General features: G+C 54.4%; 50 protein-coding genes and 1 riboswitch (1 of these 51 running past the window's edge). Of the genes, 45 read left to right on the top strand and 5 right to left on the bottom strand.

All coding sequences use genetic code 11. The features are described 5' to 3' along the window. The 9 genes from ACYVRB_RS06945 to ACYVRB_RS06905 all read left to right on the top strand — a co-directional run. Positions 1–145, top strand: partial view of a YaaL family protein gene (locus ACYVRB_RS06945; protein ID WP_461214396.1) — the 3' portion only. The gene continues 116 nt to the left of window position 1, outside the view; only the last 145 of its 261 coding nucleotides appear in the window; its start codon lies beyond the left edge, outside the window; its stop codon occupies positions 143–145. Positions 146–231: 86 nt separating this feature from the next. Beyond that, a complete protein-coding gene (gene tmk / locus ACYVRB_RS06940) occupies positions 232–888 on the top strand; it encodes a dTMP kinase (RefSeq protein WP_461214395.1) in 657 nt (218 codons plus the stop codon). Between the two features lie 2 nt (positions 889–890). Next, positions 891–1,220 carry a cyclic-di-AMP receptor gene (locus tag ACYVRB_RS06935; protein ID WP_461214394.1) on the top strand — a complete coding sequence of 110 codons (330 nt, stop codon included), beginning with the start codon at positions 891–893 and terminating at the stop codon, positions 1,218–1,220. Further along, complete coding sequence (gene holB, locus ACYVRB_RS06930) at positions 1,220–2,194, top strand: DNA polymerase III subunit delta' (RefSeq protein ID WP_461214392.1); 975 nt, start codon at positions 1,220–1,222, stop codon at positions 2,192–2,194. The genes ACYVRB_RS06935 and holB overlap by 1 nt, the downstream gene beginning before the upstream one ends. An 84-nt stretch (positions 2,195–2,278) precedes the next feature. Continuing rightward, positions 2,279–3,445, top strand: coding sequence for an MFS transporter (locus ACYVRB_RS06925; RefSeq protein WP_461214391.1), 1,167 nt, complete (start codon positions 2,279–2,281; stop codon positions 3,443–3,445). Between the two features lie 110 nt (positions 3,446–3,555). Beyond that, positions 3,556–3,894: a DNA replication initiation control protein YabA gene (locus tag ACYVRB_RS06920; protein ID WP_461214389.1), complete on the top strand. Its 339-nt coding sequence runs from the start codon at positions 3,556–3,558 to the stop codon at positions 3,892–3,894. Beyond that, positions 3,894–4,757, top strand: coding sequence for a 16S rRNA (cytidine(1402)-2'-O)-methyltransferase (rsmI, locus tag ACYVRB_RS06915; protein ID WP_461214388.1), 864 nt, complete (start codon positions 3,894–3,896; stop codon positions 4,755–4,757). The genes ACYVRB_RS06920 and rsmI overlap by 1 nt, the downstream gene beginning before the upstream one ends. Continuing rightward, on the top strand, positions 4,754–5,479 hold the full coding sequence (locus ACYVRB_RS06910) for an acyl-[acyl-carrier-protein] thioesterase (RefSeq protein WP_461214386.1): 726 nt from the start codon (positions 4,754–4,756) through the stop codon (positions 5,477–5,479). Before rsmI ends, ACYVRB_RS06910 begins: the two co-directional genes overlap by 4 nt. Continuing rightward, positions 5,476–6,207 (top strand): TSUP family transporter, encoded by a 732-nt coding sequence (locus tag ACYVRB_RS06905; RefSeq protein WP_461214385.1) that lies wholly within the window; start codon positions 5,476–5,478, stop codon positions 6,205–6,207. The genes ACYVRB_RS06910 and ACYVRB_RS06905 overlap by 4 nt, the downstream gene beginning before the upstream one ends. Before the next feature lie 814 nt (positions 6,208–7,021). On the opposite strand, the gene ACYVRB_RS06900 is transcribed toward ACYVRB_RS06905, so the two are convergent. Continuing rightward, positions 7,022–7,687 carry a deoxyribonuclease I gene (locus tag ACYVRB_RS06900; RefSeq protein ID WP_461214384.1) on the bottom strand — a complete coding sequence of 222 codons (666 nt, stop codon included), beginning with the start codon at positions 7,685–7,687 and terminating at the stop codon, positions 7,022–7,024. Beyond that, entirely contained in the window at positions 7,665–8,636 is a 972-nt protein-coding gene (locus tag ACYVRB_RS06895; RefSeq protein WP_461214383.1) for an asparaginase, read from the bottom strand. Before ACYVRB_RS06895 ends, ACYVRB_RS06900 begins: the two co-directional genes overlap by 23 nt. Positions 8,637–9,022: 386 nt before the next feature. After that, a riboswitch (THF riboswitch) is annotated at positions 9,023–9,117 on the top strand. 89 nt (positions 9,118–9,206) lie between these two features. Between ACYVRB_RS06895 and ACYVRB_RS06890 the strand changes: the two genes are divergently transcribed. The 5 genes from ACYVRB_RS06890 to ACYVRB_RS06870 all read left to right on the top strand — a co-directional run bounded on the left by ACYVRB_RS06890 (position 9,207) and on the right by ACYVRB_RS06870 (position 12,903). Then, positions 9,207–9,725, top strand: a complete 519-nt coding sequence (locus ACYVRB_RS06890) for a folate family ECF transporter S component (RefSeq protein WP_461214381.1) — start codon at positions 9,207–9,209, stop codon at positions 9,723–9,725. 85 nt (positions 9,726–9,810) lie between these two features. Next, the gene (tsaB, locus tag ACYVRB_RS06885) at positions 9,811–10,536 is read left to right on the top strand and encodes a tRNA (adenosine(37)-N6)-threonylcarbamoyltransferase complex dimerization subunit type 1 TsaB (protein ID WP_461214379.1); all 726 of its coding nucleotides are present in this window, start codon (positions 9,811–9,813) and stop codon (positions 10,534–10,536) included. Next, the gene (rimI, locus tag ACYVRB_RS06880; RefSeq protein ID WP_461214377.1) at positions 10,520–11,056 is read left to right on the top strand and encodes a ribosomal protein S18-alanine N-acetyltransferase; all 537 of its coding nucleotides are present in this window, start codon (positions 10,520–10,522) and stop codon (positions 11,054–11,056) included. Before tsaB ends, rimI begins: the two co-directional genes overlap by 17 nt. A 15-nt stretch (positions 11,057–11,071) precedes the next feature. Continuing rightward, entirely contained in the window at positions 11,072–12,088 is a 1,017-nt protein-coding gene (gene tsaD, locus ACYVRB_RS06875) for a tRNA (adenosine(37)-N6)-threonylcarbamoyltransferase complex transferase subunit TsaD (RefSeq protein ID WP_461214375.1), read from the top strand. A gap of 2 nt (positions 12,089–12,090) precedes the next feature. Beyond that, the gene (locus ACYVRB_RS06870; RefSeq protein ID WP_461214374.1) at positions 12,091–12,903 is read left to right on the top strand and encodes an HAD family hydrolase; all 813 of its coding nucleotides are present in this window, start codon (positions 12,091–12,093) and stop codon (positions 12,901–12,903) included. A 642-nt stretch (positions 12,904–13,545) separates the two neighbouring features. Here the strand turns inward: ACYVRB_RS06870 and ACYVRB_RS06865 are convergent. After that, complete coding sequence (locus ACYVRB_RS06865; RefSeq protein WP_461214373.1) at positions 13,546–15,489, bottom strand: ABC-F family ATP-binding cassette domain-containing protein; 1,944 nt, start codon at positions 15,487–15,489, stop codon at positions 13,546–13,548. A 211-nt stretch (positions 15,490–15,700) separates the two neighbouring features. Between ACYVRB_RS06865 and ACYVRB_RS06860 the strand changes: the two genes are divergently transcribed. After that, the gene (locus ACYVRB_RS06860) at positions 15,701–16,369 is read left to right on the top strand and encodes a redox-sensing transcriptional repressor Rex (RefSeq protein ID WP_461214371.1); all 669 of its coding nucleotides are present in this window, start codon (positions 15,701–15,703) and stop codon (positions 16,367–16,369) included. 296 nt (positions 16,370–16,665) lie between these two features. Here the strand turns inward: ACYVRB_RS06860 and ACYVRB_RS06855 are convergent, their stop codons facing one another. Next, positions 16,666–17,739 carry an LCP family glycopolymer transferase gene (locus ACYVRB_RS06855; protein WP_461214369.1) on the bottom strand — a complete coding sequence of 358 codons (1,074 nt, stop codon included), beginning with the start codon at positions 17,737–17,739 and terminating at the stop codon, positions 16,666–16,668. Between the two features lie 218 nt (positions 17,740–17,957). On the opposite strand from ACYVRB_RS06855, the gene groES reads away from it, so the two are divergent. From groES to ACYVRB_RS06815, 8 genes are all read left to right on the top strand, one after another. Next, the gene (gene groES / locus ACYVRB_RS06850) at positions 17,958–18,242 is read left to right on the top strand and encodes a co-chaperone GroES (protein ID WP_461214367.1); all 285 of its coding nucleotides are present in this window, start codon (positions 17,958–17,960) and stop codon (positions 18,240–18,242) included. A gap of 59 nt (positions 18,243–18,301) precedes the next feature. Further along, positions 18,302–19,927, top strand: a complete 1,626-nt coding sequence (gene groL / locus ACYVRB_RS06845; RefSeq protein WP_461214365.1) for a chaperonin GroEL — start codon at positions 18,302–18,304, stop codon at positions 19,925–19,927. A gap of 193 nt (positions 19,928–20,120) precedes the next feature. After that, positions 20,121–20,393 (top strand): hypothetical protein, encoded by a 273-nt coding sequence (locus ACYVRB_RS06840; protein WP_461214364.1) that lies wholly within the window; start codon positions 20,121–20,123, stop codon positions 20,391–20,393. A 32-nt stretch (positions 20,394–20,425) separates the two neighbouring features. Further along, complete coding sequence (locus ACYVRB_RS06835) at positions 20,426–20,782, top strand: DUF1827 family protein (protein ID WP_461214362.1); 357 nt, start codon at positions 20,426–20,428, stop codon at positions 20,780–20,782. A 129-nt stretch (positions 20,783–20,911) separates the two neighbouring features. After that, on the top strand, positions 20,912–22,747 hold the full coding sequence (locus tag ACYVRB_RS06830; protein WP_461214361.1) for an APC family permease: 1,836 nt from the start codon (positions 20,912–20,914) through the stop codon (positions 22,745–22,747). Positions 22,748–23,388: 641 nt separating this feature from the next. Then, the gene (gene mutS / locus ACYVRB_RS06825; protein ID WP_461214360.1) at positions 23,389–25,959 is read left to right on the top strand and encodes a DNA mismatch repair protein MutS; all 2,571 of its coding nucleotides are present in this window, start codon (positions 23,389–23,391) and stop codon (positions 25,957–25,959) included. A gap of 4 nt (positions 25,960–25,963) precedes the next feature. Continuing rightward, a complete protein-coding gene (gene mutL, locus ACYVRB_RS06820; RefSeq protein WP_461214358.1) occupies positions 25,964–27,877 on the top strand; it encodes a DNA mismatch repair endonuclease MutL in 1,914 nt (637 codons plus the stop codon). Continuing rightward, entirely contained in the window at positions 27,877–28,416 is a 540-nt protein-coding gene (locus ACYVRB_RS06815; protein ID WP_461214356.1) for a Maf family protein, read from the top strand. The genes mutL and ACYVRB_RS06815 overlap by 1 nt, the downstream gene beginning before the upstream one ends. 655 nt (positions 28,417–29,071) lie before the next feature. Here the strand turns inward: ACYVRB_RS06815 and ACYVRB_RS06810 are convergent. Further along, positions 29,072–29,665, bottom strand: a complete 594-nt coding sequence (locus tag ACYVRB_RS06810; RefSeq protein WP_461214355.1) for a TVP38/TMEM64 family protein — start codon at positions 29,663–29,665, stop codon at positions 29,072–29,074. Between the two features lie 163 nt (positions 29,666–29,828). Between ACYVRB_RS06810 and ruvA the strand changes: the two genes are divergently transcribed. The 22 genes from ruvA to ACYVRB_RS06700 all read left to right on the top strand — a co-directional run. Continuing rightward, positions 29,829–30,413 carry a Holliday junction branch migration protein RuvA gene (gene ruvA, locus ACYVRB_RS06805; protein ID WP_461214354.1) on the top strand — a complete coding sequence of 195 codons (585 nt, stop codon included), beginning with the start codon at positions 29,829–29,831 and terminating at the stop codon, positions 30,411–30,413. 11 nt (positions 30,414–30,424) lie between these two features. After that, the gene (ruvB, locus tag ACYVRB_RS06800; RefSeq protein ID WP_461214353.1) at positions 30,425–31,429 is read left to right on the top strand and encodes a Holliday junction branch migration DNA helicase RuvB; all 1,005 of its coding nucleotides are present in this window, start codon (positions 30,425–30,427) and stop codon (positions 31,427–31,429) included. Between the two features lie 40 nt (positions 31,430–31,469). Continuing rightward, a complete protein-coding gene (gene queA, locus ACYVRB_RS06795) occupies positions 31,470–32,507 on the top strand; it encodes a tRNA preQ1(34) S-adenosylmethionine ribosyltransferase-isomerase QueA (RefSeq protein WP_461214414.1) in 1,038 nt (345 codons plus the stop codon). A 324-nt stretch (positions 32,508–32,831) separates the two neighbouring features. Next, the gene (gene tgt, locus ACYVRB_RS06790; protein ID WP_461214351.1) at positions 32,832–33,974 is read left to right on the top strand and encodes a tRNA guanosine(34) transglycosylase Tgt; all 1,143 of its coding nucleotides are present in this window, start codon (positions 32,832–32,834) and stop codon (positions 33,972–33,974) included. 86 nt (positions 33,975–34,060) lie between these two features. Then, positions 34,061–34,426: a preprotein translocase subunit YajC gene (yajC, locus tag ACYVRB_RS06785; protein WP_461214349.1), complete on the top strand. Its 366-nt coding sequence runs from the start codon at positions 34,061–34,063 to the stop codon at positions 34,424–34,426. Between the two features lie 380 nt (positions 34,427–34,806). Continuing rightward, entirely contained in the window at positions 34,807–37,434 is a 2,628-nt protein-coding gene (adhE, locus tag ACYVRB_RS06780; RefSeq protein ID WP_461214347.1) for a bifunctional acetaldehyde-CoA/alcohol dehydrogenase, read from the top strand. A gap of 197 nt (positions 37,435–37,631) precedes the next feature. Continuing rightward, positions 37,632–38,288, top strand: a complete 657-nt coding sequence (locus ACYVRB_RS06775; protein ID WP_461214346.1) for a metal-dependent transcriptional regulator — start codon at positions 37,632–37,634, stop codon at positions 38,286–38,288. A gap of 35 nt (positions 38,289–38,323) precedes the next feature. Next, positions 38,324–39,808 (top strand): glucose-6-phosphate dehydrogenase, encoded by a 1,485-nt coding sequence (gene zwf, locus ACYVRB_RS06770; protein WP_461214345.1) that lies wholly within the window; start codon positions 38,324–38,326, stop codon positions 39,806–39,808. A 94-nt stretch (positions 39,809–39,902) separates the two neighbouring features. Further along, positions 39,903–41,009 (top strand): DNA polymerase IV, encoded by a 1,107-nt coding sequence (gene dinB / locus ACYVRB_RS06765; protein ID WP_461214344.1) that lies wholly within the window; start codon positions 39,903–39,905, stop codon positions 41,007–41,009. A gap of 56 nt (positions 41,010–41,065) precedes the next feature. Beyond that, a complete protein-coding gene (locus ACYVRB_RS06760) occupies positions 41,066–42,382 on the top strand; it encodes a DRTGG domain-containing protein (RefSeq protein WP_461214343.1) in 1,317 nt (438 codons plus the stop codon). Between the two features lies 1 nt (position 42,383). Further along, positions 42,384–43,331, top strand: a complete 948-nt coding sequence (locus ACYVRB_RS06755; protein ID WP_461214342.1) for a DHH family phosphoesterase — start codon at positions 42,384–42,386, stop codon at positions 43,329–43,331. 37 nt (positions 43,332–43,368) lie between these two features. Beyond that, on the top strand, positions 43,369–44,709 hold the full coding sequence (locus ACYVRB_RS06750; RefSeq protein WP_461214340.1) for a DEAD/DEAH box helicase: 1,341 nt from the start codon (positions 43,369–43,371) through the stop codon (positions 44,707–44,709). Positions 44,710–45,112: 403 nt separating this feature from the next. Beyond that, positions 45,113–46,006 carry a hypothetical protein gene (locus ACYVRB_RS06745; RefSeq protein ID WP_461214338.1) on the top strand — a complete coding sequence of 298 codons (894 nt, stop codon included), beginning with the start codon at positions 45,113–45,115 and terminating at the stop codon, positions 46,004–46,006. 351 nt (positions 46,007–46,357) lie between these two features. Then, the gene (gene alaS / locus ACYVRB_RS06740) at positions 46,358–49,000 is read left to right on the top strand and encodes an alanine--tRNA ligase (protein ID WP_461214337.1); all 2,643 of its coding nucleotides are present in this window, start codon (positions 46,358–46,360) and stop codon (positions 48,998–49,000) included. Between the two features lie 115 nt (positions 49,001–49,115). Continuing rightward, positions 49,116–49,376 carry an IreB family regulatory phosphoprotein gene (locus tag ACYVRB_RS06735; protein ID WP_461214336.1) on the top strand — a complete coding sequence of 87 codons (261 nt, stop codon included), beginning with the start codon at positions 49,116–49,118 and terminating at the stop codon, positions 49,374–49,376. Further along, on the top strand, positions 49,376–49,810 hold the full coding sequence (gene ruvX, locus ACYVRB_RS06730) for a Holliday junction resolvase RuvX (protein ID WP_461214334.1): 435 nt from the start codon (positions 49,376–49,378) through the stop codon (positions 49,808–49,810). The genes ACYVRB_RS06735 and ruvX overlap by 1 nt, the downstream gene beginning before the upstream one ends. Before the next feature lie 42 nt (positions 49,811–49,852). Beyond that, on the top strand, positions 49,853–50,164 hold the full coding sequence (locus ACYVRB_RS06725) for a DUF1292 domain-containing protein (RefSeq protein ID WP_461214332.1): 312 nt from the start codon (positions 49,853–49,855) through the stop codon (positions 50,162–50,164). Positions 50,165–50,359: 195 nt separating this feature from the next. Next, complete coding sequence (locus ACYVRB_RS06720) at positions 50,360–50,605, top strand: cell division protein ZapA (RefSeq protein ID WP_461214331.1); 246 nt, start codon at positions 50,360–50,362, stop codon at positions 50,603–50,605. Beyond that, positions 50,605–51,144: a CvpA family protein gene (locus ACYVRB_RS06715; protein WP_461214330.1), complete on the top strand. Its 540-nt coding sequence runs from the start codon at positions 50,605–50,607 to the stop codon at positions 51,142–51,144. Before ACYVRB_RS06720 ends, ACYVRB_RS06715 begins: the two co-directional genes overlap by 1 nt. Positions 51,145–51,225: 81 nt before the next feature. Further along, complete coding sequence (locus ACYVRB_RS06710; RefSeq protein WP_461214329.1) at positions 51,226–53,580, top strand: endonuclease MutS2; 2,355 nt, start codon at positions 51,226–51,228, stop codon at positions 53,578–53,580. A gap of 86 nt (positions 53,581–53,666) precedes the next feature. After that, complete coding sequence (gene trxA / locus ACYVRB_RS06705; protein ID WP_461214328.1) at positions 53,667–53,978, top strand: thioredoxin; 312 nt, start codon at positions 53,667–53,669, stop codon at positions 53,976–53,978. A gap of 419 nt (positions 53,979–54,397) precedes the next feature. After that, positions 54,398–57,671: Ig-like domain-containing protein (locus ACYVRB_RS06700; protein WP_461214327.1), on the top strand; the 3,274-nt coding region annotated here is incomplete at its 3' end.

Genomic DNA, 57,671 nt, shown 5'->3' with positions numbered 1-57,671 from the left:
CGAAGTCGACGAGCTATCGCGCTCGCGGCTGTTGTTGCAAGAAGGTTTGTTTGATTTCTTATATCGTGAGGCACGCGAACGCGCGGTTTCAGGCGACTTGGTGCAAGAGATGGTGGCTGAACGGATCCACCAGACTAGTCACTAGGTGAAGGCGCGGGTGACCGCGCACTTTTTGGCATTTGGACTGAGAACCAGCGTAAAATTAGGGTTGTAGAGGAAAAGGGGCAGATCGTGGAAGGAACATTCATCACATTCGAAGGGCCGGATGGGGCTGGGAAAACGAGTGTCTTGCAGGCGTTGTTGCCGCAACTTCAGACACACAGCAAGCGTCCCGTGATTTTGACCCGTGAACCTGGCGGGGCTCGGATCTCCGAACACATCCGCAAGTTGATCCTGGATCCGGCCAACGTCGAGATGGATGCCCGCACAGAGGCGCTGTTGTACGCGGCCAGCCGCCGCCAACACCTCGTCGAAACGATTTTACCGGCGCTGGCCGCCGGTCAAGTCGTCGTGTGTGATCGCTTCGTCGATTCTTCCGTGGCGTATCAAGGCGCCGGCCGCCAGATCGGCGAAGACGCAGTTTTGGCGATGAATGGGTTTGCCACGGCAGGCGTGCAGCCGGTGTTGACGGTGTATCTCGATGTGCCTTCGGCGGTCGGCTTGGCACGGATCAAGCAGCACCGGCAGGCGACGCAATACGATCGACTCGATCAGGAGCAGCTTGATTTCCATGAACGGGTGCGCGCGGCGTACCTGCGCTTGGCGCAAAAAGAGCCTGAGCGCATCAAAACGATCGATGCCACCCAGCCGATGGCAACGGTGGTCGCAGAGAGTCTCGCATTAATTCAGGAGCAACTTGGACACGACTGGCAAACCAAGGAGGACTAACCATGAAATTAATTATGGCGATCGTGCAAGACAAAGACAGCAACTTGTTGAGCAGCGAGTTCATCGATAACAACATCCGGGCGACGAAGCTGTCGACGACCGGTGGGTTCTTGAAGGCTGGTAACACGACGTTCATCATCGGGATCGAAGACGAGCGGGTCGATGAGGTCTTGAAGATCATCAAAGACACCTCGCAGACCCGTGAGCAGTTCATGACGCCGCCGGTCAATCTGGATGCAACTAGCGATTCTGCGATGGCCTACCCGATCGAGGTGCAAGTCGGTGGCGCCACCGTGTTTGTGATGCCGGTTGAGTCCTTCCACCACTTCTGATGCTGACGATCGAAACGCTTCAGCCCAGCTTAGTCCGGCAGTTCGCGGCGCTGATCGCCGGGGATCGGTTGGGGCAGGCGTATGTTTTCAACGGTTTGAGTGGCACCGGTAAAGCCCAGCTGGCCGAATGGATCGCGTTGCGGCTTTTCTGCCAAAATGTCCAAGACGGCCGGCCTTGCGGTGAGTGTGCAGAATGCCAGCGGATCTTGTCGCATAACCATCCGGATGTCGTGCGGTTGGCGACCGATGCCCGCAGCCTCAAGGTCGATGATGTGCGCGCGCTCAAGGCGGAACTGTCCAAGTCTGGTGTCGAAGGCGGCAAGCGGGTTTTCGTTATCGAACAAGCTGAGAAAATGACGCCCGGTGCGGCCAACTCGCTACTTAAATTCTACGAAGAGCCGGTGCCAGGGGCGGTGATCATCTTGACGACGACCGCTAAAAATCAGCTCCTGCCAACGATCCTGTCGCGCGCGCAGATCATTAATTTTCCGACGCCGCCGCGTGCTTCGATCCGAGAGCAGATCGAAGCCGGTGGCGTCGAACCCAAGGCCGCGGCCTTGGCCGCGCACCTGACGGCTGATGTGCAAGAAGCACAGACGTTGGTGGCCGATGAGGATTTCCAAGCGCGTGTGACCCGAGTGGTGCGGCTGGCGACACAAGTTTCGACGCATGACGCCACCGCGTTTGTCGCGATCCAGGCCAGCATCATGCCTAAGGCCACCGGTTTGGCCGAGCAGACCCAGGTGTTGGCGCTACTGGCATTGCTTTATGAAGACGCGATGAATCAGCATTTTCACGTGCCAACTGATCCGGCATTCATCAACGAACCGGTGGTCACGCAACTGGCCCAACTTTCCACCAAGGCATTAGTCGCCAGTCTGGCGGCGATCTTAGACGCACAGGTGAAGTTGCGACAGAATGTGACGTTTCAGTCTGCCAGCGAACAACTCATCTTGAAACTGTTAGCCGTGTAAAACTGCACGGCTATTTTTGTGCAAGCCGACGAAAACGATTTCTACCCGCCTTGGTATAATGGACGAAGAAAAGGTGGGTGCGTGATGAGTGGTTTGTTGATGGCGTTGATCTATTTGGCTTTTATCAGTTTAGGGTTACCGGATTCGTTGTTGGGATCAGGGTGGCCGGTGATGCACGTCGCGTTAGGGGTGCCGCGCGGTGCGGCTGGGATCGTGTCGACGCTGATCGCCGGGAGTACGATCGTCTCGAGCCTGGTTTCTGACCGGCTGACGCATAAGCTGGGTGTTGGGCGGGTCACGTTGTTGAGTGTCTTCATAACGGCGGTGGCACTGCTCGGATTTTCCTGGTCGCCGACTTTTTGGGTGTTGTGTTTATGGGCGGTGCCTTATGGCTTAGGGGCGGGTTCGGTCGATGCGGCGTTGAATAATTTTGCCGCCGTGCATTATTCATCGCGAGCAATGAACTGGTTGCATTGTTGTTGGGGGATCGGCGCGTCGATCAGTCCGTTCATTATGAGTGCGGCCTTGACCCACCAGCTGAACTGGACAGGCGGCTATCGCATTGTCGGCGGCATTCAAATGGGGATCGTCGTGATCTTGTTGGCGACGCTCAATTACTGGCCGAAGCAGCCAGCTGCAATAACCGTGCGCGCATCGCGGCCGCTATCGCTTGCAAAAACGGTGCGCCTGCGTGGGGTCCCGATGGTGATGATGGCGTTTGCGTCGTATTGTGGTTTCGAGTCGATGATGGGATTGTGGGCGGCGACATATTTACATAGTGCCCGCGGCGTGGCACCGGCTAAAGCCGCGATGTTTGCATCGCTATATTATTTGGGAATCACGGGTGGCCGGCTCGTCTCTGGGATCGTGGCCGACCATCTCGGCGACCACAACTTGATCCGTGGTGGTAGTGGCTTGGTGGGTCTGGGGTTGGTCTTGATGTTGTGGCCAGGTGCCAGCACGTTGGCGCTGGCCGGGTTGATGCTGGTTGGGTTCGGGTGCGCACCGATTTATCCGGCGATCATTCACAGCACCCCAATGAGTTTTGGAACCGAGCATTCTCAGGCGGTGATCGGGGTGCAGATGGCGGCCGCTTATACCGGATCGACGGTGATGCCACCGCTGTTTGGGCTGGTCACGACCTGGGTGGCGGTGGCGTGGTTGCCGTGGGTATTGCTGGTTTTGCTAGGGGGCTGGCTTGGCAGTTTTGAAAAGATGACGCGCCAAGTTTCGACCGAGCGTGCGATTTAAATCAGTGACACCGCACCGATTCGAGGCGTGCTTACCATTTTGCCTGCTTGCGACGGTCGTGAATTATCGGTACACTGAGACTATCTAATATTCGGTAAGAAGGGGAGCACATGGAGAAAAAAGAACTCTATGATGGATTCGTGCAGCTCGAGCAAGAAACCCAAGCGATGCTGACCAAAATTGCGGCGTTAAAGGCGCAAATGGCGGCGATCGTGGAGAACAATGCAGAGCTGGAAATCGAAAATCGGCATCTGCGGGAGCATCTTCAAGAGCTCCAAGAGAATGCGGATCACAAATCTAGTGGCGCCGTGGAACTCTCCAAGTCCAAGCTGAACCTGGAGAACCTTTATGAAGAAGGATTTCACGTTTGCCCATATATGTATGGCCAACGGCGGATCGATAACGAACCGTGTGCCTTTTGTTTAGACATTATCTACGGGGAGCATTAATGCAGAATCAACACAGTTTTGAAACACACGACACCGGGACGCTGTACCTGGTGCCGACACCGATCGGTAATCTCGATGACATGACCGTGCGGGCGGTCGAAACGCTGCGCCAGGTGGACCTGATCGCGGCAGAAGACACCCGCAACACGCAGAAGCTGCTGAATCATTTTGAAATCACGACCAAGCAGATCTCGTTTCACGAGCACAACACGCAGCAGCGGATCCCAGAACTTGTGGCCAAACTTGTTGCCGGACAGAGTATCGCGCAGGTTTCTGACGCGGGGATGCCCTCGATTTCTGATCCTGGCAAGGAGCTGGTGGCCGCGGCTGTGCAAGCTAACTTGCCGGTCGTGCCACTGCCCGGGGCCAACGCGGCGACGACGGCTTTGATTGCGTCGGGGCTGGCGCCGCAGCCGTTTATGTTTTATGGCTTTTTGCCGCGCAAGCCGAGCCTGCAGCGTGCGGCGCTGAAGCAGCTGGCGACGCAGGAACAAACGGTGATCTTTTATGAATCGCCGTATCGCCTGGCCAAAACGCTGACGACGATCGGCCAGATTTTTGGCGACCGGCAGGCGGTGTTGGCGCGCGAGCTAACCAAGCTTCACGAAGAGTTCATCCGTGGCAGTCTGTCAGAGCTGGCAACTTGGGCGGCCGAGTCTGCCCGCGGTGAGTTTGTCGTGATGGTCGCCGGGGCTGAACCGGTGGCCCCGATGGCCTCTGATGTGCCGCTGGCAGAACAGGTCCAAACGCGCATCGATGCTGGCGAGAAGCCTAACGTCGCGATTCGTGAAGTTGCCAAGGCCAATGGGTTGCGACGACAGGCGGTCTATAACGTTTATCACGGTTTGGAGGGCGAGGAATGATTTACGAAGAACCTTATCAGATCCCGTTTTTCCTGGCCTCCCAACAAAACACCGTCTCGCTGGCAACGCTGGTGAATGTGTTGTTGGCAGGGTCTGAGCATCAACTCGAAAAAGCCGGTGCCGGGATGCACCAGGTGCTTGGACGTGGCGTGGGCTGGGTGATTACGCAATACGAGCTGGACATCAAACAGATGCCAAAAATTGAAACCCCGATCACGCTGGGCACCGAAGCGGTCAGCTACAATAAGTTGATGACCTATCGTGATTATTGGCTCAACGACGAGTCAGGCGAACGCTTGGCGACAATGCACGGCGCCTGGGTGATGATGGATCTTGAATCGCGCAAGCTGGTGCCGATCATTCCCGAGCTGGTCGAACGCGTGGGGGCGCCTTTTGATTCGCATGTCCGCCGCTTTGAACGGCTGGGCAAGCTGACACGCGTCGATGTTGATGTGCCTTATCGGGTCAGATATTTTGACATTGATGCCAACGGTCATGTCAACAACGTTCATTATTTTGAATGGATGGAAGACAGCCTGGGGGCAGACTTCTTGCGCCAACATGTGCTAACTAAGATGCGGATCAAATATGCCCGCGAGGTGACTTATGGCAGTACGCCCCATGCGCAAGCACAGATCGACGGTTTGATCAGCCGCCATCAGATCGTGACTGACGGGGTGATGAATGCCGAAGCTGAACTTACGTGGCAAAAGCGCCCATGAGTTGGATCGCGTTGATGCTGCTGGCGGCGATACTGGCCAGCCTCGTTCAAGGCGTTACCGGCTTCGGATCTGGCATCATGTTGATGATTTTCTTGCCGGCAATGTTGCCCATCGGCCAAAGTGCCGGGGTCGCGACGATGACGATGGTGCTCGCGGAAATCGCGTTGGTCTGGCGTTATCGCCGGTTTATTCACCTGAAGCGGGTGGTTTGGCCGTTTTTTGTGTATGCGAGCGTGGCGACATGGTCGGTACATCTCGGCCAGGTATTGCCGGTGCAACTGTTAAAAGGGTTGCTAGGGGCTTTGTTGATCAGCTTGGCGGTGTACTTTACCGTCAGCCACGGGGCCGGAAGTAAGCCGTTTCCCTTTATTGTGACGCTTGGCTTCATGGTGATCTCAGGTTTTTTCAACGGCTTGTTTGGGATCGGCGGGCCGCTGATGGCGTTGTATTTTTTAACCTTAGCGAAATCTAAGGAAGAGTATCTGGCGAGCATCCAGACTTTTTTTCTGATCGATACCGTGTATGTGACGACGCTGCGGTTTGCGACGCAAGTGTTGCACGTTGGGGATGTCAAATTCGTGGTGATCGGAATGGTCGGGACGCTGATCGGCACCGCAATCGCCAACCGCATCGTCACCCGCCTGAACGTGCGCACGATCACCAAGGTCGTGTACGTGTTTATTGGTTTGGCTGGGTGTTACTATGTTGCTACAGCAGTGTTAGCCTGAATCTGTGCCAAACAAAAAGTCTTTCTACGATTCGATAATGAATCGCGGAAAGACTTTTTGTTGTCCACAGGTGGATAATTTGAACCTCATAAACGTTATCCACCTGTGGAAAAATGTTTGTGTTGGGATAATTTGTGCACAATTACTGCACCTTGTGGGGATAACTTTGTGATTAATGTCCGGCAGCGTAAGTGTTTTGGCCGTCCTCCAGGAGTAAGCGGTCTAGCTATGCTACGGCGGAAATGGCAGTATGCTGTGCGGCCGTCTTCAGCCTGCTTCGCAGTCTTACAACTAATTTTGAAGCCGCTTCGCGTCTCCAAAATTGCCGACGCCAACACCGGTAAGCCAGCAAAGCTGTCTCACAGGCGTTGGTGTTGTCACTGCATACTGCCATTTCCGCCTTCGCGCCGCTAGCCCACTTACTCCTTCCGGACTCACATCCGGATAAATGCAAACATCCAATCAATTTACTGTCCAGATTACAAATCCTCGAAGATGATTGTTTGATGGATTCCGTGTACGGCATTCTGAATAGTGAAGAGCTAGATTTACCAGCACACTAAACTATCCTGATACACAGAATCTAGGGTGTGGGTGAAAGTGACGGAAGCAGGTCAATCTGACGTGGTGAGATTGCTGTTAGCGACTTGTCGCTTACAGCAAGGCGCAGGTGGAGATCCACTTCGTCGCAGACGAAGTTAGCTCCGCCGAGCACCCTCTCCACGACAGATTGAAGCCTGCTGGAGTTACTTTCGCCCGCACTCGACAGCTTACCGGTCTACCACACCCCAAATGCTTACGCTGCCGGACAGCGTTAGTGCAGTTGAGGTAATTCAAGTTCATGGTTGGCCAAGAAACTGGTTTGGAACGTCTCTGGGGTTTTGACGAGTTTGCCGAAGTTATCGATCAAACCGTGGAATTCCTGGGCATCGTGCAGGTTCCAGGAATCGACGGTATGGGTATGGGCGGCGAGTTGGGGATAACTGGTGAACGGTTGCTTAAGCCAGCCGAAAAGGCGCCGGGCGTAGTGGTCGGCGATGAAGGTTGGCTGGTTGAAGACGTACAGGCGCATCGCGTCAGCGGTTTCCTCACCGATCCCAGGAAGCGCCAAAAGCTGGCGGCGTAGCTGCGCAGGGGTCTGGGTACCCAGCGATGTGAGATCGAATTGATTGGTTTGAAGCCAATGAAACAAATGCCACAAGGCCTTGCTTTTGTTGCGATAGAACCCACTGGGGCGGATCAGCGGCTGCCAGGTGGTTTCGTCCAGGCCGGCCAGCGTTGCCGGATCGAAGCCGGTGGTGTTTCGCAGGTTGGTCAGCGAACGGTCGACGTTGGTCCAGTTGGTGTTTTGCACCAGCACGGCCCCCACCAAGATCTCTGTCGGCGAATCGGCAGGCCACCAGCCCGAAGCGCCGAGGTTGGCTTGTAAGAGTTGGAATAGGGTCGTGAGATTCAGCTTAGCTGATGGCATTGTCGACATAATGGGCAAGCGTCTCCTTTGACATGCCTGCTGAAAGCCCGACGATCAGCTTGATGCGCGCCTTTTGGCCGTTCAAGCCTTGGCAGAAGATCACGCCGAGATCGGCAAGCTCAGCACCGCCGCCAGGATATGCGTAAAAGCCTTCTGCGATGCCGTTGAAGCAGCGTGACACGAGCACGACCGGTACGCCGCGGGCGAGTAGCCGGGCGACGCCGGGAACGGCTTCCGGTGGCAGATTGCCGGCACCGAGCGCTTCGATGACGACGCCTGAGGTTTCTCGGGGCAATGCGTCAAACAAGATGCTGTCCATGCCGGCGTAAGCTTTGAGCAAATACACATGGTCGACCAGTTGCGAGATCGGGCAGGCCGCTTGGTTGATCAGCTCTTGGAAAAAGCGTACGCCGTGTTTGGTAATCAGCCCCAGCGGGCCAAACGTCGGGGTGCGGAAGGTCGCCACATTGGTCGTGTGCGTTTTGGTGACAAAGCGCGCCGTGTGGATCTCGTCGTTCATGACGACCAAACAGCCCTTGCCTCGCGCGGCCGGGCTGGCAGCGGTGCGGATGGCGTTGAGGTAGTTCACACCACCGTCAGCGCCGTCTTCGTTGCTGGAACGCATGGCACCGGTGACGACGACGGGAATGGTGCTTGGCAGCGTAAGGTCGAGAAAATAAGCGGTTTCTTCCAAGGTGTCTGTGCCGTGGGTGACGACCACGCCGTCGATTCCGTCGGCTTCTGCCTGGCGGATACGCTTTGCCAACGCCAGCATGTGGGTCGGGGTGATGTGCGGAGACGGCAGATTAAAAAAGTCGACGCTTTCGACGTCGATGTCGGTGGCTAAGGCTGCTTGTTGGGCCAGTAGCGGATTTTCTTCTGTTGGGGCAACGGCGCCGTGAGCGTCTTGGCTCATCGCGATCGTTCCGCCGGTGTGTAAGGCAAGGATATGGGGCATTAGCGTTCCTCCTGAAGACAAAAAAACACTTCAACGAGGAAGTGTTATTTAAGGGAAATCCCCGGGATCGGGGATGAATGAATCTAGTTTGGTTACTGGTAAACATCATACTGACACAAGGTTAAAAACATGCGGGTAGCGTATAGGAAGTTGTGAATAATTCTCCTTGATTTTATTAATCATTCTCTAATCTTAAATTGATTAAAAAGGGTAATGGTTAATAGAAAAGCACTGACCATTACGATAGATAAACGCTAACATTCGACTATTAACTAATAGTGGCAAGGTATACCAGTCAAGACATCGTGATTGTTTGGACAAAGACGAATTATTTTTGAGTTGATTTTTTAATCGTATGCGTTAAGATTGTTGGCGTACTACAAAATACAGGAGTAGGGTCTGCCGCGTTAAGTGCCAGTGGAACGGAATGTGAACACTGGACGAAAGCATTGCTGCGGTGGCGGACCCGCATTCGCCTAGTTGTGATCTTGCGCAAGGCGGCTCGTAGCGGTTGTCTGCGTGCTGACTTGCCGGAGATTAGGCGTCTCCTCCAAAAAGGAGATTGTCAGCATGCAGTCATTATCTTTGTCTTCCGCCAAGTTCACCACCAAGTCAACGGTGAGCCTAGGCTTGTTCATGGCGTTGAGTTTGGTTTTACAGCGCTTCAGCTTCGGCAACAGTTTTGTCAGGATCGGCCCGGCATTCATTGCCACGGTTTTGGCGGCGTATTATCTGGGTCCGTGGCTGGCGGCGATCGGCGCCACGTTTTGTGATCAGATCAACGTCTTGATCTTCAGCCCGGGATTGGATTTTCCAGGCTTCACCGTGACGGCCGTCGTCGCGGCGCTGATTTACGGCTTCTGGTTATACAAACAGCCCGTGCGTCTGTGGCGCGTGATCGTCGCCGTGGTGTTGGTCACCTTGATTGGGGACGTGGTTTTAAACACAGTGTGGCTGAACATGATGGGGACGCCTTGGCAAGGCATCATCGGGATCCGGATACTGAAATCCGCGATCCTCTTACCGATTCAGATTGCGGTCAGCTACGTGATCCTGAAAGCCGTCGCTCAGATCCACCCTCACTTATAATCGCGAAAAAGGACGCCTGCGGGGGTCCTTTTTAATATGGGAAAAAGCGGTATAATAAGCGGATAGTAAACTTACGGAGGCAATCATGGAGTTATTGGCAATGGACACGTCGAACCAGGCAATGAGTGTGGCGGTGATGCACGACACCACCTTGTTGGCTGAAGAGACGATCAATCACAATCAAAAAACGCATAGTGAACATTTGTTGCCGACGATTCAACGGCTTTTGGACGTGGCAGGCCTCAAACCCGAAGCGCTAGACCGGATCGTGGTCGCCGACGGACCGGGTTCGTACACCGGCATCCGCATCGCGGTGACGACTGGCAAGACGTTGGCGTACACGCTGAACAAAGAATTAGTTGGCATCTCCAGTTTGGCGACGCTGGCGGCAGGCGTCAGCGGGACCCAAGCGTTGATCGTGCCGCTGATGGATGCGCGGCGGAAAAACGTTTTTGCGGGCGGTTATCAATGGGTCGACGGGCAGCTGATCAACGTGATCCAAGATGCGCACATCAGCTTGGCCCAGTTATTGGAAGAAGTCCGGGTGTTGCGGCAGCCGGCGGTGTTTGTTGGGACCGACGTTTCGAAGTTTGAAGACGAGATCAAGGCCACACTTGGCGCGCAGGCGCAGCTGGCCGATCCGTTGACGGCGTATCCGCGTGCGAGCCGCTTGGCGTTGCTCGGGCGGCAGGCAGAGCCGGTGTCGGTGTTTGACTTTGTCCCACGTTACTTGCGATTGACGGAAGCAGAACGTACTTGGCTTGCGACTCACGATGATAAAGGACATGAGCCTTATGTTGAGAAAGTTTAAAAAATGGTTTGAAAACGAACCGCCAGAGCAACTGACTTTTCCGCCGCAAAGCGTGCGGATCGCCGAGCGCGACTATACCTTGCGGCGGATGGGTAATCAAGATATCGATGCCGCCTTGGCGATCGAGCGGGCGGTATATAACGACACGCCTTGGGATCGGGTCGCGTTTTTGTCCGAATTACGGAAGAAACAACGCAGCCTATATCTCGTTTTGGTGTTGCCGGATGGGTTAGTGGCGGCTTTTGTCGGCTGTTGGTTCTCCCGAGCAGAAGCGCATATCACCAATATTGCGGTAGATCCGAGCGTGCAGCATCAAGGCATCGGGCGCTTTTTGATGCAGGTGATGCTCGCCAAGGCGCTGGATTTTGGCAGCAAGCAGTTGACCCTGGAGGTGCGCACCGATAACACGATCGCCCAGGCGTTATACCACTCGCTCGGCTTTCGAGACGGACGGATCAAAAAAGGGTATTACGTCGCCAATCACGATGATGCCATGGACATGTGGCGGGATTTAGATTAAAGGAGTAAGCAAACATTGAGTCAACCGGAACTGATTCTAGCATTTGAAAGCAGCTGCGACGAAACCAGCGTGGCAGTCATCAAAGATGGTGACAAGATCTTGAGCAACATCATCGCCACCCAGATCAATTCGCACAAGCGTTTCGGTGGCGTGGTCCCAGAAGTTGCCAGCCGCCACCATGTCGAGCAGATCACCGTTGTGACCGACATGGCCCTTAAAGAAGCCGGCGTGAGTTACGACGAGCTTGATGCCGTCGCGGTGACATACGGACCTGGGCTTGTTGGGGCTTTGTTGATCGGCGTGATGGCGGCCAAAACCATCGCCTTCGCCCATCACCTGCCACTGATTCCGATCAACCACATGGCCGGCCATATTTACGCCGCGCGCTTTGTGCAGCCACTGCAGTATCCGCTGTTGGCCTTGGTCGTTTCTGGCGGTCACACCGAACTGGTTTACATGCAGACAGCAGGCGACTTTAAGATCATCGGGGACACCCGCGACGATGCCGCCGGTGAAGCCTACGACAAGATCGGGCGGGTGTTGAAGATCTCGTATCCCGCCGGCAAAGAAGTCGATCGTCTCGCCCATCTCGGGAAGGATACCTTCCATTTTCCACGGGCAATGGCCGACAGTGACGACTTGGACTTCAGTTTCTCGGGACTGAAGTCTGCGTTCATCAACACCGTCCACCATGCCAACCAAATCGGAGAGACGTTGAGCCGTGAAGATCTCGCTGCCAGTTTTCAGGCGGCGGTGGTCGATGTGTTGGTTGAAAAAACGTTGCACGCCTTGGCATCACATCCGGTCAAGCAGCTGGTCGTTGCCGGTGGCGTTGCCGCCAACCAAGGTCTGAGAGAGGCGCTTACCGCCGCTTTGGCCAACACCGACGTGACGCTGATCGTACCGCCGCTGCGCTTATGTGGCGACAACGGCGCAATGGTCGGCGCAGCGGCGCATGTTGAGCTTGCACATCAGCATTTTGCTGACACCACGCTGAACGCCGATCCTGGGCTAGACTTTCCGCGAGGGTAACCATGAAATATCGGGTGATCGCAACGGATCTGGACAGTACCTTCATGCATCATGGCATGACGATTTCGGCGTTGAATAAGCAGATGGTGCGACAGGCCGTCGCTTCCGGCGTGCATTTTGTCGTCGCTTCTGGCCGCCAGGCGCCGGCGATCGCCAAGGTCCAAGCGAAAGTCGGGGTCTCCGGCGCCAAGGTTTGCCTGAACGGGGCTTACGTTGTCGCCGAATCCGGCAAGGTGCTCGTTGCCGAAGCTGTTGCGCCGGCGCTGATCGAGCGCCTTTTTGCGTTGGCGACGTCTGCAAAAGTCAACATGATGTTGTACCGCGCTTCGGGGGTGTTTCGCTATGAGGTCACGCACGGCTTGGCCTGGCGGGCGGCGTTTTTGTGGCACGGTCGCGGCCGCAACCGGCTGTTTGCGACTGCTAACACAATGCGGCGCTTGTTGCGGCAAGACGCAGTGTATAAAGTCGGCTTCAACCATCCTGATCACGCGGTGTTGGCCGGTTTGCGCGAACAGCTCGAAGCCGTCGCCGGCGTTTCCATGGTGTGGGCGTCGCCCAACTTTTTGGAGATCGCCAATGCCGGTGTCGATAAACGCAGCGGCTTGGCGGCACTGGTCGCCGATTGGGGATTAACGCTTGCAGACATCGTGGCGTTTGGCGATTACGAAAACGACCTCGCGATGCTTTCAGGCGTCGGCTACGGCGTGGCCATGGCCAACGGCTTGCCTGCAGTCAAAAAAGCAGCCGCCACCGTCGCGCCTAATTCCGATCACGCCGGCGTCGGCCACACGCTGCAGAAACTAATGGCAGACTAAATGTGACTGACACTGTCCGGCAGCGTAAGCATTGGGTGTTGGGTAAGACCAGTAAACTGTCGGGTGTGGGCGAAAGCGACTCCAGCAGGATCAATCTGTCGTGGAGAGGGTGCTCGGCGGAGCTAACTTCGTCTGCGACGAAGTGGATCTCCACCTGCGCCTTGCTGTAAGCGACAAGTCGCTAACAGCAATCTCACCACGTCAGATTGACCTGCTTCCGTCACTTTCACCCACACCCTAGATTCTGCGTATCAGGATAGTTTGGTGTCATGGACAAACGGATCAACTCGTTGGTCACCACTAATCCATTTCTACTCTCTTAGAAATTGCCACTTCTGGGGATGACGGACGCTAACGTCAGGGTTTGGTGTGTGGAGGCCCGAGATGGCTCAGGCGCGGCATTGTTGTTAGCGGCTTGCCGCTTACAACAAAGGCGTCGAGGAAGATCCACTCAGGCTTTGCCTGAGTTAGCTTCCGAGCGCCTCGCACCGTTCCAGCCATCTCTAGGGCCGGAACACACCAAACCCGACCTATACCGCTATCCCAACCGCCAACCTAACCACACTGACGTTGCCGGACAACGACTGTGTGATGTAAAAAGCACTTAAAGCAGACGAGATGATCGTCGCTTTAAGTGCTTTTTTAGTCGAATTCTTCGAGTTGCAATTCTGCTTGTTCCCAAGCGTCTTCGGCGGCTTGGTTTTGGGCGTTGAGGTCATCGAGTTGGCTTTGGAGAGCTTGCATCTTGACGTAGTCGGTCAAGACTTCAGGTGCGGCCATCTGTTCTTGGACGGCGGCGGCTTGTTTTTCGAGGTCCTCCATCTGTTCTTCGAGCTTCGCGGCCTCACGTTCTAGCTTGCGCTGAGCGCGTTGTTGTTCTTTAGATTGCTGATAATTCGTCGCCGCAGTCGTTGGTGTTGGCGCCTGATCTTCTGCTTGTGCCTGGGCGGCGGCTTGTTCGGCACGCTTTTCAGCGAGCTTTTCTTGGTAGTAATCCCAGTTGCCAAGGAACATGGTACCGCCGGTGGGTTCGATCTCGACGATGCTGGTGGCGAGTTGGTTGATGAAATAGCGGTCATGGGAAACGAACAACACAGTGCCGCCAAAATCAGCCAGCGCTTCTTCAAGCACCTCTTTGGAATTGATGTCGAGGTGGTTGGTCGGTTCATCTAACACCAAGAAGTTGTCGTGTTTCAGCGACAACTTGGTCAGCTCCAAGCGTGCCTTTTGGCCACCGGACAGATCAGCGACGGTTTTGGCGATGTCGTCGGCGTCGAACAAGAAGGCTGCCAAGGCGGCACGGACGTCTTTTTCCGACATGGTCGGGTGGTCATCCCAGATTTCAGCGAGCACCGATTTGTTCCAGTGCAATTGGTGCTGATCCTGATCGTAGTAGCCGGTGGTGACGTTGGTACCGAAATCGGCGCTTCCTTTGAGAAAAGGGATCTGGCCAAGGATCGATTTCAGCAGGGTCGATTTACCGACCCCGTTTTGGCCGATGATCGCGATCCGGTCGCCTTTGTTGACGTTGAAGTTGATCGGGCCGGCCATCGGGGCAGCGGGTTCGTAGCCGACGGTGGCATCGTGGACCTTCAAGACCTCGTTGCCACTGATGGTTTCAGGGGTGAAACGGAAGTGGACGGTTTTTTCGCGGCCTTGAGGGCGTTGAAGAACGTCCATTTTTTCCAGCTGTTTGCGTCGTGCTTGCGCCTGTTTGGTAGAGCTGGCACGCACGATGTTTTTGGCGACAAAATCTTGCAACTTGTGGATCTCTTCTTGCTGTTTCTCGTAGGCTTTCCAGGCTAAGGCCTGGTTTTCTGCTTTTTGCTTCAGGTAGCCGGTATAGTTGGTCTTGTAGTGGATCGATTTGCTTGGCGTCAATTCGTAAAGTTCTGTGATCACGTGGTCGAGGAAGTACTGGTCGTGAGACACAGTGAGGATCGCACCGTCGTAAGTCTTGAGGTAGCCTTCCAGCCAGGACAAGGTGTCGATATCCAGATGGTTGGTCGGTTCGTCTAAGATGATCAGGTCATGGTGTTCCAATAGTAGCTTAGCTAAGGCCAAGCGCGAGCGCTCGCCGCCGCTAAGGTTGCCGATCGGTTTGTCGTAGGTGCTGTCATCGAACTGGAAGCCGTGCAGCACCGAGCGGATCTCGGCTTGATAGCCATAACCGTTTTGGGCTTGGAAGTCGTGTTGGATCTGGTCGTATTGACTCATGACTTGCGCGTAAGCATCTTTATCGGCGGCTAAGGCGGGATCTGCGATCTGCGCTTCCAGGTCGTGCATCCGTTTTTCCATGGCGATCAGCGGTTCGAAAATCGTTAACATCTCGGCAAAAATCGTGCGACTGGAATCCAGTCCCGAATCCTGGGCAAGATAGCCGATGGAGACGTTCTTGCTGGTGGTGACTTGGCCGTAATCCGGCGGGTTGATGCCCGCCAAGATCTCGAGCAAGGTGGTCTTGCCAATGCCGTTGGGACCAACAAGGCCGACGCGGGCGCCGGTCTGCACTTCGAGGTTGATCCCCGTAAACAAATCGGTGCCGTCGAAGGTACGACCGACTTGTTGGGCTTGCATAATAATCACGGTGATTACATCCTTTTCTCAATATCGTAGTTTCAATATAACACATTTACAATTGCTGTTTCTTTTGGCCTATGTGAATTTTTTTGCTCAAGGGATACCGATTTACTTGCTTTCAAGGCACAAAGCGGTTACTATCGTTTAAGAAGCATGAAGACTGATTCACAATTTATAAGTCGCATGGGCAACAATGCGAACGGAGGACACAGCAACTATGGCAGAAACGATCATCCCTAAGGCAACGGCCAAACGCCTACCCTTATATTACCGGTATTTAACATTCTTGGCGAATTCTGGTACGACAAAAGTTAGCTCGACAGAGTTGTCTGAGGCCGTAAAGGTTGACTCGGCGACGATCCGACGCGACTTTTCGTACTTTGGTGCGCTTGGCAAACGCGGCTATGGTTACGACGTGGCTGCGCTCATCAAGTTCTTCAAGAAGATCCTGAACCAGGATCGCCTGACCAACGTCGCTTTAGTCGGGGTCGGCAATCTCGGCCATGCGCTGTTGAACTATAATTTCCGCCAGGCCAACAACATTCGGATCAGTGCAGGGTTTGACCTGAATCCTGAAATTGCAGGGACGATCCAAAGCGGGGTACCGATCTATCCCATGGCGGAGATGGTCGAACAGCTGAAAGAACAGCAGATCGAAATCGTGATCCTGACGGTGCCAACAGACGCCGCCCAAGACATCACAGACGATCTGGTCAAAGCAGGGATCAAAGGCATCATGAACTTTACGCCACTGCGGATCTCGGTGCCAAGTTATGTGCGCGTCCAAAATGTTGACTTGGCGACTGAGCTACAGACGCTGATCTACTTTTTGGAACACTACGGCCCGACGCTTAAAGATACCGAAGGCGATTCAGCACAATCCTAAATCAAATGTAAAAGGATGCGGCCAGCCAGCCGCATCCTTTTTTGTAAGCGATCGTGTCTGGATACGGTGGTTTTGATGATAAATGAGCAAGCGTTTTGGGCCAATATCGGCAACTAAAATTGCTGTCATTAAAGCGGTAACATGTGAATAGTTTTGCAGTTTGGCCTTTGATTAAGATCTCGGTATTAGAATTAGTACAGTTTAATAACAAATTAGTACTGATCGTGGGGCTGGCTGGCAAATTGCCACACAAAAAGCGGAGAGGTTGGTTTTGCGCCTCTCCGCTTGGCGTGACCTCAAAGGTCGGGATTATAGATCGTGTAAACTTGATCGGCGGTGCTCGTCCAGGAAAAGTTGCTATTCATGTTGTTTTCCTTGATATTTTCGTTGTCCACCGTTTCTGCTTGTAGCCCCAAAGCTGCCCGCAGGCGATCGGAAACTTTCTGAATGGCGTCATTAGACGGAATCTGATAACTCAAGTAGCTACCGTATGCACTGGAGTAGACGTTGGCAGATTGGCCTTGCAAGGTGCCAGTCTTGACGTTGCTGGCGGCACCGCGGTAATTCGTGAAGATGCCGGTCATGTCGCTGAAGGTCAGGTTGGTTTGGATATTAGAAGAAACGGTGTTGAGTAACTGCGTGAAGTTGCTCAGACTGTCTAGCGAAATGGCTTTTTTCAAGATGGCCTTGATGACTTGCTGTTGCCGTTTCTGGCGGCCATAGTCGCCTTGGGGATCTTCATGGCGCATCCGGGCGTAGGCCAAGGCGTGCTTGCCATCGAGATGCATCTTGCCTTTAGTGAACTGATAGTTGCCTGAATACGAGTCGGTGAAGGAAAATGGGACGTTGACATCGACGCCACCGACGGCGTTGACGACCTTTTCCAGCGCCCCCATGTTGACCGTCAGGTAATATTTGATCGGGACGTTGACCAGCTTGGAGACGGTGTTGACCGCCATGTCTGAGCCGCCGACGTTATACGCGGCGTTGATTTTTTGCATGTTGAAGGACTTGGCGCCGATCAGTTGGGCAACCGTGTCTCGAGGAATTGAGACCATCGTGGTCGTTTTCTTGGCAGGGTTGACCACTGCGACGATCATGGTATCAGAGTTACCTTTATATTTGCGTCCCAACGCGCCGGTATCGACGCCTAATAGCAAGGCGGCAAAAGGTTGCTTGTTTTTGATCGCCGTGCTGACTTTTTGATTTTTGAGTCCGGCATAGGTATTGTCTAGGGCATATTTGGTCTGGCTATAGAGGCGCAAAGCGTATGCACCGCCTGAAAAAACCAGTATACATAAGATCAGCCACACCCACCGCGTCCAGCGGCGGGGGGCCTTAGCTTGTCGTCGAGCAGTCCGCGATTGCATGATGACCTCCTTTGATATTAAAACCAGTGTACCGCCTTGAAGGGACAACGCAAAGCGCGTAACCAAGTTTTAAGTAAAATAAAAGTTGGCACTCTCGATGCAAGATTGCTATTTAGGGCTTGCATTCCTTATCAAAACTGGGTATAGTATTCGTTGTGGTTAGCACTTAGAGATGAAGAGTGCTAAAACTAATAATATCAATTTATGGAGGGATTGCCTTGTTAAAGCCATTAGGAGATCGCGTCATCGTTCAGGTCGTTGAAGAAGAGGAACAGACCGTCGGAGGCATCGTACTTGCGAATAATGCCAAGGAAAAGCCTCAATCCGGCAAAGTTGTCGCAGTCGGCGAAGGCACACGCACTCCAGAAGGTAAAGTGCTCGCCCCTGCCGTTAAGGTCGGCGATGTCGTGGTTTATGACAAGTATGCGGGTTCTGAAGTGAAGAATGACGGTGAAAAGTATTTGGTCCTGCACGAAAAGGACCTTATGGCCATCGTTGACTAACCTAACGCATTGCGCGTTTCGATTTAAATAATTAATCTAAATATGAGGTGAACACACACATGGCAAAAGAAATTAAGTTCTCTGAAGACGCTCGTCGTTCGATGCTTGCCGGTGTCGACAAGCTCGCGGATACCGTTAAGACCACCCTTGGTCCTAAAGGCCGCAACGTTGTTTTGGAAAAGTCATACGGCTCTCCTGAGATCACCAATGATGGTGTGACCATCGCCAAGGGCATCGAATTAGAAGATCACTACGAAAACATGGGTGCCAAGCTGGTTGCTGAAGTCGCAACCAAGACCAACGACATCGCTGGTGACGGGACGACGACCGCAACGGTTTTGGCCCAAGCCATTATCCGCGAAGGGATGAAGAACGTGACCGCCGGTGCTAACCCTGTTGGCATCCGCCGTGGGATCGAATTGGCAACTGACGCCGCAGTTAAGGAATTGCACAACATTTCCCATATTGTTTCCGGCAAGAAGGAAATCGCGCAAGTTGCCTCTGTTTCTTCCGCCAGTGAAGAAGTCGGTGAATTGATCGCCGACGCCATGGAAAAGGTTGGCAACGACGGTGTGATCACCATCGAAGAATCCAAAGGGATCAAGACCGAATCCGATGTCGTCAAGGGGATGCAATTTGATCGCGGCTACTTGTCTCAGTACATGGTGACTGACAACGACAAGATGGAAGCTGATCTCGACAACCCATACATCCTGATCACTGATAAGAAGATTTCCAACATCCAAGACGTTTTGCCACTGTTGCAAGAAATCGTGCAACAAGGTAAGGCCCTGTTAATCATCGCTGATGATGTTGATGGTGAAGCTTTGCCAACCCTGGTTCTCAACAAGATCCGTGGGACCTTCAACGTGGTTGCGGTTAAGGCACCTGGCTTTGGCGATCGCCGCAAGGAACAACTGCAAGATATCGCAACCTTAACTGGTGGCACGGTCATCACTTCCGACTTAGGTCTGGATCTCAAAGACACCAAGCTGGAACAACTCGGGACTGCTAACAAGGTCACGATCACCAAGGACAAGACGACTATCGTTGAAGGCGCCGGCGACAAGGCTGCCATCGACGAACGCGTGGCAACGATTCGCAAGCAGATCGAAGAAACCACTTCTGACTTCGACCGCGAGAAGTTGCAAGAACGCCTGGCTAAGTTAGCCGGTGGGGTTGCGGTCATCAAGGTTGGTGCCGCTACCGAAACCGAACTCAAGGAACGCAAGTATCGGATCGAAGATGCTTTGAACGCGACCCGTGCCGCTGTTGAAGAAGGCTACGTTGCCGGTGGTGGTGTTGCCCTCATCGACACCATCAAGGCTGTCGCTGCCCTCAAAGAAGAAGGCGACGTTCAGACTGGGATCAACATCGTGCTTCGTGCCCTCGAAGAACCTGTTCGCCAAATCGCGGTTAACGCCGGTTTGGAAGGCTCCGTCATTGTTGATCGGATGAAGAAAGAAGACGTTGGCTTCGGTTACAACGCCGCTACCGACACTTGGGAAGATATGGCTAAGGCCGGGATCATCGACCCAACCAAGGTTACCCGTTCTGCTTTGCAAAACGCCGCTTCCGTTGCTGCTTTGATGCTGACGACTGAAGCCGTTGTGGCTGACAAGCCAGACGAAAATGCGCCAGCAGCTCCTGCAGCACCAGCAGGTGGCATGGGCGGCATGATGTAATTTGCGCCTGATAAGCGCCGTGTCTTGGTTGACACGGCGCTTTTTTTTGTACCCGAAATGGGGGTTGATCATCCAGACACTGTCTCTGCACTGGGTAATTTCACCGACGCCGGCATTTTGTTTGCCATGAGGGGCGTCACGGGTGTATATTGTGCCCAGGACGTGAACGAAGATCATGGTGAGGGGGGATCGCATGTTCAAGCGTCATAAACCAGATACTCAGGTCATGGCGGCACTGACCGCCGCAATCGCAGCGACCAATGCACTGCCGCGACTCCAAGCAGACTTGACGACGTTTGCCGAGTCTTATCAACAAGGGAAAATCAGCACGTTGGGTGTTGGCGTATTTTCCAGCCGTATTTCGCATGCGATCTACATGCACGATTACCAAGTGCCGACTGAGGTGCTCGCGTTGTTGTCGCTGTTGAACCAGCGCGACACAGGGACCACACCTGGGTGGTCTTGATTTGGTATAATGGAGTTAAAGGAGTGATTGCTGTGAAACTGATTGAAAATCCGATTCGTTTGAACGCGAGTCTCCACAAGATGTTGCCTTACACCATGCGCTTTCTGTACGGGAAGCATAACGGGATGGTGAAAATGTTCCGTTTATACACCCTCGGGTCTGTGCACGTGCATTACGTTGAAGGCTTTACCAAAACCGACGTGGTGTTGACGCATGACCACCGCCAGATCAAGCAAGAAGAAATCGATTTTGTCATCGATAAGCTTTTCACTGAAGACCAAAAAGCAAAGCTCAAGGTCGATGATGAGGCCAAGAAGCGCGTTGAGGCTTCAGCCAAGCGGAAGTTGCCGTACAAAGACGTTGTCATTATCGAATTACCAGCTGCCTAACTTAGGATTAATCCCGTCGAACCGGTATTTTTGGCCGGTGAGCAGGATTTTTCTTGTTTATTGATAGCTTTTCAGAAAATGATGCGCTAGAATAGCTTCTGTTTGATTTTTGGAAAATGGAGAAACGAAATGGATCATTTGAAACGCTTCTTAGTGGGGAGACCCTTAAAGTCCAACGAAGAAGGCGGACAAAAACTAGGCAAGTTTAAGGCGTTGGCAATGCTGTCTAGCGACGCCCTATCGTCAGTCGCATACGGGACTGAACAGATCGTCTTAGTCTTGACGACGCTGTCGGCCGCGGCGATCTGGTATTCGTTACCGATCGCGGCGTTCGTCTTGATCTTGCTACTGGCTTTGACGATGTCATATCGCCAGATCATTTACGCTTACCCAAGCGGTGGTGGTGCGTATGTCGTTGCCTCTGAAAACCTTGGGCAAAATGCCGGCCTGGCCGCCGGGGGCAGTCTGTTGATCGACTACATGCTGACCGTGGCGGTGTCGACGTCTGCGGGGGCCGAGGCGATCACGTCTGCGGTGCCGGCGTTATACGGACACGAGGTGGCGATCGCGATCGTCATCATTATCGTGTTGGCGTTGATGAACCTGCGTGGGATGAGCGAATCGGCCAACTTCCTGATGATCCCTGTGTATCTCTTCGTGGTGTCGATCACCGCGATGGTCATCTATGGGCTTTTCCAAATCGTCACCGGGGCGATCCCGTTCAAAGCCACCGCTGCTGTTGGCGGCGTGGTGCCAGGGATCTCGGCGGCGTTGATCTTCAGAGCCTTTTCTAGCGGGTCAAGTTCGTTGACCGGGGTCGAAGCGATCTCCAACGCCGTGCCGTTTTTCAAGAAGCCGCGGGAACATAACGCCGCGTCGACTTTGGCCATCATGGCTGGGATCTTAGGCTTCTTCTTCGCCGGCATCACCTTCTTGAACTACTGGTACGGGATCGTGCCAGAAGCCAAGGTGACTGTGCTGTCGCAAGTCGCAGCCCACACCTTCGGGCAAGGCGGCGTGATGTATTACGTCATTCAGTTTGCGACCGCTATGATCTTGGCTGTGGCCGCCAACACCGGTTTTTCTGCGTTTCCAGTCTTGGCGTATAACCTTGCCAAAGACAAGTTCCTGCCACATATGTACATGGATCGCGGCGACCGTCTGGGTTATTCCAACGGGATCTTGACGCTGGCGATCGGCTCTGGCGTTTTGATCGCGTTGTTCCACGGGTCTACTGAGCGCCTGATCCCACTGTATGCGGTCGGTGTGTTCATTCCGTTCACCCTGTCGCAATCGGGGATGATCCGGCACTGGTGGAAACGCCACACGACAGAAAAAGGCTGGCTGGGCAAGTCCTTTGCCAACTTCTCTGGGGCGTTGATCTCCTTTGCCATTCTGGTGATCTTGTTCGTCTACCGCTTGCCGGATATCTGGCCGTTTTTCATCATCATGCCGCTTTTGGTGTTCGTCTTCTACAAGATCCACGAGCACTACAAGATGGTCGCCGCCCAGTTGCGGTTGCCTGAAGATGTCGCCAAGCACGAGTATTCCGGCTCGACGGTAATCGTGTTGGTCGGGAACGTGACGCGGGTGACGCGGGGCGCGTTGAATTACGCGCAGACCATCGGCGATTACGTGATCGCCATGCACGTGTCGATGGATGAGAACCCAAACAAGGAACACGAGACGCAAGACGAATTTAAGCGCGATTTCCCAGATGTCCGCTTCGTCGATGTGCACTCGTCGTATCGTTCGATCACCGGACCGACGATCCGTTTCGTGGATATCATCGCCAAAAACGCGGCCAAGCGGAACTTCACCACGACTGTGTTGATCCCGCAGTTCGTGCCAAAGAAACCATGGCAGAATATCCTGCATAACCAAACCAATGTGCGTTTGCGGACGGCTTTCGCTTCCCGCGAGAATGTCATCATCGCCACGTACAGTTACCACCTGAAGCGCTAATCCAAGAAGAGCTGACCGTTTACACGGTTGGCTCTTTTCGTTTGTGGTTAGGTCGTCCTCTAGAAGGAAGTGGGATAGCGCTGCTACGACGGTAATGGCAGTATGCTGTGCGGCCGTCTTCAGCCTGCTTCGCAGGCTTACGACTAATTTTGAAGCCGCTTCGCGTCTCCAAAATTGCCGACGCCAACTCCGCGCCGCTATCCCACTTCCTTCTAGAGGACTGACATCCTGACTAGTCGTCTCTATTCAGTAAGCCGATGATTACAGGATCGGAGGCATGGACAAGCGATACGAATTCAGGACGATACTTGGTATCAGAACTTAGCGTTACCCGGCACACCAAACTATCCCAATACGCAGAATCTAGGGTGTGGGTGAAAGTGACGGAAGCAGGTCAATCTGACGTGGTGGCATCGTTGTTGGCGACTTGTCGCCATACAACCAGCGCAGGTGAAGATCCACTCGTAGCGCAGCGGAGAGTTAGCTTCGCCGAGCACCGCCTCCACGACAGATTGATCCTGCTGGAGTCGCTTTTGCCCACACCCGGCCGTGATCGATCAACCGACACGCTGTGAGGGGTCATGCGAGCATATGGTAATAATGCTACAATAGATGCAGATATTTAAGGATGGGTGAAATAGATGCCGCAAAAGACACAAGACACGCCAATGATGCAGCAATACCAGGCGATCAAGGATCAATATCCTGACGCTTTTTTGTTCTACCGCATCGGTGATTTTTATGAACTTTTCAATGACGATGCGATCAAAGGCGCACAGCTGTTGGAGCTGACGTTGACGGCGCGCAATAAGTCGGCAGATGACCCGATCCCGATGTGTGGGGTGCCGCACCACGCCGCGCAGAGCTACATCGATATTCTCGTCGATCAAGGCTATAAAGTCGCGATCTGCGAGCAGGTGGAAGATCCGAAAAAAGCCGTTGGCATGGTCAAACGCGAGGTCATTCAGTTAGTGACGCCCGGCACCAAGATGGATGTCAAGCCCGGCGAGGCCAAGGCAAATAACTATCTGACCGCGGTGTTGCCGCAAAAAGACGGCTACGGGTTTGCCTATGCAGATCTTTCTACAGGTGAGCTCAAGGTGTCGCATCTGGCCCACAAATTCGCCGTGCAAAACGAACTGGCCGCGCTAGGCACCCGTGAAGTCGTCGTGCCGGCGGATCTGCAAGACGCAGACGCCGAGTGGCTGGGCGCAGGCCGGCTGTTGTCGCCGCAAGTCCAGGCCAAAGCCGAGGCCGAAGCGAGCTACGTCAGCCAAGACCTCGAAGACCCTGTGCAGCGCGACGTGGTGGTGATGTTGATGCAGTATCTGCTCAGCACCCAAAAGCGCAGTCTGGCTCATATCCAACAGGCGGTCGCCTATCAGCCGTCGGAATTTCTGGAAATGGACCCAGACGCGCGCGCCAACCTCGACATTTTGAAAAACTCACGTACTGGCCGCAAAGGCGACACGCTGTTGGCGGTGTTGGATCAGACCAAAACGGCGATGGGTGGGCGCTTGTTGAAACAGTGGCTGGATCGGCCGCTGTTAGACCTCAAGCAGATCACTGCGCGGCAAGACCAGGTGCAAGACCTGCTCGACCATTATTTTGAACGCAGCGAGCTGCAGGAGCGATTGATCAAGGTTTATGATCTTGAGCGGCTCGCCGGCCGGGTGGCGTACGGGAACGTCAACGCCCGGGATCTGATCCAGCTGCAGACGTCGCTGGATCAGATCCCGGCGGTTCAAGACATTTTGGCGCAGCTCGATGATGGGGCGTTTGCCCAGTTGCGGCAGCAACTCGATCCGGTACAAGACGTCGCCAACTTGATCCGGCGTGCGATCGAACCTGATGCGCCGATCTCGATCACTGAAGGCGGGCTGATTTTACAAGGCTACAACCAACAGCTTGATGACTACCGTGAAGCGATGGCTAACTCCAAGCAGTGGATCGCGGATCTGGAAAGCCAAGAACGCCAGGCGACTGGCATCCACAACCTGCGCATCCGTTACAACAAGGTCGCCGGGTATTTCATCGAAGTCACCAAAGGCAACCTCGACAAGGTGCCGGAAGGCCGTTACGAACGCAAGCAGACGCTGACCAACGCCGAGCGGTTCAGTACGCCGGAACTCAAGGAAAAAGAATCGCTGATCTTGACCGCTCAAGAATCAGCGACGGGTCTGGAGTATGACCTGTTTCAAGACATCCGCGATCAGGTCAAGGCCCAGATCACCCGTCTGCAAAAGCTGGCCGCTCAAGTCGCGGCGCTGGATATTTTGCAAAGCTTCGCCGTCGTTACTGAGAATCAGCATTATGTGCGGCCGGTGATGCACGCCAACAGCCACGACATCAACGTCCACGGTGGGCGGCATCCGGTGGTCGAGCATGTGCTTGGCAGTCAGCAATATATTCCTAACGATGTCATCATGGGCGCCGATTGCGACATGTTGCTGATCACCGGACCCAACATGTCTGGGAAGTCGACGTATATGCGGCAGCTGGCGTTGATCGTGATCATGGCCCAGGCTGGCTGTTTTGTCCCGGCAGACAGCGCTGACCTGCCGGTGTTCGATCAGATTTTCACGCGAATCGGAGCGGCCGACAACCTCGCCGCCGGGCAGAGTACCTTCATGGTTGAGATGATGGAGGCCAACGCCGCACTCGAGCACGCCACTGCGAGCTCTTTGATCTTGTTTGACGAGATCGGGCGCGGGACGGCGACTTATGATGGCATGGCGTTGGCGCAAGCCATCATCGAACACCTTCATGACCATGTGCATGCCAAGACGCTTTTTTCGACGCATTACCACGAGCTCACCAGCCTGGCCGATAGCTTAGACAAGCTGAAGAATGTGCATGTCGGCGCGGTCGAAGAAAAAGGCAACTTGGTATTTCTCCACAAGATGTTGCCAGGGCCGGCAGACAAGTCCTATGGGATCCATGTCGCCAAGCTGGCCGGCCTGCCGAGCTCGTTGCTTAACCGTGCAGATACGATCTTGGCGTCGCTGGAAGACGACGGTGCCAGCAAGGTGCCAACGCCGGCGGTGCAAGATGCGCCAGAAGCACAGCTGAGTTTGTTTGAACCAGAACCCGTCGCGCCTAAGGAATCGCCGGTCGTGAAGAAACTGCGTAAGTTTGACCTGATGAACGCGACGCCGATGGATGCGATGAACCTGTTGTATGATCTCCAAAAGCAATTGAAGAAGAAGTGAGTCTATGTCTAAAATTCATCAGCTTTCAACGACGTTAAGTAATCAAATCTCCGCCGGGGAAGTGATCGAACGTCCCGCCAGCGTCGTCAAGGAGCTGGTGGAAAATAGTATCGATGCCCAAAGCACGCAGATCGATGTCCATATTGAAGACGCCGGTTTGAGTCTGATTCAGGTGATCGACAACGGCAACGGCATCGACGCTGAAGATGTGCCGACCGCTTTTTTGCGGCACGCCACCAGTAAGATCTTGACGGTGCGCGATCTATTCAACGTGCACTCGCTCGGGTTCCGCGGCGAAGCGCTGGCGTCGATCGCCGCGGTCGCTGACGTGACGCTGGAAACCGCCACCGAAGCCGGGCTTGGGACGATCGCCCACATTCAAGGGGGCAAGATGCTCGACCAGCACGCCCAAGGCAGCCGGCGCGGCACGCAGATCAGCGTGCGGGACCTGTTTTACAACACGCCGGCACGGCTGAAGTACGTCAAGTCGCAGGCCACCGAGATGGGCAAGATCGCCGACATCGTCAACCGCTTGGCGCTGGCGCATCCTGAAATCGCGTTTACGCTTTATCATGGTGAGAAGATGGTGCTTAAAACCGCCGGCCACGGCGATCTGCAACAGACGCTCGCCGGCATCTATGGTGTGGCGACGGCCAAGAGCATGCTGGCTTTTGCAGGCGAAGACCCGGATTTCAAAGTCACGGGCTATTTCAGCCTGCCTGACACGACGCGGGCGTCGCGCAATTACCTGAGCTTGATGATCAACGGCCGCTACATCAAGAATTATCAGCTGACCAAGGCCGTCATCGCCGGTTACGGGTCGAAGTTGATGGTCGGCCGCTACCCGATCGCGGTTATCAGTATCGCGATGGATCCTCTGCTCGTCGATGTGAACGTCCACCCGACGAAACAAGAGGTGCGGCTGAGTAAGGAAGACCAGCTGGGCAAGCTGTTAACGGACACGATTCAAAAGCGGCTGGCAGAAGAAAATCTGATTCCAGACGCCTTGCACAACCTGCGCCAGCGCCAGCCGGTCGATATGGATCAGCTGACAATGACACTGAATGCCGTCAGCCACACGGCAGAGCCAAAAGCTCAGCCGGAAGCGCGCCAGGAACCGACGCCGGAACCAGATGGCGAAACGACTTCAGCGAAACCTTTTGGTAAAACGATGGCCGAGCTGAATGGCGACTCGATTTTTGACGACCCGAAGCGGCTTGCGGCTTGGGATGCGAAATATGGCGACAAACCGGCGACCAAGGTCAACGAACCGCAGCCGGAGTTGGACTTGACACGGCCAAAGGCTGAAGAACGTTTTCCAGAACTGCATTACCTCGCCCAGCTTCACGGCACGTACCTGTTGGCAGAGAACCCGGAAGGCTTTTACCTGCTGGATCAACACGCTGCCCAAGAGCGGGTGAACTACGAGTATTACCGCCAACAGATCGGTGAAGTTGCCGCAGATCAACAGCGTCTGCTGGTGCCAATCGTCTTGGACTACCCGGCGTCAGACGCGTTGGCCATCACCGACCACCAAGACGTTTTGCATAGCGTCGGGCTGTATCTTGAAGAATTCGGGCAAAACACGTTCATCGTGCACCAGCATCCGACGTGGTTCAAAGCCGGCCAGGAAGAAGATACGATCAAAGAGATGGTCGATTGGGTCATCCGCGACGGGCACATCACGGTTGCCCAGTTCCGTGAAAAAACCGCGATCATGATGAGCTGTAAGCGCGCGATCAAGGCCAATCATCACTTGGACACCAAGCAGGCGGAGGCGTTGTTGAAGAAACTTGCCCAAGCCGAAAACCCCTTCAACTGTCCCCACGGGCGGCCCGTGTTGGTGCACTTCAGCAATACCGATCTCGAAAAAATGTTCAAACGCATTCAAGACAGCCACACAACGGAGGATTTTTGATGTTGATCTTAGCCAGCCAATCACCGCGGCGCCAAGAGCTTTTGGCACGGATCACGCCAGACTTCGTGGCTGAACCCGCCGCCATCGACGAGCGGGCGCTGCCTCAAGCAGAACCTGCAACTTATGTGCAGACGCTGGCACAGGCCAAGGGGCGCGCGGTGGCGGCGTTGCATCCCGAAGCGACGGTGATCGCCGCAGACACGATGGTTGCGTACCAAAACCGCCTGCTTGGCAAGCCCAAGGATCGCGCGACTGCGCATGCGATGTTAGCGATGCTGGCAGGGCAGACCCATCACGTCCACACCGGCGTATACGTCCGCACGCCTGCGACGGAAAAATTGCAGGTCGTCACCACAGCGGTCACGTTCTGGCCGTTAACCGCAGAACAGATCGAGACCTATCTTGATTGCGGTGAGTACAACGATAAAGCTGGTGCTTATGGCATCCAAGGCGAAGGTGCGTTGCTAGTCAAGGCAATCGCAGGGGACTATTACAACGTCGTTGGCCTGCCCATCAGCACGCTGGCACGGATGCTTTAAGCGACGACAAGATGGCTTTTAGATAGTGGTATAGGTCGGGTTTGGTGTGTTCCGGCCCTAGAGATGGCTGGAACGGTGCGAGGCGCTCGGAAGCTAACTCAGGCAAAGCCTGAGTGGATCTTCCTCGACGCCATTGTTGTAAGCGGCAAAGCCGCTAACAACAATGCCGCGCCTGAGCCATCTCGGGCCTCCACACGCCAAACCCTGACGGTAGCATCCTTCATCACCAAAAGTGGCAATTTCCAAGAGAGTAGAAATGGACTAGCGGCTGGCAGTACATCTAACTAAGAACGGATTAGCTATAATTAACGAGTCGACCCGTTTGTTCATGACACCAAACTATCCTGATACACAGAACCTAGGGTGTGGGTGAAAGTGACGGAAGCAGGTCAATCTGACGTGGTGAGATTGCTGTTAGCGACTTGTCGCTTACAGCAAGGCACAGGTGGAGATCCACTTCGTCGCAGACGAAGTTAGCTCCGCCGAGCACCCTCTCCACGACAGATTGAAGCCTGCTGGAGTCACTTTCGCCCGCACCCGGCAGCTTACTGGTCTACCAAATAAAGAACACTTACGCTGCCGGACAGCGTCAATGTTATGAATATCGCAAAAAAGACTGCAGGATCGAAGAGACCCTGCAGTCTTTGCGGTGACGCTAGAAGAATTGTGCCAGCCAGTGTGTGCCAGCGACAAGGGCGCCTGAGTAAACGGCGATGGTGATCGGTTTGCACAAGATGATGATCCAGAAGAACTTCTTGAATGACATCTTGGTCAAGCCGGCGATCAGACAAAGGACATCGTCTGGGGCGACAGGCGCGATGATTGCGATGGTGAAAAACCAATCGAAGCGGCGTTGATTCTTGGTATAAGCGAGGTACTTGTTACAGACGTGCTTGCTGACGACATGGTAGATGAACGTTTGACCGTAGTGCCGGGCCAGCCAGAAATTGATCAGCGACCCGATGCCGATGCCAACATAGTTGTAAGCAAATCCCGCCCAAGGGCCAAACAAGACGACCCCAGCCGCCGTGCTGACGCCGCCGGGAATGATCGGGATGACGACTTGGATGATTTGAATGGTGATGAACAGCAAGGGACCTAACACGCCGGTTTGGGCGAGGTAGGCTTGCAGGCTCGCGAGATTATGGAAAACCCCGAGGTGGTACCAATATGCGATGACGGCGGCGCTTGCGCCAAGTGTTGCGATCGTGGTCCAGTTAATCAACTTGCGTGAGGTGCGCGCTTCCATGCTGTCACCGCCTTGAGTTTAGGATAACCACATTGTAACAACTCAGTCAGCAGATGGCATCCGACTGGAGTCTGACTTGTTGGGCAGGCGTCTGAGTTGTGTTAGAATATAGCGAACTCTTGTTTTAGGCAACGACCGTGTCGCTTGCTGGGAAAGGAATCTTATGTACGAATTCATGCGCGGGCGCATTGCAGACGTGACCCCAAGTTATATTGTCGTCGACGTTAATGGTGTCGGTTATCGGCTGTTAGTTGCGAATCCTTATCAGTATGAGCTGGGTAAGGAAGTCACCGTTTATGTGCAATTGATCATCCGCGACAACGACCAGACGTTGTACGGTTTTGAAACCGGCAATGATAAACAGACCTTCAACCAACTGCTGACGGTGACCGGTATCGGGCCCAAGTCTGCTTTGGCGATCTTGGCCAATGCGAACACGCAAGGCTTGGCGAATGCGATCGCCCAAGATGACGTGCGCTTTTTGACCAAGTTCCCAGGCATCGGCAAGAAAACCGCGCAGCAGATCATTTTGGATCTGAAGGGCAAGCTCGAAGCAGACGGGCCCTTGTTGCAGGTGGCGCCGGCGGCAAGCAGCACCAATGCCGAATTGGCGGATGCCTTGGCGGCGCTGGTGGCGTTAGGCTACCCGCAAAAAGCGGTTGATAAGCTGGCAGACAAACTAGAAGCCAGCGAGGCCACAACAACGGACGCTTACATGCGGCTGGGGCTGTCGCTATTGAGTAAGTAAGGAGGCTTATGATGGCAGATGAACGCATCGTCAACACAGATGCTAGTCCTGATGAAGATCCAATCGAGCGCGGACTGCGGCCAAAGCTGCTGGCCGATTACATCGGTCAAACCGCCATCAAAAACCAGCTGCAAGTTTATATTCAAGCGGCCAAAAAGCGTGAAGAAGCCTTGGACCACGTGTTGCTTTACGGGCCACCTGGCCTTGGGAAAACGACGCTGGCGTTGGTAATCGCCAACGAATTGAACGTGCATATCCGCACGACTTCAGGGCCGGCGATCGAAAAGCCGGGAGATCTGGTCGCGCTGTTGAACGAGTTGAATCCAGGGGATGTCTTGTTCATCGACGAGATCCACCGCTTGCCAAAAATTGTTGAAGAAATGCTGTACTCGGCGATGGAAGACTTCTATATTGATATTGTTGTCGGCCAAGGACCGACCGCGCATCCCGTGCACTTTCCGTTGCCGCCGTTCACACTGGTGGGGGCGACGACGCGGGCTGGCATGTTGAGTGCCCCGCTGCGGGATCGCTTTGGCATCACGGAACACATGGCGTATTACACCACCGAAGAGTTGACCGCGATCGTGCGGCGCTCTGCCAGCATTTTCAACATGACCTTGCCGGCTGAATCTGCCCACGCGCTGGCGCGGCGTTCACGCGGCACGCCGCGGATCGCCAACCGACTGTTGCGGCGGATCCGTGACTTCGCTGATGTGGCCGAGGCCACCAGTATTTCGGTGGCGCTGGTCGATCACGCCTTGGATCAGCTGCAGGTCGACGACAAAGGTCTTGATCAAATCGACCGCAAGTTGTTGATGATGATGATTCGCGATTATGAAGGCGGGCCAGTCGGGCTGTCGACCATTGCGGCCAACATCGGCGAAGAAACCGCCACGATTGAAGAGATGTACGAGCCGTATCTCTTGCAGATCGGCTTTTTGAAGCGCACGCCACGCGGGCGGATGGTGACGCCGGCGGGGTTTGCGCATCTAGACATGCCGTATTTGAACAAATAACAACATACCGGCGAGCTTTTTGCGCGCCTGAGGAGGATAAATTTTGCTCACCACTGAAGACTTTGACTATGATTTACCACACGAACTGATCGCCCAAACGCCGCTCAAAGAGCGTGACGCCAGCCGCATGCTGGTGCTCAATGCTGAAACCGGCGCAACGGAAGACCGTCATTTTTACGACATTTTGGACTACATCCAACCCGGCGACGCGATCGTGATGAACGACACCCGCGTGATGCCTGCACGCTTGTACGGCGTGAAAAAAGAAACCGGCGCGCACATGGAAGTCTTGTTGTTGCACAACACAGAAGGCGACAAGTGGGAAACCTTAATGAAGCCTGCACGCAAGGCGCCAGTCGGCACTGAGATCGACTTCGGCGATGGCTTGTTGAAGGCAACCGTCCTTGAAGAGCTTGATCATGGTGGCCGGATCGTTGAGTTCCATTATGAAGGCATCTTCATGGAAGTCTTAGATAAGCTCGGCGAAACCCCACTACCACCATACATCAAGGAAAAGCTTGATGACCCAGAGATGTATCAAACGGTTTACGCCAAAGAAGTTGGCTCCGCCGCTGCCCCGACCGCTGGGTTGCACTGGACGGAAGAACTGCTACAAAAGGCCCAAGATAAAGGCGCCAAGCTGGTTTATCTGACCTTGCACGTTGGTCTTGGTACCTTCCGCCCGGTTTCTGTGGAAAACATCGAAGATCACAAGATGCACAGCGAATTCTACCGCTTCTCCCAAGAAGCCGCTGATACTTTGAACGAAGTCCGCAAAAACGGCGGCCGCATCATCGCCACCGGCACGACCTCGATCCGGACGCTGGAAACGATTGGGACCAAGTTCGACGGTGAGATCAAGCCATCATCTGGCTGGACCGATATTTTCATTAAGCCAGGCTACCAATGGCGCGTTGTTGATGCGTTCATCACCAACTTCCACTTGCCGAAGTCCACGCTGGTCATGCTGGTTGCTTCCTTCACCGGCCGTGAAAACATCCTCAACGCCTACAAGCACGCCATCCAAGAACGCTACCGCTTCTTCAGCTTCGGCGACGCCATGTTTATTCACAAATAACCAGAGCGGAACAGCGCGGGTTTAGGTATGTACATAAGACAGCTTGGGCGCGTGCCGGCAACGCCGGTGCGAGACCGAGATGACTTATGTGCGATACCGTTGCGCTGTGTAGCTCGACGAAGAAACCAGAGCGGAACAAAGCGGTTTTAGCTGGGAGTCTAAGATGGCTTGGTCATGGTGCGGCGAAGCCGTGCCGTGGCCGAGACAGCATAGACAGCCCAGCGTTGCTTTGAGTAGCTCGACGAAATAACCAGAGCGGAACAGCGCGCATTTAGCGGGTCGGCTCGTTTGATATTGTCACCACACTCACCAAAAGGAGAATTCATGGAACCAGCAGTAAAATACCGGCTCAAACACGTTGATAAGCATACCGGCGCACGACTCGGGGAACTGGTCACACCACACGGCACCTTCCCGACGCCGATGTTCATGCCGGTTGGCACGTTGGCGTCGGTCAAAACCATGGCCCCAGAAGAACTCGACGAGATGGGTGCCAGCATTATTTTGGCGAACACTTATCATCTGTGGTTGCGGCCCGGCGAAGATATTGTCCAAGAAGCCGGTGGTCTGCACAAATTCATGAACTGGGACAAAGGGATCTTAACGGATTCCGGCGGTTTCCAGGTGTTCTCTTTGGCCGAGTTGCGCGACATTCAAGAAGAAGGCGTGCATTTTAAGAACCATCTTGACGGTAGCAAGATGTTCTTGTCACCGGAAAAGGCGATCGGCATCGAAAACGCGTTGGGGCCAGACATCATGATGAGTTTCGATGAGTGCCCACCGTTTTTTGAAAGTTATGAGTATGTCGCCAAAAGTGTTGCCCGTACCAGTCGCTGGGCGGAGCGCGGCCTGAAAGCCCACAAGAACCCAGACTGGCAGGCGTTGTTTGGCATTGTCCAAGGTGCCGGGTTCAAGGATCTGCGTGAACAAAGTGCCCGTGATCTGGTCAGCCTTGATTTCCCAGGGTATTCGATCGGCGGGTTGTCGGTCGGGGAGTCCAAAGAAGAGATGAATCACGTCTTGGACTTCACGACGCCACTGTTACCAGAAAACAAGCCGCGGTACCTGATGGGCGTCGGTTCGCCGGACGCGTTGATCGACGGGGTCATGCGTGGCATCGACATGTTCGATTGCGTCTTGCCGACGCGGATCGCCCGCAACGGCACGACTATGACCAGCAACGGCCGGGTGGTCATCAAAAATGCCAAGTATGCCCGCGACTTCACGCCACTGGATCCGAACTGCGATTGCTACACCTGTCGCAACTACACGCGTGCTTACATTCGCCACCTGATTCATACCGATGAAGCCTTTGGGATCCGGCTGACAAGTTATCACAACTTATACTTCCTGTTACACTTGATGAAACAGGTGCGAGAAGCGATCGCTGAGGATCAATTAACCGAGTTCCGGGCCGCATTCTTCGAACAATACGGGTATAATAAGCCGGGTGCGAAGAGCTTTTAGCCAATCAGCCTTAAGTCTGATTGGCGTGAGCCTGTAAAATCTGTTACAGTATGAGATGAATAAACAAATTAAACGAGGTGCCTACATTGAACAGTAGCTATTCCATGATCATTCTGATCGTTGTCATGTTCGCATTCATGTATTTTGGCATGATGCGTCCTCAGAAGCGGCAACAACAAAAGCGTCAAGAAATGTTGAAACAAATGAAGAAAGGCGACAAAGTTGTCACGATCGGTGGCTTGCACGGTGTGATCGATAGCATCGATCAGACTGCCGGCACCGTTGATCTTGATCTTGATGGCATCTTCTTAACCTTCAACCTCAGTGCGATCCGTGTCGTTGATCAACCTGCGACAGCCGCTACTGAACCGGTAGCTAAGCCAGCAAAGCAAGACGACAAAGGCTATACCGAGCCATCTTCTGATGACAAGGACGATAAAGACAAAGACTAAGCTTAGCTCCCCTGCAGAGATGCAGGGGCTTTTTTTATTCAGACACCTCTGTGCCACGATTCGGTCGTTGAATCGCAGACAGGGGTGTTTGCGTTTTATCGGCAGTGTTTTTAACGTGATGTGAGGTCATCGGTCTCGCTCAGCACCGGTCGTGAATCGGAATACAACAGAATTCATTCTCAGAAAAACAGATTAAAGCGGTTCAAGCTCATACAATCACATTGTATAAATTTGATTAACGTGTATAAACGCCTGTAGATAGGCATTTATAAAAAAACCGTGAAAAAATTCACTCAACCTGTTTACAAATTCACAACCATCATGTATATTGTTCTTGTGAAATGGTTAACGAAAACATTCAACTGTGGAGGGACCGTAATATGCTGAAATCTGCCGAAAAAACTGCTCCGGTAAAAAATGCTCAAGTTGACGTCGATAAGATGATCGACGAGTTGGTCAAAAACGCGCAAGAAGCGCTCAAGGTGATGAAGGGCTTCGATCAAGCCAAGGTCGATCATATCGTTCACCGCATGGCGATCGCTGGTTTGGATCATCATATGGAACTCGCCAAGATGGCGGTTGAAGAAACCGGTCGTGGTGTGTATGAAGATAAAGCCGTTAAGAACATGTTTGCCACTGAAGAAATCTGGCATTCGATCAAAGACGACAAGACGGTTGGCGTGATCAACGAAGACAAGCAGAAAAACGTCATCTCGATCGCTGAACCGATCGGGGTCATCGCTGGGGTAACGCCTGTGACTAACCCGACGTCGACGGTGATGTTCAAGTCTGAAATTTCGATCAAGACGCGTAACCCGATCATCTTCTCGTTCCACCCAGGGGCACAGAAGTCTTCAGCACGGGCGCTGGATGTGATCCGCGAAGAAGCCATCAAGGCAGGTTTGCCAGAAGGCGCTTTGCAATACATTCCGGTACCAAGCATTGAAGCTTGCCAAGCACTGATGCACCATCCCGGCGTGGCCACGATTTTGGCAACTGGCGGTCCTGGCATGGTGAAGTCCGCTTATTCGTCCGGCAAGCCGGCTTTAGGGGTCGGGGCTGGGAACGCACCGGCTTATATCGAAGCCAGCGCAGACATCAAGCAAGCGGTCAACGACATCATGTTGTCGAAGAGTTTTGACCACGGGATGGTTTGTGCTTCTGAACAAGGCATGATCGTCGACGCGCCGATCTACGACAAGGTCAAGCAAGAATTCCTCGATCAAGGGGCTTACTTCGTGCAGAAGAAAGACCTGCAAAAGTTCACCGAAACGGTCATCAACACCGAGAAGATGGCGGTCAATCCGCGCATCGTCGGTCAAAGTGCTTGGCAGATCGCCAACTGGGCCGGCATCGACATTCCCAAGCGCACGCAGCTGATCATCGCGGAACTGCCGGAACCCGGCGATAAGTACCCACTGTCGCACGAAAAGCTGAGTCCAGTGTTGGCAATGTTCAAGGCCAAAGATCATGAAGACGGCTTTGCTAAGGCCGAAAAGATGCTCGACATTGGTGGTCTCGGTCACACTGCTGTTATCCACACGAAAGATGATGACCTGGCGGTGGAATTTGCGGATAAGATGCAGGCTTGCCGGATCTTGGTCAACACCCCATCGACCGTTGGTGGTATCGGGGATCTGTACAACAACATGATCCCATCGTTGACCCTAGGTTGCGGCTCATACGGCGGTAACTCAATTTCGCATAACGTGGGGACGATCGACTTGTTGAACATTAAGACATTGGCTAAGCGGCGCAATAACATGCAATGGGTCAAGTTGCCACCGAAGATCTACTTCGAACGCAACTCGGTTCGCTATCTGGAAAAGATGGATGGGCTCGATCGGGTCTTGATCGTCGGCGACCGCGGGATGGAAAAATTAGGTTATGTCCGCATTGTTGAAGACGTATTGAAGAACCGGACGAACAACGTCGACGTCCAGACGTTCTTGGACGTCGAACCAGATCCATCCAGTGACACAGTTTATAAAGGTACCGCGATCGCCAAAGACTTCAAGCCAGACGCGATCGTTGCCATCGGTGGTGGGTCTGTTATGGACGCGGCCAAAGGCATCTGGTTGTTCTACGATGGTGATGGCGACTTCTTTGGCGCCAAGCAGAAGTTCTTGGATATCCGTAAGCGGACGTACAAGTTCCCGAAGCCGACCAAGTCCAAGCTCGTCTGCATCCCGACCACTTCTGGGACCGGGTCTGAAGTGACACCGTTTGCGGTCATCACCGATTCTGACACCGGCATCAAGTACCCGCTGGCTGACTACGCCCTGACGCCAGACGTTGCGTTGGTCGATCCGCAGTTCATCGAAACCGTACCAGCAAAGGTCGTCGCTGATACCGGCTTGGATGTTATCTGCCACGCCACCGAGAGTTTTGTGTCGACGATGGCAAGTTCATACACGCGTGGATTGTCGCTGGAGGCGCTGAAGTTGGCCTTCGATAACTTGGAAGCTTCCTATAACGGGGATATGGAGGCCAAGGCGAAGATGCACGATGCGTCGACGATCGCCGGCATGGCCTTTGCCAACGCGCTGTTGGGGATCAACCACAGTATCGCGCACAAGCTGGGGCAAACGTACCACTTGCCTCACGGCCGTTGCATCGCGATCACCTTCCCACACGTTGTGCGCTACAACGCCAAGACCCCGACCAAGCGAGCGGTATGGTCTAAGTACAACTACTTCAAGGCTGATGAAGACTATGCGCAAATCGCCCGGTACCTGGGACTCAAAGGCGATACCACGGCGGAATTGGTTGAAAGCTTCGTTCAAGCCTACATCGATCTGGCCGGCCGCATCGGCGTCAAGATGAGTTTGAAGGAACAAGGGATCGCCAAAGAAGACGTGGTTGCTAACGCAGATCGCATCGCAGAACTGGCATACGAAGATAACTGCACGGTCACCAACCCAGTTGAACCGCTGATCGGTGATATGAAGCAGATCCTGCTCGACGAATACGAAGGCACAGCTTCCAGCGAAACTGTTCGGCCGTAATCGCTGACAACTCGATAGCCTCATCAGACAAGCTTCTCTGTTCACAGAGAGGCTTGTTTTTTCGTGGCGGAAGGCAGGTGATTTGCTCAGGAAAAGACTTGTGGGAATCTGAGAAGTCCGTGGTTGGTGACTTCTATTTTCAGGCGTTTCATGCCATAATAGACTAAGACTATTGCCACTAAAAGTAAGGATGGCTTATGACACCTAATAAAGAAGATTATCTTAAAATGATTTTTGAACTGGGCGGAGATACCCAGCTGATCTCAAACAAGCAGATCGTTGCCGGCTTGTCGGTTTCGGCAGCTTCGGTCAGTGAGATGATCGCCAAATTAGTCGAACAAAAATACGTGACCCATACGCCATATCAAGGCATCAAATTAACGGCAACAGGCCAAAAGCGCGCGGCGCTATTAGTGCGCAATCATCGACTGTGGGAAGTGTTCTTGGTGCAATCCCTGCATTACCCGGTCGACAATATCCATCAAGAAGCAGAATTGCTTGAACACGCGACGACGCAAGACATGGCCGATCGGCTCTCAGAGATGCTCGGCCATCCGCAATATTGCCCGCATGGCGGCGTGATTCCCGACGCTGATGGGCATTATTTTGACCAGAGTCGGGTGCCGCTGGCGACCTTGGTCGTCGGCCAAAAAGGCCACATCGAACGCGTCGTCGATGAGGTCAACGTGATCGATTATATCCACGACATCGATCTGCGGATCGAAGACCACTTCACGGTGGCCGCCGTGGATGCCAAGGCGATCACGCTTCATTTGACGCGTACCGACGGGGATGTGGCCGTGGATATCGTGCGGGCATCACACATCTTCGTCGATCCGGCCTTACAAGATTAATTTGAATGAGTAGAAGTTATAGGAGCATACAGCGTATGGCAGAAGAACAAGCAGCAGTGATCATTCTCTTTGGTGGTTCGGGCGACCTCGCTCGACGCAAGCTTTATCCCGCAATGTTTGGGTTATACCGGCGAGGATATTTGCGCAACCATTTTGCAGTGATCGGCACCGCGCGCCGGCCTTGGTCGGATGATTACTATCGCGACATCGTGGTGAACGCTGTCAAAGATGAGCCAGAGGCAACGCAGGCAGAAGCTGAAGCCTTTGCGGCCCATTTTTATTACCAATCTCATGATGTCACTGATGCCGATCACTACATCACGCTGAAGAATCTGGCCGCGAAGTTAGATGAGCAGTATGCTGTCGGGGGCAACCGGCTGTATTATATGGCAATGGCGCCAGACTTTTTTGCCACGATTGCCGAGCACCTCAAGTCTGAAGCCTTGTTGACCGACACGGGCTTCAACCGGCTGGTGATTGAAAAGCCGTTCGGCCGTGATTACGATTCCGCCCTGGCCTTGAACAACTCGATCACCGCCACGTTTGATGAGTCGCAGATCTATCGCATCGATCATTATCTGGGCAAAGAGATGACCCAGGCGATCATGGCCTTGCGCTTTGCCAACCCGCTGGTCGCCAACATGTGGAACAAAGACCACATCCAAAACATCCAGATCACCTTGGCCGAGGCGGTCGGGGTCGAAGAACGCGCCGGCTACTACGAGCATTCAGGTGCGATTCGGGACATGGTGCAAAACCACGTGATGCAGCTGTTGGCGTACTTGACCATGGCCAAGCCCGCCAGTCTGACGCCGGATGCGATCCATGCGGTCAAAGGTGAGGTCTTCAATCATCTGCACATGTATACCGAAGAAGAGGCCCGCACCAATTTTGTCCGCGGCCAGTATGCGTCTGCGGTGATCGATAAGCTGACCGTCGCGGGTTATCGGGAAGAAGCTGGTGTCGCCGCCGATTCGCTGACGGATACGTTTGTCGCCGGTAAGGTGCTGGTCGACACGCCGACGTTTGCCGGCGTGCCGATCTACATCCGCACTGGCAAGCGGCTGACGCGCAAGTCGACGCAGATCACTGTCGTGTTCAAAGCAGACGCCGACGGGCTTTTCGGCACGCAGGCCAAGGCCAACACCTTGACGATTTATGTCGAGCCTAGCGAAGGGTTCTCGTTGACCTTGAACGGCAAGAAGTTGGGGCAGTCAGCTGACTTGATGGCCGAAGAGCTGCGCTACCGCCACGACGAACGCCTGGCCAAAAATGCACCGGAAGCCTATGAACGTTTGATCCAAGACGCGCTGCAAGGCGATCAGACGAACTTTACCCGCTGGACAGAGCTGGCCAAGACTTGGCAGTATGTCGACCAGATTTTGGCGGCCTGGCAAAATGACACGTCGATGCCAACTTATCCGGCAGGGACGATGGGGCCGAAAGTTGCGTTTGACCTGTTGGCTCGAGACGGTAACGAGTGGTTCTGGCAACCGACCCATGTCAAGATGGCGGATTAATCTTTAACCCAGACAAATACGGTCTGCACTGAAGCGTGCGCTTCGATGCAGACCGTTTTGTACGCTAGTCGAGCTAAATCATGGAGGTGAGCGGATGGCGGAGTGGCTTGCAATTCCGGAGATCAACGACACCAGCCGGCGGATCTTGCATATCGATATGGATGCTTTTTACGCGTCGATCGAACAGCGCGATGATCCCAAATTGCGCTCCCGAGCGCTGGTGATCGCCCATGACCCGCGGCAAACCGGGGGCAAAGGGGTCGTCACCACCGCCAACTACATCGCGCGGCAATACGGGGTGCATTCGGCAATGACCGCCCAAGAAGCGCTACGGCTGGTGCCCAAGCGCTTGTTGACGTTCAAGGCACCTGATTTTACGAAGTATCGCGCGGTGTCACAACAGATTCACGCGCTGTTTCACCAGGTAACCGACTTGATCGAGCCGGTGGCGCTGGATGAGGCTTACCTCGACGTCACGGCCAACCGTGATTTCCCCACGACCATCGATCTGGCGCTGTGGCTGCAAGACCGGATCCGACAAGAGACCCAGCTCACCTGCAGCTTCGGGTTGTCGTACAACAAATTCTTGGCCAAAGAAGCCAGCGAGTATAACAAGCCCAACGGTCGCACGATCATTTTGCCCGAACAGGCGGAGGCGTTTTTGGACCGGTTGGCGATCGGAGAATTTCGTGGGGTCGGGGCCAAGACGCTACCAAAATTAGAAGCGCTCGGCATCACCGACGGCGCCAGTTTGAAACAACACAGCCAAGCGGAGCTGATCCATCTGTTTGGCAAAATGGGGCTGGGACTATACCAACACGCCCGCGGCATCGACAACCGCCCGGTGCAGGTCAGAGACGCCAAGTCGATTGGCAAAGAGCGGACTTATCGGGCGGTACGGACGACCGACGCCCAGGTGGAAGCGGAGCTGCACACGCTGGCGGACATGGTGGCAGAGGCGCTGGCGCGCAAGCAAAAGCACGGCAAAACCGTGGTGCTCAAGGTGCGCGACGCGGATTTCAACACATTGACGCGGCGGGTGAGCCTGCCACAGTATCTCAGTTCTGCGGCAGATATTTTTGTCCAGGCCTGGCGCTTGTGGGAGCAGGTGCGTGGGGACGACATCGCGATCCGGCTGTTGGGAATCACCATCACCAACTTGGATCCGCAACAATTTGAAAACTTGGATCTCCCGCTGTGATTAGTACAGCGCCGAGATGTGTTATACTAAGCTCAACAACAACGTGAGGTAAGATAATGGCGACGAAACATGAACAGATCCTACAATACATCGGTAATCTAGCGGTCGGCACCAAGATCTCCGTCCGCTCGATTGCAAAACAGCAACAGGTCTCAGAAGGAACGGCCTATCGGGCCATCAAAGAGGCTGAAACCACCGGCTTGGTGTCGACCATTGAACGGGTCGGGACGATTCGGATCGAACAAAAGCCGATCAATAACATCGATTCCTTGACCTTCAAGGCGTTGTTGAAGCTGATCGACGGCAAGGTCCTCGGAGGATCCGCCGGGCTGGCCAAACAACTCGACAAGTTCGTGATCGGGGCGATGACGCCAGACGAGATGATCCGCTACATCACCCCGAACTCCTTGATGATCATTGGTAACCGTGAAGATGCCCAGAAGCTCGCGCTGCAAAACGGCGCCGCGGTATTGATCACTGGGGGCTTTATGACCTCGGATGCGGTCATCGCCAAGGCCAACGCGGCCAACCTGCCGGTCATGCAAACCAGCTATGATACCTTCACAGTGGCGACGATGATCAACCGGGCGCTGTCTGATCAGGCGATCAAACAAGACATCATGACCGTTGCGGCGATCTATTCACCGCTCAGCAAGGTGCAAACCGCGCTGCCAGACGGCACAGTGGCTGATTTCACCCGCATGCGCGGCGATCGCAACGATTTTTCCTTGCCGGTCGTGACGGCTTCTGGACGCCTGGTCGGGATGGTGTCAGATTCCGACGTGCAAGGCAAAAAGGCGACGACGCCGCTGGAGCGCGTGATGCGCAAAGATCCGCTGACGGTCAAGCCTTATCTGTCCGTGACGACCGTCGGCCACACCATGCAAGGCAACGGCCTGAAGGTGTTGCCGGTGGTTGATGATTCTTGGCAACTGCTTGGGATCGTGACGCGTCACAGCGTGTTTGCCAGCATGGCCGACCTTTCCCACAGCAAAGACGCGGCGACTTTCGCCGATCAAGTTGCCGGGCAGATGACCTTGGTCGAGTCGACCAAGATCGACGCGGCCGATTATCGCCTGCACACGACGCCGATCATGACCAACCAACTCGGGACGCTGGCTTTTGGGGTGTTGAACGAAGCCGTCAACGCGGCGGCCACCGGCTTTTTGAACCGGGCCGGCCGGCGCAACGTGTTGATCGCGCAGGAATCGTTGCACACCTTCCGGCCGATCCAGCTGGAAACCACGGTGAATATTCACGTGCGGCCGCTTGAGATGACCCGCCACGAAGCCACCTTGGATATCGAGTTACAAACAGATGGCTTGCCGGTTGCCAAGGCCCTTGTCACTTGCCAATTATTGGAGCGTAATTAAGATGTGTTTAGATGAAATTATTGCTAAGATTCAAGCCTATGACACGATCATCATTCATCGCCATGTCAATCCGGATCCTGATGCTTTAGGCTCACAAGGGGGCCTAGGGGCTGCGATCCGCGCGGCGTATCCAGCCAAGCGGGTGTTGCTCGCCGGCGGGGATGTCGGCAACCTCGCGTGGTTGAACCAGATGGATACCGTGGCTGACAGCGATTATGCCGACGCCTTGGTGATTGCGGTCGACACCGCGGATACGCCGCGGGTGTCAGACGAGCGGTTTGCCAGCGGGAAATATCTGATCAAAATCGACCACCATCCCAACGACGACGCGTATGGCGACTTGCGTTGGGTGGTGCCGGAAGCCAGCTCGACTTCCGAGCTGATTTATGACCTGATCCAACACGCCAACGGCAAGCTCGGCTTCAACGCAGAAGTCGCCCGTCTGTTGTACGCCGGCATCGTCGGCGACACCGGCCGTTTCTTGTTCAACAACACCAGCCCGCACACCTTGCAGGTGGCCGCAGCGCTGATCCAAGAAGACTTCGACCCCACGGCGTTGAACAACCGCATGAACCAAATCACCTTCGCCCAGGCGAAGTTGCAAGGCTATGTGTTCAATCACCTGGAGATCTCCCCTGAAGGCGCCGGTAGCGTGTTGATCCCGCTGGCGACGGTCAAGGAACTGGGGCTGACCAGCGACCAGGTCCACGCTGCTGTCGGCACGCCGGGACGGCTGGGTGAAGTCGTAGCTTGGGTGATTTTTGTCGAACAAGCAGACGGCCCGTACCGCGTCAACTTGCGTTCCAAGGGCCCGATCATCAATGAACTGGCAAAAGCCCATAACGGCGGCGGGCATCCGCTTGCCAGTGGCGCCAAAGCCAAAGATCAAGCGGAGATTGCAGCCATCAAGGCTGAACTCACCGCCTTAGTTGCAAAAGACCACGCGTGAAGCGAGCGACGTCGCCCACGCATCGAGGAGAGAATGAATGTCTACATTTAAGCAATACGCGTTGAGCGCCGGGGTGATCCAGGGGCTTGAGGCGATGCACATCACGGAACCGACCGCGATCCAAGAAAAAGTGATTCCTGCCGTTTTACGCGGGGAATCCGTGATCGGCCAAAGCCAAACCGGCTCTGGGAAAACGCACGCCTTTTTGGTGCCGATCTTAGAACGGATCGATCCTAGCTTAGATACCGTGCAAGCGGTGATTACCGCGCCTAGCCGCGAGCTTGCCACCCAGATCTACACCGTGGCGACAACGCTGGCCCAGGCGATGCCCGAAGTCCGGATCCACAATTATGTGGGTGGGACAGATAAGGCCAAGCAGGTCGAAAAACTCAAGCATCAACAGCCCCATCTGGTGATCGGGACCCCGGGGCGGATCCTGGATCTGATCCGTTCTGATGCGTTGGCTGCCCACACGGCAGAGACGTTTGTCGTCGACGAAGCCGACATGACGCTGGATATGGGCTTCTTGTCTGCCGTTGACAGCATCGCGGCCACCTTCCCGAAGAACCTGCAGATGCTGGTCTTTTCAGCTACGATCCCGCAAAAGTTGCAGCCATTTTTGAAAAAATACATGGCTAACCCGACGATCATCGAGATCAAGCCGCAAAGCGTCATCGCCGACACCGTCGACAACTGGCTGATCGCCGCCAAAGGGCGCGACAAAAACCAGCTGATCTATCAATTGCTGACGATCGGGCAGCCGTTTTTGGTGCTGATTTTTGCTAACACCAAACACAGCGTCGATCACATTCACCAATACCTGGTCGATCAAGGGCTGGAAGTCGCTAAGATCCACGGCGGCATCCCGCCGCGCGAACGCAAGCGCGTGATGAAAGAGGTCGCCGCGCTGAAGTATCAATTCGTTGTCGCCACCGATCTGGCGGCACGCGGGATCGATATCAAAGGCGTCTCGCATGTCATTAACGCTGAGTTGCCTAACGACAACGAATTCTTCATTCACCGGGTCGGCCGGACCGGGCGCAACGGCATGAAGGGTATCGCCATCACCTTGTACACCCCAGGGCAAGAAGAGAAGATCGCAGAACTCGAACACCTCGGGATCCATTTTGCCCCGAAGGCCATTAAAAACGGCGAGATCGTGGATTCCTACGACCGTAACCGGCGTGTGACCCGCAAAGCCAAAGAAGATCCACGTAGCCTGAAGATCCGCGGCATGGCGGCTAAAGAAGCCAAAAAGCACATGCCAGGCTACAAGAAGAAGATCAAAAAAGCCGAGGACAAGGAACGCTGGTTCAACAACCGCGTGAAGAAACGCGAACAGCTGCGCGCCTCACGCAAAGCGAAAAAGAATAAGTAAGAGCGGAACCGAGCGCATTTAGGGGCGTGGGTAAGACAGCGTGACGCGGTACGGCAAAGCCGTATCGTGGTGCGATGACTTAGCCGCAGCCCCGTTGCTCGGCGTAGCTTGATAAGTAAGAGCGGAACCAGGCGTACTTAGGCATGGGTGCAAGTCTGCTTGGGTGCGTGATGGCTTTGCCATCGCGTGACCGAGAAGGCTTACACGCAATGCCGTTGCCTGGTGTAGCTTGATAAAGTAAGAGCGGAACCGAGCGGGTTTAGGGCTGTGTGTAAGCGAGTCTGGGCGCGTGATGGCTTTGCCGTCGCGTGACCAGAATTGCTTACACGCAAGCCCGTTGCCTGGCGAAGCTTGATAAGTCAGTGCGCAGTCGTAGGTCGCAACCAAAAACGGAGGCAAATCGATGGTCAATACAGAGTTGTTGTTGCCGGAGTGGTCGGGCTTGAAGCCTGATCGGCGGCGGTTTATCTTTGAACAGCTGACGCGGTATTTTCTGAGTCCTTTGTTGTCGGTAGATACACTGAAGCCGGTGAGTGTTGACTATTTCGGCCAGACGCTCAACACGTTTGACGCGCTGATCGGCGGTGAGTGGTTGCGGTTCATTCCCGGCCAACAAGACGTGACGCTCGGGGTCGATCCGCAAGCGTCAACGGTTGCCGGGGTGCTGGCCAAACTGCCGGCAGGGAAATTCAGCCCCAAGCGGACGGTGATGATCCCGCCGATGCTGGTCGCGCGACAAACCGTACCGGTACAAGAAGAGGTGATCGGGCAGATCAACCTGTTGACGCAGGTGTTCAAGGGCAATCATTTTGCCTATGTGCCTTATAAGCCAACGGTGTTGTCGCTGTTGCGGCCGCAAGTCACCAGTGTCGACCCGACGGCCCAACCGACATGGGCGCCGGTGTTAAGTAGCGGCCAGGTGATTTTGCGCCAGGCCAGTGCGCATCATTATCAGGTACGCCTGCGCCATGATTGGGACGCTAAGGCGCTCCAAAAAGCGCTCGGCGGGTTTGGTTTCACGCTGGCTAACGAAGACCAATACGAGTATTTGCAAGGTGGTGGCCTGCCGCAACTGTTTCCGTGGGGGAATCAGCTGCTCGAGCCGCTACCGGCCTACCTCCCGAATCGCTTCGGGCTGACGATCTCGACCAAGGAAACGCGGCCGGAGTTGCTGCTGACCGCACCGGACAAGCGCGACGAATCGCCGTTGAGTTGGGCGCCGGCTTACCGGGCCCAACAAGCGGCCGCGTTCGACGCGCATGTCTATCGCAAGGTCGCCGTCGTCAGTTTGGATTAAGCTCTCAAAACATCGTCGGCAAAGACGGTGTTTTTTTATTGCGCCGGCCGGCGGGTGAATTGACGTTGACACGCCTTGTTCGGATTCGTATAATTAGCAATCGTTAGGACATGCTAGACGTTCGGCTAACCATACAGAAAGCGACGTGTTGTTGAGAAGTCGCGGCCCGCACGGACTGGTGCTCCCTGATGCATAACTGAACACGTTAATGAAGAGGTAAACGATGAACATCGTTGCAAACAAGGTGGTACCGCGCGCAAGCGTCCTTGAATTGCAGCGGTGTTTTTATTGTTGCAAAAGCATCGGGGTACCACGCATCGTTATCAAGATCGTTTTATATAGGAGGAAACCATGAAACAATTATCCAGTGCCGAGATCCGGCAGATGTTTCTCGACTTTTTCAAATCCAAGGGCCACGCGGTGGAACCTTCCGCTAGCCTGATCCCGGTCGATGACCCGACCTTGTTGTGGATCAACTCCGGGGTGGCAACGCTGAAGAAGTATTTCGACGGCTCTGTTGTGCCGAAGAACCCTCGGATCACCAACGCCCAGAAATCCATCCGGACCAACGATATCGAAAACGTCGGCAAAACCGCGCGGCACCTGACCTTTTTTGAAATGCTCGGGAACTTCTCGGTCGGCGATTACTTCAAAGAAGAAGTGATTCCGTGGGCTTGGGAATTCTTGACGTCTGACAAGTGGCTGGGGCTGGATAAAGACAAGCTGTACGTCACGGTTTACCCCAAGGACACCGAGGCTCGCCGCATCTGGCATGAAGTCGTCGGCTTGGCCGACGAGCGGATCTTCGACGTCGAAGACAACTTCTGGGATATCGGCGAAGGCCCTTGTGGCCCGGACTCCGAGATCTTCTTTGATCGCGGCCAAAGCTTCAACGACATCGCCGAAGACGATCCGGAAAACTATCCTGGCGGCGAAAACGAACGCTACGAAGAAATCTGGAACCTGGTCTTTTCTGAATTCAATCACCTGCCAGACGGCCGTTACGTTGAACAGCCGCACAAAAACATTGATACCGGGATGGGTTTGGAACGGTTGGTTTCGGTCATCCAAGGTACCCGTACGAACTTCGAAACCGACTTGTTCATGCCGATCATCGAAAAAACCGAGACCTTGTCTGCCGGCAAGAAGTACAACGCCAACGCCAAAGACGATGTGTCGTTCAAGATCATCGCAGACCACGCCCGCACGGTCACGTTTGCGATCGGCGATGGCGCCTTGCCGTCTAACGAAGGCCGCGGCTACGTGCTGCGCCGCCTGATCCGGCGCGCCGTGTTGAACGGCAAGAAGCTGGGCATCGAAGCCGACTTCTTGTATCAGCTGGTGCCAGTCGTTGGCGAGATCATGAAGAGCTACTACCCAGAAGTCTTGCAGAACCAAGAATTCATCCAAAAGGTCATCCGTTCTGAAGAAGCCCGCTTCCGCGAAACCCTCGATGCCGGCGTCGCCTTGCTCAACCAGACGATCGCCGACCTCAAGCACAACGGTGAAACTGTTGTGCCTGGCGCCACGGCCTTCAAACTATTTGATACCTTCGGCTTCCCAGTCGAAATGACCCAAGAGCTCGCTGAAGACGACGGCTTGACCGTCGATATGGACGGCTACAAGGCCAACATGCAGGCGCAGCGCGAACGCGCCCGGGCCGCGCGTGGGGATGCGCAATCCATGGGCAGCCAAGACAAGCTGTTGATGGGCATCGAAACGCCAAGTCAATTCACCGGCTGGACTGACACCGAAGACCAGGCGGTGTTGAAAGACCTGATCGTCGACGACGCCTTGGTCGATCAAGCAACCGCCGGCGTGGCGCAGCTGATTTTCGACCAGACCCCGTTTTATGCTGAGATGGGTGGCCAAGTCGCCGACCACGGCGAGATCGTTGCCGATGACGGCGCGGTCGTTGCCAAAGTCACCGATGTGCAACACGCCCCGAACGGTCAAAACCTCCACACCGTCGACGTCGAAGGCACGCTGAAAAAAGGCGTCACCTACACACTGAAGGTGGACTTAGAGCGGCGCAAGAAGGTCTCCATGAACCACACCGCAACGCATTTGCTGGACACGGCGCTGCGGCTGGTCTTAGGCGACCACACGCATCAGGCCGGGTCGTTGGTCGAACCCGACTACCTGCGGTTTGACTTCACCAACTTCGGGCAAGTGACCGATGCGCAACTGGCCCAGATCGAAAAGATCGTCAACACCCAGATCTGGCGCGCTTTGCCGATCACGTGGAAAGAGATGCCGCTGGAAGACGCCAAAAAAGAAGGCGCCATCGCGATGTTTGGCGACAAGTATGGCGACACGGTGCGGGTCGTGACGATCGGCGACTTCAACAAGGAATTCGATGGCGGCACCCATCCGGATAACACCAGCGCCTTAGGTCTGTTCAAGATCACCGGCGAAAGCGGGATCGGGGCCGGCGTTCGGCGGATCGAAGCCGTGACGTCTAAAGAAGCCTTCGAATACCTCAACCATCAAGAAAGCCTGCTGAACGCGGTCGCTGCCGCGGTCAAGAGCGAGCAGCTGGATTCGGTTCCGGCCAAGGTCCAAAGCATTCAAGCAGAACTCAAGGCCAGCCAAAAGCAAGTCGAGGCTTTGCAAGCCAAGTTGGCCGCGCAAGCCGCCAGCGGGTTGTTCGATTCCGCCGAACAAGTTGGCGATTACACCTTGATCAAGGCCGAGCTGAAGGTCGCAGGGATGAACGAGCTGCGCCAGTTGGCCGATCAATGGAAAGAAAAAGGTTCCTCTGATGTTTTGGTCTTGGCGACCGAAGCCAAAGGCAAGGCCAACTTGTTGGCCGCCGTCAGCAAAGCCGCCATGCAAAAAGGCATCAAAGCCGGCGACATCATCAAAGCCATCGCGCCTAAAGTGCAAGGCGGCGGCGGTGGCCGGCCAGATATGGCCCAAGCCGGCGGCAAGAATCCGGCTGGCATCAAAGACGCGTTGGCAGAAGCCGTCAACGTGTTGGCGGCCAAGTAAGTCGGCACGCGAGTTGACCTTGATAACGCTTGCGAAATCAGTGCGGGACGATTGTACTTTGCCGATTTTTCAAGTAGAATGATAGGTGAACTTGGACAGAATAGAGGTGTTAGGAATGAGCACATTAGATCAAACCGTCCACTTTGATTTTCACGATAACGACCCGAAGAACGTTCACGAAACATTAGAAACCGTTTATAACTCACTTGAGGAAAAAGGGTATAACCCGATCAACCAGATCGTGGGTTACTTGATCTCAGGCGATCCGGCGTATATTCCGCGGTATAAAGATGCCCGTAACCTAATTCGGAAGCACGAGCGTGACGAGATCATCGAGGAGCTTGTTCGTAACTATCTGGGCAAGGTGAAAGACTGATGCGCCTGATGGGACTTGATGTGGGTTCTCGCACGGTCGGTGTGGCCATCAGCGATCCTTTTGGCTGGACGGCACAAGGCCTTGAGATCATCCGGATCAACGAAGATAAGGGGCAATTCGGCCTCGATCGCGTCGGCGAAATCGTGCAACAATACGAAGTCACAGGCTTCGTGTGTGGCTTGCCGAAGAATATGAACAATACCTTGGGTCCGCGTGCGGAAAAGTCTCAAGAATATGGTAAGATGCTTGAAGAACGTTTTGGCTTGCCTGTCGACTTTACCGACGAGCGGTTGACCACGGTGGAAGCATCGCGAATGCTGATCGAAGAAGCCGATGCCAGCCGCAAGCGTCAAAAGCAAGTGATCGACAAGCTTGCCGCGCAGATGATCCTACAGAACTATCTTGACCAACACGGCCGTTTGACCAAAGGCTAAGACGACACGATGCGTGGCCAACACGCAGCTAAGGAGGCAATTATGGCAGATCAAGAGAACGTCCACCCAGGCGACGATGAACAACTGATCACCCTGGTCGATGACAAGGGTAACGAAGAATTATACCAAGTCTTGTTCACCTTTGATTCTGAAGATTACGGTAAGAGTTACGTTTTGCTTTATCCGCAAAGCGCAAGCGACGACGAAGAAGTCGAGATCCAAGCCTTCTCCTTCACGCCAGATGCCAACGGCGATGCCAGCCAAGGCGACTTATACCCGATCGAAGACGATGACGAATGGGACATGGTCGAAGAGGTATTGAATACCTTCTTGGATGACGAAGACGCTGAATAATCACCAATTGAATGATTAGGCTGAGACCATGATGGTTTTGGCCGCCACACGAGCACCTCTGTGACCTGACCACTTTGGTTGGGAGACAGAGGCGTTTGTGCGTTTAGGGCATGACGCCTGCAGGCTCGGCGGTGCTTTTGCATTCCAGATTTTCATGGTAGAATGAGTTGGTATAGCATAAGGAGGCTGGGCAATTTGGCAGAACAAAAGCGGCGTTTCAAAGCCGAGATAGCAGGGAAAACCTACACGATCATCGGTCCTGGAACGCCCGAGCACTTCCAAGCAACGACCGCGTTACTTAACAATCAGCTTGCCCAGATTCAAAAGCTTGCGCCAGAATTGTCGCTGCAAGACGCGGCGGTGTTATTGGCTTTTAACGCCGTCTCCGATCAGGTCAAGGCGCAGGCGGCTCAATTGGCAAAAGAACAAGAGGACAAGTAATGTTATCGTTGATCGTTATCGTCGCCTTGGCATATTATTGCTATTCAGGCGCGCGGCGGGGAATGTGGCTACAGCTCATCCATGTCGTCGGGTACATTCTCAGTTTAGGCTTGGCATGGCTCACCTATAAGCCGTTGAGCGCCTTCATGACGCAGTGGGTGCCGTATCCAAGTGCGACTGAGCAGAGTAAATTCGTTTTTTTCACCCATCAAGTCGGGTTGACGTTGGATAGTGCGTTTTATCGCGGCGTCGCGTTTGTGTTCGTGCTGGCGCTAGGCTGGCTGGCAACGCGCTTTGTCGCGATGTGGTTCCACGATCTGACCTACAAGACCGCAGATGACCGCCTGAGCAAGTGGCTCGGCGGGGCGATGAATTTTCTCATGGGGTACCTGTTTATCTTCTTGATCTTGTATCTGCTCGCCTTGATCCCGGTCACAGGCATCCAAGATATGTTGGCAAATTCCGCGGTTGCTGGCGCGATCGTGCGGTTTACCCCAGGGTTGACGGCCTTGTTCACACATCTGTGGATCGTGGCGTAATCATGATGATAACGGCGAATCGACGGTGATTATCCCGCGATTTCGCCGTTTCTTTTGTGCCAACGGAATAATGGAGGAAACATGAACAGTAAAATTCTGACCACCTTGGAGTACGGCAAGATCCGCTCGGTGCTTCAAGGACTGGTGAATACCGCGGCCGGCGGCGAGCTGGTCGCCAAGCTGCAACCCAGCAGCGACCCTGAATGGGTGCAAAACGCGCTGGATGAAACCGCAGACGGGGCGTCGATCCTGCGCCTGGCCGGCGGCATTCCGGTGCCGCAGCTGGACAATATCAACTCGGCGCTGCGGCGCGTCGACATCGGCGCGATGCTCAACGGGCGCGAGCTGGCCCACCTCGGCCGCGTGCTGCGCACCGTCAGCGCCGTCGATAAGTTTTTGAATGACCTCAACGAGCGCCTGGAATTGCGGCGAGTGTATGATCTGCAAAAGCAGCTCACCGCCTTGCCGGCCCTCGAACGGCGCTTGAACACCGCCGTGGATGAAGACGGACAGCTGACCGATGAAGCCAGCCCGGAACTCCATGGCATCCGCCAGGCGATCAAGCGTCTGGAAGGCGAGATCCGCTCGCGGATGGAAAACTACACCCACGGCAACTCCAGCAAGTACCTGTCTGATCCGATCATCACCATCCGCGACGACCGCTATGTGATCCCGGTCAAGGCCGAGTATCGCGGCCAGTTCGGCGGGGTCGTCCACGACCAGTCGGCTTCCGGGCAGACGCTGTTCATCGAACCGCAAGCAATCGTCGAGATGAACAACCGCCTGCGCCAGGCACAACTGGAAGAACAAGCCGAAATCGAGCGGCTGCTGGCAGCGTTGACCGGTGAAGTGGCGCCTTACACGCGCGAGTTGAGCGCCAACAACCAAGTGCTCGGCCATTTTGACTTCATCAACGCCAAGGCCAAATACGCCAAGCAACTCAAGGCCACCGAGCCTGACGTCAGCGCCGCCAACCATGTCGACTTGATCCAGGCCCGCCATCCGCTGATCGATCCGCACAAGGTCGTGCCTAACACGATCACGATCGGGGCAGATTATCAGGCCATCGTCGTCACCGGCCCGAACACCGGTGGGAAAACAATCACGCTCAAAACGCTGGGCCTGTTGCAGCTGATGGGCCAGTCCGGGCTGTTTATCCCAGCCGATGCTGGCTCTGTCATCGGCGTGTACTCGAATGTTTTTGCCGACATCGGTGATGAACAGTCGATCGAACAAAGCCTGTCGACGTTCAGCTCGCACATGAAAACGATCGTCGGGATCTTGGATGCGATGGATGACCACGCACTGGTCTTGTTCGATGAACTCGGTGCCGGCACCGATCCGCAAGAAGGGGCGGCCCTGGCGATCGCGATCCTCGATGCCGTCGGCGCGTCTGGTGCCCATGTGGTGGCGTCGACCCATTATCCGGAGCTGAAGCTTTACGGCTACAACACCCCGGGGACGATCAACGCCTCGATGGAATTCGATTCCGCGACCCTGCAGCCGACCTACCGGCTTTTGATCGGGGTGCCGGGACGCTCTAACGCGTTTGATATCTCGCAGCGCTTGGGATTGGATCCAACGATCGTCAGCGCGGCCAAGAGCTTGATCAACGATGACTCCCATGACCTCAACAACATGATCTCTGATCTGGAATCGCAGCGCAAAGCCGCAGAAACCGAGTATCTGGAAACCCGCCGGCAACTCGACGAAGCCCAGAAGCTGCACGATGATCTGCGCAAGGCCTACGAAGAATTCTTCACCGAGCGCGAACGCCAGCTGGACAAGGCCAAAGATGACGCCAACTTGATCGTCGATAAGGCCCAGAAGAAGGCCGACAAGATCATCAAGAACCTGCGCCAGATGCAGATGGAAAACCAAGGTAACGTCAAAGAAAATCGTCTGATCGAAGCCAAGACCGAGCTGAAGAACCTCCATCAAGAAAAGGCCCAACCGAAAAACCGCATCTTGCGCCAGGCCAAAAACAAACAGGCCTTGCACCGCGGCGATTCCGTGAAGGTGCTGTCTTATGATCAAACCGGTGAGCTGCTCAAGCAAGTCGACGACAAGCATTGGGAAGTCCAGATGGGCATCATCCGCATGAAAGTCGCGACCAAAGAATTGCAGAAGGTCCAAGCGGAAAAGCCGCAAGAACCCAAGCGCCGCGTGACCGTCGTCAAAGGCGCCACCGGCCCGGGCACGAAGCTCGATCTGCGCGGCCAGCGCTATGAAGAGGCGATGACCAACCTCGATCAATATATCGATGCCGCCTTGTTGGCCGGCTATGCCCAAGTGACGATCGTCCATGGCCTGGGGACCGGCGCGATCCGCAACGGCGTCACGCAGTATCTGCAACGCAATCGCCAGGTCAAAAAATTCGGCTTTGCCCCGCAAAACGCCGGTGGCTCAGGCGCGACGATCGTGCAGTTCAAGTAGCCAATTTAGATTGTTAGCAATCGAGTGGCATTCCGCACGCCAACGTGGTATGATGTAGTTACAAAAAGTAAGAGGAGGAACTCTCAATGGTTCAAGCAGTTACCGATCAGAATTTTGAAACCGAGACCGCAACCGGCGTGACGCTCACCGATTTTTGGGCGACATGGTGTGGTCCTTGTAAGATGCAAAGCCCCGTTGTTGATGCCTTAGAAAGCAGCCGTGACGATGTGAAGTTCGTGAAGATGGATGTCGACGCGAACCCGAACACCCCACAATCTTTCGGCATCATGGCGATCCCGACCTTGCTGGTTAAAAAAGATGGCGACGTGGTCGAAAAGATTGTCGGCTATCACACCAAGGATCAACTCAACGAGATTCTCGATAAGTACACCAAGTAACAAACTTAATCAGCCCTGTTGACAACCTGTCGACAGGGCTTTTTTTGTGGGTGAATAACACAACGGTAGTCATTTAATCACACGAATATTCGGTTAAATGACATTAAGACTCGAAGGCGACCGGTTAATTGCCGCGTACAGGCATTAGGAACATACTGGCTTTTTTAATTAAAATGCCATCTGTGTCTCGAAATTACGTATTCGCACGCGGGACGTTGATATGCGTTGCAAGTAATCAGAGATGTTTTTACAAAATATTACTAATTCAAAAATAACATAGCTTTTTTCTTGTATATGATATTCGCATTAAAATATATCTAATATAATTTTTGTCATGAGCTGTTCATTGATGATCAAGGGGTAGATCCTTTTTACCCGCTCATAACTGGTGTGATTTTATATACGAGGAGGGTTTTTGAATGTTTGGAAAGGGTAAGCGAAGTGGTACCTTGCGCTTAGAAACCGATCGTAAGCAAAGGTACAAGATGTACAAATCAGGAAAAATGTGGGCAATCGCCGGATTGGTAACCACATATTTTACTGTGTTGGCAATCGGCCAAGGCAATCTTGTTCATGCGGACACGAATTCTTCTTCACAAATCAGCGTGAGCCAGGTTCTACAGGCCACACAGGCGAGTGGCCAAGCCGCGACACCTGCGGCTGCAAGCCAAGAGACACCAGCGGCAACCACAACCCAACAATCCGCGCCTGCAGCCGCAGCGACAACGCAAGCGGCACCTGCACAACAAGCACCAGCCGCACAGCAGGTCAACGGTGCGCCTAAGAGCGATCCTGTGGCACCGACGCTGGCTCAGCCGACCAAGACGTTCCAAGATGGCAAGGCCATCTTGGAAGGAAGCGCAGAAGCAGGTGCCACAATCACCGCAGAGGCTAATGGTCAAGAAGAAGGTAGTACGACCGTCACCTCAACGGGTACTTATCGCATCACGGTTAAAGCTGGCGAACAGGTGACATTAACGGAAACAACCGTCGATGGCCAAACTGCCACTGTCACCGTTGATATTCCAGCCGCACCAGCAGCTGATCAGCCTAACACCAATCCTGACGACTTGAACGCCACCACCACTGATGCCACTGGTGGGGTCAAAGATCAGCTGAACAATGGTGGCGGTTTGGCGCAAGGGGCGCTGTTTAACGATACCGCCCAAGGTGCTGATAACACGGCCACTCCGAACTTAGGGGACCAAAAGACGGCTGAAGCCGCCGTAACGGCAGCTAACAAGCAAGAAGCCGAAAAGAAAGACTCCGGTTACGTGAAGACCGCCTCTAGCGAAGAGCAGGACCCGGCTAACAACGACGACTGGGATGAAGGCATCATCACGGTCGACGGGACGGTTGTCAGCGGGCCTGTGCCAAAGCCTGCGACCGATTTTTACAGTAACCAGGGTGCACTGTCTTCAGCATACACAGATCATGACATGGATGGCACCGAAACGATCGTTGATACGCCGCGTTTTGTCGATCTGCATTCACAGATCAGCAACACCGGGATCGCCGGGCGCTTGATCGGTGGCGATACGGCGAACTCCGCGGTCTTCAAAGTTGCGGAAGATTTACGCGATCTGAAGGTTGGAACATGGACCGTGGTTTCTGTTTCTAACGCCGGCGTCACCGTGCGCAACGATAATACCGGTGAATTTTATGCGATCACCGATAACAGCAACAACACCACGACGCTGAAAGTCGGCGATAAGATCGACGGCAAAGCGGTTGTTCATACCCTCTATACTGGGGGCATCATTGAAAATGTCTCTGATTTCATCACGACCACCATTGGCCAATTGCTTACTGTTCCAGAACAGATCGCCAATGCAGCAGCTTCAGGTGTCGGTGGCGTTTTGGCCAGCGCAATGCAAACGGTTACTAAAGATGATGCCTACGCTGAAGGCTTGGCTGCGGCTAAAGCTGCGGTTGACAACGACGTCGCGATGGAACATTACTTGATGGATAATGGGGTGCGAATCAGTACGCTTGAAGACGTCAAGCAAGAAGGCAATGTGCTGACCGTAACCAATGATACTAACGCTGCCGATGCGATCGGTAACATGGTATCCGGCTTCTTCCAAGGTTGGGTCAACGATATCAAAGACTATGGCTTGGCTTTCTTTGGATTATTGCCGGGTGATGACGGTAGCACAGCACTGGGTAAAATTCCGCTAGTCGGATCGGTTGCGGAAGGCATGGCTAAGCCAATGTTAGACGGTATTTTGAAGGGCATTGATGACCTTCCCGTCAAGATTATTCAGGAAGTCAAGGATGCGCTTACGGGTGCTGTCGATACTGCAGGGGATGCTAGTTTTGGCGCTTCGCAAAGCGTCGTTGTGCCGATCAGCTTCAACGATCCCGACTTCAAGCAATCGATCTTGACCGAAGACATGGATCCGGCGTTTGCAGACGGTAAGTTCAAGGCAGAAACAATCGGCGTCAGTGCCAACCTTTTCCGGCAAACCGATGACACCACGCCTGATTACACCACCTCGACCACGATTGCATACCAAATCGTCAATAAGACGGCTTTGGATCAATACGTGACTGAGATTCAAAAAGATCCAGCACTGACCACCAAGGCTGGCGATGATTTGCAGACGGCGCTTTATATCTTACAAGATCAAGATCCAGCTACCGAGGGCAAGAGTGCCAAGACTGCATCGCAAAAAGATGTTGATGGCATCGTCAAGAAACTGGAAGATAAACTAGAAACAGTTCCTGAACTGACTTCAGCAGACATCACCGGAGACGCTACCAAGGGCTACACGGTTACCGGCGAAGGAACCAAGGGTGCCGATGTCATGATCACTGATCCTGCGGGCAACATTGTCGGCCAGGGCAAGATCGGGGATGATGGTAAGTACTCAATACCAGTCGATGCATCCGTACCTGCTGGGACAATCTTGACAGTTACGCCAAGCCTCAAGGGGCTGACGAACGTGCCAGTAAGTGGGGAAACAAAGACGGTAACCGTACCAACGGTAGAGATGAAGTCTGAGACGCCAACTGACGTCACCGCAACAGGTCAAGAAGACGGCAGCACGGAAGTCACGGGTACAGGGACGCCAGGCGCCACTGTCGAAGTGAAGAATCCGGATGGCAAAGTGGTAGGGACAGGTACTGTCGGCGACGACGGTAAGTTCGATGTCACCGTGCCAAAGGACAAGGCAAAGCCAGGCGTTCCGCTGTCTGTGACCCAAACGGAACCAGGCAAGGATCCAAGCGACGCGACGACCGTAACTGTGACGGCGCCAGAACAGACGAAGTCTGAAACGCCAACCGGTGTCGCCGCAACAGGGCAAGAAGACGGCAGCACGGAAGTCACGGGTACAGGAACGCCAGGCGCCACTGTCGAAGTGAAGAATCCGGATGGCAAAGTGGTAGGAACTGGTACCGTTGGTGACGATGGTAAGTTCGATGTCACCGTGCCAAAAGACGATGCAAAACCAGGGGTTCCGCTGTCCGTGACCCAAACGGAACCAGGTAAGGATCCAAGCGACGCGACGACCGTAACTGTAACAACGCCAGAACAGACGAAGTCTGAAACACCAACCGGCGTTACCGCAACAGGTCAAGAAGACGGCAGCACGGAAGTCACGGGTACAGGGACGCCAGGCGCCACTGTCGAAGTGAAGAATCCGGATGGCAAAGTGGTAGGGACTGGTACCGTTGGTGACGATGGTA

It is taken from the genome of Lacticaseibacillus boliensis, assembly GCF_054784775.1.
This window is presented reverse-complemented; position numbering and strand designations above follow the sequence as displayed.

Coding starts and splice junctions, on each gene's coding strand:
- ACYVRB_RS06920 (WP_461214389.1), top strand. CDS start 3,556: ATGGAGAAAAAAGAACTCTATGATGGATTCGTGCAGCTCGAGCAAGAA.
- alaS (WP_461214337.1), top strand. CDS start 46,358: ATGAAACAATTATCCAGTGCCGAGATCCGGCAGATGTTTCTCGACTTT.
- ruvX (WP_461214334.1), top strand. CDS start 49,376: ATGCGCCTGATGGGACTTGATGTGGGTTCTCGCACGGTCGGTGTGGCC.
- tgt (WP_461214351.1), top strand. CDS start 32,832: ATGGAACCAGCAGTAAAATACCGGCTCAAACACGTTGATAAGCATACC.
- ACYVRB_RS06750 (WP_461214340.1), top strand. CDS start 43,369: ATGTCTACATTTAAGCAATACGCGTTGAGCGCCGGGGTGATCCAGGGG.
- dinB (WP_461214344.1), top strand. CDS start 39,903: ATGGCGGAGTGGCTTGCAATTCCGGAGATCAACGACACCAGCCGGCGG.
- ACYVRB_RS06895 (WP_461214383.1), bottom strand. CDS start 8,636: ATGCCCCATATCCTTGCCTTACACACCGGCGGAACGATCGCGATGAGC.
- ACYVRB_RS06735 (WP_461214336.1), top strand. CDS start 49,116: ATGAGCACATTAGATCAAACCGTCCACTTTGATTTTCACGATAACGAC.
- ACYVRB_RS06935 (WP_461214394.1), top strand. CDS start 891: ATGAAATTAATTATGGCGATCGTGCAAGACAAAGACAGCAACTTGTTG.
- ACYVRB_RS06710 (WP_461214329.1), top strand. CDS start 51,226: ATGAACAGTAAAATTCTGACCACCTTGGAGTACGGCAAGATCCGCTCG.
- ACYVRB_RS06725 (WP_461214332.1), top strand. CDS start 49,853: ATGGCAGATCAAGAGAACGTCCACCCAGGCGACGATGAACAACTGATC.
- ACYVRB_RS06925 (WP_461214391.1), top strand. CDS start 2,279: ATGAGTGGTTTGTTGATGGCGTTGATCTATTTGGCTTTTATCAGTTTA.
- rsmI (WP_461214388.1), top strand. CDS start 3,894: ATGCAGAATCAACACAGTTTTGAAACACACGACACCGGGACGCTGTAC.
- zwf (WP_461214345.1), top strand. CDS start 38,324: ATGGCAGAAGAACAAGCAGCAGTGATCATTCTCTTTGGTGGTTCGGGC.
- ACYVRB_RS06890 (WP_461214381.1), top strand. CDS start 9,207: ATGCAGTCATTATCTTTGTCTTCCGCCAAGTTCACCACCAAGTCAACG.
- ACYVRB_RS06910 (WP_461214386.1), top strand. CDS start 4,754: ATGATTTACGAAGAACCTTATCAGATCCCGTTTTTCCTGGCCTCCCAA.
- ACYVRB_RS06830 (WP_461214361.1), top strand. CDS start 20,912: ATGGATCATTTGAAACGCTTCTTAGTGGGGAGACCCTTAAAGTCCAAC.
- ACYVRB_RS06855 (WP_461214369.1), bottom strand. CDS start 17,739: ATGCAATCGCGGACTGCTCGACGACAAGCTAAGGCCCCCCGCCGCTGG.
- adhE (WP_461214347.1), top strand. CDS start 34,807: ATGCTGAAATCTGCCGAAAAAACTGCTCCGGTAAAAAATGCTCAAGTT.
- ACYVRB_RS06815 (WP_461214356.1), top strand. CDS start 27,877: ATGTTGATCTTAGCCAGCCAATCACCGCGGCGCCAAGAGCTTTTGGCA.
- ACYVRB_RS06860 (WP_461214371.1), top strand. CDS start 15,701: ATGGCAGAAACGATCATCCCTAAGGCAACGGCCAAACGCCTACCCTTA.
- holB (WP_461214392.1), top strand. CDS start 1,220: ATGCTGACGATCGAAACGCTTCAGCCCAGCTTAGTCCGGCAGTTCGCG.
- ACYVRB_RS06760 (WP_461214343.1), top strand. CDS start 41,066: ATGGCGACGAAACATGAACAGATCCTACAATACATCGGTAATCTAGCG.
- ACYVRB_RS06715 (WP_461214330.1), top strand. CDS start 50,605: ATGTTATCGTTGATCGTTATCGTCGCCTTGGCATATTATTGCTATTCA.
- ACYVRB_RS06745 (WP_461214338.1), top strand. CDS start 45,113: ATGGTCAATACAGAGTTGTTGTTGCCGGAGTGGTCGGGCTTGAAGCCT.
- groL (WP_461214365.1), top strand. CDS start 18,302: ATGGCAAAAGAAATTAAGTTCTCTGAAGACGCTCGTCGTTCGATGCTT.
- ACYVRB_RS06810 (WP_461214355.1), bottom strand. CDS start 29,665: ATGGAAGCGCGCACCTCACGCAAGTTGATTAACTGGACCACGATCGCA.
- ACYVRB_RS06870 (WP_461214374.1), top strand. CDS start 12,091: ATGAAATATCGGGTGATCGCAACGGATCTGGACAGTACCTTCATGCAT.
- ruvA (WP_461214354.1), top strand. CDS start 29,829: ATGTACGAATTCATGCGCGGGCGCATTGCAGACGTGACCCCAAGTTAT.
- trxA (WP_461214328.1), top strand. CDS start 53,667: ATGGTTCAAGCAGTTACCGATCAGAATTTTGAAACCGAGACCGCAACC.
- ACYVRB_RS06900 (WP_461214384.1), bottom strand. CDS start 7,687: ATGTCGACAATGCCATCAGCTAAGCTGAATCTCACGACCCTATTCCAA.
- mutS (WP_461214360.1), top strand. CDS start 23,389: ATGCCGCAAAAGACACAAGACACGCCAATGATGCAGCAATACCAGGCG.
- tsaB (WP_461214379.1), top strand. CDS start 9,811: ATGGAGTTATTGGCAATGGACACGTCGAACCAGGCAATGAGTGTGGCG.
- ACYVRB_RS06755 (WP_461214342.1), top strand. CDS start 42,384: ATGTGTTTAGATGAAATTATTGCTAAGATTCAAGCCTATGACACGATC.
- rimI (WP_461214377.1), top strand. CDS start 10,520: ATGTTGAGAAAGTTTAAAAAATGGTTTGAAAACGAACCGCCAGAGCAA.
- ACYVRB_RS06905 (WP_461214385.1), top strand. CDS start 5,476: ATGAGTTGGATCGCGTTGATGCTGCTGGCGGCGATACTGGCCAGCCTC.
- ACYVRB_RS06775 (WP_461214346.1), top strand. CDS start 37,632: ATGACACCTAATAAAGAAGATTATCTTAAAATGATTTTTGAACTGGGC.
- ACYVRB_RS06840 (WP_461214364.1), top strand. CDS start 20,121: ATGTTCAAGCGTCATAAACCAGATACTCAGGTCATGGCGGCACTGACC.
- mutL (WP_461214358.1), top strand. CDS start 25,964: ATGTCTAAAATTCATCAGCTTTCAACGACGTTAAGTAATCAAATCTCC.
- ruvB (WP_461214353.1), top strand. CDS start 30,425: ATGGCAGATGAACGCATCGTCAACACAGATGCTAGTCCTGATGAAGAT.